This window comes from Micromonospora sp. NPDC050187 (genome assembly GCF_044459745.1).
Lineage (GTDB): Bacteria > Actinomycetota > Actinomycetes > Mycobacteriales > Micromonosporaceae > Micromonospora.
The window spans coordinates 416,645-458,695 of the sequence record NZ_JBITJH010000002.1 but is presented as its reverse complement, the minus strand read 5'-3'; the positions used below and the strand labels follow the sequence as shown (position 1 = coordinate 458,695).

At 72.8% G+C, this 42,051-nt stretch carries 26 protein-coding genes (1 of these 26 running past the window's edge); 8 read left to right on the top strand and 18 right to left on the bottom strand.

Features of this window, described 5'->3' with window-relative positions; genetic code table 11:
- Nucleotides 1-250: 250 nt before the first annotated feature.
- Nucleotides 251-2,260 carry a putative bifunctional diguanylate cyclase/phosphodiesterase gene (locus tag ACIBJE_RS05210; protein WP_396743095.1) on the top strand — a complete coding sequence of 670 codons (2,010 nt, stop codon included), beginning with the start codon at nt 251-253 and terminating at the stop codon, nt 2,258-2,260.
- A gap of 26 nt (nt 2,261-2,286) precedes the next feature.
- Nucleotides 2,287-2,985 carry a VOC family protein gene (locus ACIBJE_RS05205; protein ID WP_396743092.1) on the top strand — a complete coding sequence of 233 codons (699 nt, stop codon included), beginning with the start codon at nt 2,287-2,289 and terminating at the stop codon, nt 2,983-2,985.
- A 191-nt stretch (nt 2,986-3,176) separates the two neighbouring features.
- On the opposite strand, the gene ACIBJE_RS05200 is transcribed toward ACIBJE_RS05205, so the two are convergent.
- From ACIBJE_RS05200 to ACIBJE_RS05170, 7 genes are all read right to left on the bottom strand, one after another.
- Complete coding sequence (locus tag ACIBJE_RS05200) at nt 3,177-3,635, bottom strand: hypothetical protein (protein WP_396743090.1); 459 nt, start codon at nt 3,633-3,635, stop codon at nt 3,177-3,179.
- A complete protein-coding gene (locus ACIBJE_RS05195; RefSeq protein WP_396743087.1) occupies nt 3,632-3,919 on the bottom strand; it encodes a hypothetical protein in 288 nt (95 codons plus the stop codon). Before ACIBJE_RS05195 ends, ACIBJE_RS05200 begins: the two co-directional genes overlap by 4 nt.
- 28 nt (nt 3,920-3,947) lie before the next feature.
- Nucleotides 3,948-5,480: a hypothetical protein gene (locus tag ACIBJE_RS05190; RefSeq protein WP_396743085.1), complete on the bottom strand. Its 1,533-nt coding sequence runs from the start codon at nt 5,478-5,480 to the stop codon at nt 3,948-3,950.
- Entirely contained in the window at nt 5,473-5,922 is a 450-nt protein-coding gene (locus ACIBJE_RS05185; RefSeq protein ID WP_396743082.1) for a hypothetical protein, read from the bottom strand. The genes ACIBJE_RS05190 and ACIBJE_RS05185 overlap by 8 nt, the downstream gene beginning before the upstream one ends.
- A 741-nt stretch (nt 5,923-6,663) precedes the next feature.
- Nucleotides 6,664-7,749, bottom strand: a complete 1,086-nt coding sequence (locus tag ACIBJE_RS05180; protein ID WP_396743080.1) for a helix-turn-helix domain-containing protein — start codon at nt 7,747-7,749, stop codon at nt 6,664-6,666.
- 371 nt (nt 7,750-8,120) lie between these two features.
- Entirely contained in the window at nt 8,121-8,312 is a 192-nt protein-coding gene (locus ACIBJE_RS05175) for a hypothetical protein (protein ID WP_396743077.1), read from the bottom strand.
- A gap of 142 nt (nt 8,313-8,454) precedes the next feature.
- Nucleotides 8,455-9,333 (bottom strand): NAD(P)-dependent oxidoreductase, encoded by an 879-nt coding sequence (locus tag ACIBJE_RS05170; RefSeq protein ID WP_396743074.1) that lies wholly within the window; start codon nt 9,331-9,333, stop codon nt 8,455-8,457.
- A 245-nt stretch (nt 9,334-9,578) separates the two neighbouring features.
- Between ACIBJE_RS05170 and ACIBJE_RS05165 the strand changes: the two genes are divergently transcribed.
- Both ACIBJE_RS05165 and ACIBJE_RS05160 read left to right on the top strand, forming a co-directional pair.
- Nucleotides 9,579-9,905, top strand: a complete 327-nt coding sequence (locus ACIBJE_RS05165) for a cupin domain-containing protein (protein ID WP_396743071.1) — start codon at nt 9,579-9,581, stop codon at nt 9,903-9,905.
- Nucleotides 9,902-10,807, top strand: coding sequence for an AraC family transcriptional regulator (locus ACIBJE_RS05160; protein ID WP_396743068.1), 906 nt, complete (start codon nt 9,902-9,904; stop codon nt 10,805-10,807). The genes ACIBJE_RS05165 and ACIBJE_RS05160 overlap by 4 nt, the downstream gene beginning before the upstream one ends.
- Nucleotides 10,808-10,840: 33 nt before the next feature.
- Here ACIBJE_RS05160 and ACIBJE_RS05155 read toward each other — a convergent pair whose 3' ends face one another.
- Nucleotides 10,841-11,626 (bottom strand): alpha/beta fold hydrolase, encoded by a 786-nt coding sequence (locus tag ACIBJE_RS05155; RefSeq protein WP_396743065.1) that lies wholly within the window; start codon nt 11,624-11,626, stop codon nt 10,841-10,843.
- A gap of 164 nt (nt 11,627-11,790) precedes the next feature.
- Between ACIBJE_RS05155 and ACIBJE_RS05150 the strand changes: the two genes are divergently transcribed.
- Together ACIBJE_RS05150 and ACIBJE_RS05145 are read left to right on the top strand one after the other, a co-directional pair.
- Entirely contained in the window at nt 11,791-14,253 is a 2,463-nt protein-coding gene (locus ACIBJE_RS05150) for a glycogen debranching N-terminal domain-containing protein (protein WP_396743062.1), read from the top strand.
- Between the two features lie 175 nt (nt 14,254-14,428).
- Nucleotides 14,429-16,516 carry a cellulase family glycosylhydrolase gene (locus tag ACIBJE_RS05145; RefSeq protein WP_396743059.1) on the top strand — a complete coding sequence of 696 codons (2,088 nt, stop codon included), beginning with the start codon at nt 14,429-14,431 and terminating at the stop codon, nt 16,514-16,516.
- Between the two features lie 80 nt (nt 16,517-16,596).
- Here the strand turns inward: ACIBJE_RS05145 and ACIBJE_RS05140 are convergent, their stop codons facing one another.
- The 10 genes from ACIBJE_RS05140 to ACIBJE_RS05095 form a co-directional block, all read right to left on the bottom strand.
- Nucleotides 16,597-18,207 (bottom strand): RICIN domain-containing protein, encoded by a 1,611-nt coding sequence (locus ACIBJE_RS05140; protein WP_396743056.1) that lies wholly within the window; start codon nt 18,205-18,207, stop codon nt 16,597-16,599.
- 193 nt (nt 18,208-18,400) lie between these two features.
- On the bottom strand, nt 18,401-19,867 hold the full coding sequence (locus ACIBJE_RS05135) for a family 43 glycosylhydrolase (RefSeq protein ID WP_396743053.1): 1,467 nt from the start codon (nt 19,865-19,867) through the stop codon (nt 18,401-18,403).
- Nucleotides 19,868-19,876: 9 nt separating this feature from the next.
- Nucleotides 19,877-22,387 (bottom strand): alpha-L-arabinofuranosidase C-terminal domain-containing protein, encoded by a 2,511-nt coding sequence (locus ACIBJE_RS05130; protein WP_396743050.1) that lies wholly within the window; start codon nt 22,385-22,387, stop codon nt 19,877-19,879.
- 410 nt (nt 22,388-22,797) lie between these two features.
- Entirely contained in the window at nt 22,798-22,941 is a 144-nt protein-coding gene (locus tag ACIBJE_RS05125; protein ID WP_396743047.1) for a hypothetical protein, read from the bottom strand.
- Between the two features lie 234 nt (nt 22,942-23,175).
- Nucleotides 23,176-23,880, bottom strand: a complete 705-nt coding sequence (locus ACIBJE_RS05120; RefSeq protein ID WP_396743044.1) for a carbonic anhydrase — start codon at nt 23,878-23,880, stop codon at nt 23,176-23,178.
- A gap of 214 nt (nt 23,881-24,094) precedes the next feature.
- Complete coding sequence (locus tag ACIBJE_RS05115) at nt 24,095-25,198, bottom strand: hypothetical protein (RefSeq protein WP_396743041.1); 1,104 nt, start codon at nt 25,196-25,198, stop codon at nt 24,095-24,097.
- On the bottom strand, nt 25,195-26,559 hold the full coding sequence (locus ACIBJE_RS05110; protein WP_396743038.1) for a hypothetical protein: 1,365 nt from the start codon (nt 26,557-26,559) through the stop codon (nt 25,195-25,197). Before ACIBJE_RS05110 ends, ACIBJE_RS05115 begins: the two co-directional genes overlap by 4 nt.
- Nucleotides 26,552-26,854 carry a DUF6403 family protein gene (locus ACIBJE_RS05105; protein WP_396743035.1) on the bottom strand — a complete coding sequence of 101 codons (303 nt, stop codon included), beginning with the start codon at nt 26,852-26,854 and terminating at the stop codon, nt 26,552-26,554. Before ACIBJE_RS05105 ends, ACIBJE_RS05110 begins: the two co-directional genes overlap by 8 nt.
- A gap of 486 nt (nt 26,855-27,340) precedes the next feature.
- Complete coding sequence (locus ACIBJE_RS05100; RefSeq protein WP_396743032.1) at nt 27,341-28,129, bottom strand: helix-turn-helix domain-containing protein; 789 nt, start codon at nt 28,127-28,129, stop codon at nt 27,341-27,343.
- Nucleotides 28,130-28,302: 173 nt separating this feature from the next.
- Complete coding sequence (locus tag ACIBJE_RS05095) at nt 28,303-28,647, bottom strand: hypothetical protein (protein ID WP_396743029.1); 345 nt, start codon at nt 28,645-28,647, stop codon at nt 28,303-28,305.
- Between the two features lie 406 nt (nt 28,648-29,053).
- Here ACIBJE_RS05095 and ACIBJE_RS05090 point away from each other — a divergent pair, with 406 nt between their 5' ends.
- Both ACIBJE_RS05090 and ACIBJE_RS05085 read left to right on the top strand, forming a co-directional pair.
- Nucleotides 29,054-30,394: an MFS transporter gene (locus tag ACIBJE_RS05090; protein ID WP_396743026.1), complete on the top strand. Its 1,341-nt coding sequence runs from the start codon at nt 29,054-29,056 to the stop codon at nt 30,392-30,394.
- Nucleotides 30,391-42,051: the 5' portion of a MupA/Atu3671 family FMN-dependent luciferase-like monooxygenase gene (locus tag ACIBJE_RS05085; protein ID WP_396743023.1), read on the top strand. Its footprint extends 1,794 nt past the window's final position; only the first 11,661 of its 13,455 coding nucleotides appear in the window; its start codon is at nt 30,391-30,393; the stop codon falls past the right edge of the window. The genes ACIBJE_RS05090 and ACIBJE_RS05085 overlap by 4 nt, the downstream gene beginning before the upstream one ends.

The following is a 42,051-nucleotide window of genomic DNA, read 5'->3' as shown; positions in this document are numbered from 1 at the left end:
TTGTTTGTTTTTTTTTTTTTGCCCCGCCGCCGCCGGGGGGGGGGGCCCCCCCCCCCGGGGGCCCCCCCCCCGCTGTCTGCCGTCCGGACGACGACTCCACCCGATCCGGCACGGGGTCGCCACCCGGTCCGGTGACGGCCCGACACACGTCCGCCACGCCCGTGGGTAGACTCCGCGTCGCGGTGGGACGACGGTGCGTCGGTGCCACGGGACGGTGCCGTGGTCGGCGAGGAAATGGGGTGGCCACCAGGTGAGCAGCCTGCCGGCGGTCGCGGCCGAGGTCGCCTCCACCGCCATGACCATGCTCACCGCCGACGGCCGATGCCTCTGGTCCAATCCGGCCGCCCGCCGCCTGGGGGCACCGGTCCACGACCTGCCGCTGGCCGAGGTCGCCCCGGACGGCTCCCCGGTCGAGCTGCCCTGGCCGCAGCCGGACGGCCCCACCCGTTGGCTGGAGGTGCGCTGCCACCGCGTGGACCACGACGGGCAGCTCCTGCGCCTGTACGAGCTGCGCGACGTCAGCGTCGAACGCCGGGAGCGCGAGGCGGGCCGCAACTACCGGTGGCGCCTGGCCCACATCGAGCAACTCGCCAAGGTGGGCACCTGGGAGTGGGACATCGCCACCGACTCGGTCATCTGGTCCGACGTGCTGTTGCAGATGTTCGGCTATCCGCCCGGCACCGAACTGGACTACCCGTCGTACCGCGAACTGCTCCACCCCGACGACGTCGGCCTGATCGAACGGACCCTGGAGCGGGCGCTCGGCGCCGGCGGTCCGTTCGCCTACACCCACCGGATGTACCTCGCGGACCGCAGCACCCTGCGGGTCTTCGAGTGCTACGGCGAGGTCTTCACCGACGCCGCCGGCGCCCCGGTCCGGGTGCTCGGCACCGCGCACGACATCACCGAGATGCGGCGGGTCCAGGACGAGCTGACCCGCCTGGCCGAACGGGACCCGCTGACCGACCTGCCCAACCGGCGGGCCCTGCTCGCCCGCCTGGACGACCTGCTCGCCCAGGGCGGCGGCCCGTCCGGCGCCCTGCTGCTGATCGACATCGACAACTTCAAGGACATCAACGACGTCCACGGGCACGCCGTCGGCGACGACGTGCTGCGGGTGCTCGCCCGGCTGCTCGTGCGTCACCTGCCCGCCGGCACGGTGCTGGGCCGCCTCGGCGGCGACGAGTTCGCCGTCGTCCTGCCGGACACCGCGGCCGGCGACGCCCTCACCGTCGCCGAGACGCTCTGCGACGTCGCCGCCCGGACGCCCGTACCGCTGGCCGGCGCGGGACTGCGGGTCACCCTCAGCATCGGGGCCGCCCCGCTGGAGCCCGGCGACACCCGGGACGCGGTGCTCGCCCACGCCGACCTCGCGCTGTACGAGGCGAAGAACGCCGGACGCAACCGGGCCCGGCTCTACCTGCCCGAGCACTACCGGCACGCGGTGCAACGGGTCAACGTGGTGACCCGGGTCCGCAGCGCGCTCCACGAGCACCGGATGCAGCTCGACGCCCAGCCGATCGTCGACCTGCTCACCGGGGAGGTGGTCAGCCACGAACTGCTCATCCGGCTGCGCGACGGCCGGCAGCCGTCACTGGCCCCCGACGACTTCCTGCCGACCGTGGAGCGGGACGACCTCATCGGCGAACTCGACCGGTGGGTGGTGACCACCGCCACCTCGGCGCTGGCCGACCCGGCCGCCTCGGCGGCCGGCCTGCGCTTCGACGTGAACATCTCCGCCCGGTCGATGGAGTCGCCCGGGTTCGGCGACTGGGTGGTGGCCCGGCTGCGCGCCGTCGGCGTCGACGCCGACCGGTTGGGCCTGGAGGTGACCGAGACGGCGGCAATCACCAACGTCGCCGCGGTCCGCAACCTCGCCGGCACCCTGCGCGACGCCGGCTGCCGGCTCAGCCTGGACGACTTCGGGGCCGGGTTCGGTTCCTTCGCCTACCTCAAGCACCTGCCGTTCAGCACCGTCAAGATCGCCGGTGACTTCGTCCGGCACGCCGACCGGGGCGGAGCCGACCCGGTGCTCATCGACGCCGTGGTGCGGGCCGCGCACGGCCTGGGCATGCGCACCGTCGCCGAGTCGGTGGAGCACGCCGGGCTGGTGCCCGCGCTGCGCCAACTCGGGGTCGACTCCGGGCAGGGCTTCCACCTCGGCCGTCCGGTTCCGCTGGATCTCCTGCTCCAGCGGGTCCGTGACGAAGGGCATGCCTCCACCACCGTCGACGCCGTGGTACGACATCCCGACCACTGACCACGCCCTCTGATCGGGAGACCCAGGTGAGCGCACCCACCACCCCGGCGGTACCGGACCGCGTCGAACTCGTCACCACCGACGTCGACGCCGTCCGTCCCTTCTACACCGACCTGTTCGGTTGGACGTACGCCGACACCGCCGGGGGAGCCACCGCGCTCGCCGACGGCGTACCCGTCGCCGAGTTGCGCGACGGCGCGACAGCCCGCTGGTGGCCCGTCTTCGTCGCCGACGACACCGCGGCGGTCCGGGCCACGGCGGCCGGCGCCGGAGCCCGAGTGGACGGCGACGACGTGCACGACCCCCTCGGCGGCTGCTTCCGGGTCCGCGCCGGGGCGACGGCCGTGGCCCCCGGACCGGGCCGACCCTGCTGGTACGAGTACATGACCGTCGCCCCCGGCGACGCCGACCGGTTCCACGCCGAGACCCTCAGGCTGCGCGCGACCCCGCCACCCGGCGCGCCCGACGACACCTACGTGCTGCTCACCGCCGACGACCGTCCGGTCGCCGGCCGCCTGGCGCTGCCCGCGCCACTGGCCGCCGTGCTGCCCACCGGCTGGATGGTCTACTTCGCGGTGTCCGACCCGGACGACGCCGCCGCCCGGGCGCCCCGGCTGGGTGGACGACTCCTGGTGCCACCCCGCGACGTGCCGACCGGGCGGGTCGCCGCGCTCGCCGACCCGAACGGCGCGGTGTTCACCGTCGTCCGCCCGACGCGCCGCTAGAGCCTCTGACCGGATCGACGTCCTGTCGGATGGACCGCACCCAGGTCGAACACGGGAGTCTGCGCATTCCTGCCGGATGAGGCACAGGGCCGTTGTGCGCGCGTTCCCTGCTGCGCTGGAGTCGTGTCCCGGATCGTCGCAGCGGCCAGGTACGAGTTGCGCAGCCCGACCCGGAAGACGGTGACGGACCATCAATGTCGAGTGCGATGCCGGTGGAGGTCTTCAGCGGTGTCGAGGATGTGGTCGATGTCGGCGGCGATACTGGTGTCGGTGTTGTTCAGGTATCGCACGATGGCCGCGCCTGCGGCCGAGACAGCTGTAGGGGGTGCAGGGAACGTTCGGAAGAGTGGCGGCAGTCCGTAGATGTGGCGAACGAGTTCCTCGATGACGAACTCGTTGACTGGTCGCCGCTCGCTGCGGTGCGCGGCGGCGACCTCGTCGCTGAACGCGGCGAGGTCTTCGATCTCGCTCCGGTCGCCGATCCGTGGTGTGAGGAGTACCGCGATCACCGAGACGAGGAAATCGTTGAAGGTGACTCTGTCGTCGGGCAGAAGGGCCTCGTCGAGATCCTTCGCCCTGCGGTCCCTGAGGACGAGGCATCTGACCTGGTCGCAGAACCGTGGTTCGACATGCAATCCGGCGCTCCTCACTCGACGTAGGTGAAACTCATGAGGACGGCGAGCACGGCGTCCTCGAACGTCTCGTGCCGGCCGACCTCGTCGGAACGGAAGAGACCGTGGGCACGCACGACGGCGAACGCACACCACAGCCCCAGGTAGTGAGTCACATGGCCGGCGTGGAGCGGATCGTCGCCCCCGTCGAGGACGACGTGGACGGTTTCCTCGCCAGGGCGCACTCCGGGTTGGAGCCGGAGCGCGAAGCGGTGGCGTTCGAGGGATCGCCGGAGTGCCGTGCTGACTTCCGGGATCGCCATGTCGCACCTCCCTTGTCTCGTGGTTGGCCTAGCGACGGAGTCCGGCAGCGTGGTTCCGGAGGTTCCCCGGGCCGACGTCCTCGCGGTACCGGCGCGCCGCGCCTGCGAGGTCTGCCCTGCGTGGCAGCCGTGCGACGAAGTCGGTGATGACGCGTCCCTGTTCCGCATCGGTGAGGGCTGCCCATTCACCGTAGGGTCCGCCGTACGCGTCGACGAGGACGTCGAGGCACTGGGCAAGCGCCAGCGGCTCCGAACCGTTCCAGTCGGCCAGCCATCGTTGGCGCAGTTCGTCGGCGGCGAGGCGAGCTACGGTGACGTCGGTCGCGGACGCTTGTCGCTCTGGCTCCTCGGCGCCCCCGCCGTCGGGTTGCCGGGAGGTGTCGATTCCGAGGCGGACGCGCTGCTCCAGTGCGGTCAGCCGTTCCCGCGCCGCGTCGTTGCCTCGGCGCGCGGCGAGGCTGTACCAGTACAACGCCTGGCCTTGGTCCTGGTATTGCTCTTCGTAGAGTTGTCCGAGGTGCAGTGGGCCGACGGGGTCCCCGGCTTCGGAGGCTCGCGTGTACCACTGAGTCGCCTCCAGGAGCGCCGCAGCGTTGACGGGGCCCGGCTCGATACCCTGCATCCTCGCTTGGACTCGGCCTTCGGCTATCTGCCCGAGCCGGTTCATCGATGGCGTGTGTCCGGCTGCTGCCGCAGCGCGATACGCCGCAGTGATGGCAGGCAGTCGCTCGACGCCTTCCCTGGTCTCACGGCGGTACGCCTCGCGGAAGACGACGTCCGGGTCCACGCCGGGTGCAGGTGGGGCGTCAGGGGCGTTGTTGTAGGCGAACACCCAGCTGGCGGCGTGATCCTCGACGCGTCGGCGCGGCTCGGGTCTGCCGTTCTCGACGAGCTGATCGGCGACCACGCCGAAGATGTGATCGAACGTGAGGCCAGCCGGACCGCCGGGGACACCCTCCCGTACGGTATCCACGATGGCCTTCGTGAAGTACGTCTGCGCATCGGCGACGGACTCACGCTCGTACCAGGATGTCTCGAACGCGCTGCTACTCATCAGCAGGTACGCGCCGGCAACCGGGGGTAGGCGACTGGCGGAGAGGAGACCGTACTCTTCCGTGGCGAGCCCCGCGTAGCAGCAGTCGAGTACCGCGATCTTGATCCTGGCCCGGCTGGCGTGGAACGCGTCCCGTACCGCCTCGAACGGCAGCCCGGTGGCGGCTGTGTAGTTCGAATCGATTCTTGTGTCGCTTACGGTGAGGCACAACCGCTCGCGGTGATCGTAGATCCCGTGTCCGACAAAGTAGAAGAACGCGACATCCGTTGCCTGGACGAACGCATCGATGAGCTGGACACGGGTCGTGCCGAGCGTGCGGAGGTCGCGGTTCTTCAACAGCGTGACGGACTCTTCAGGCCATGGTCCGCACACCGGATCCGAGAGCAGGTTCCGCATCCTGGAGAAGCTGCGTTCGACCGCGGGCACGTTGTCGAAGTCCGTGTAATCCCAGGTGCCCATGAGGACCGCGCGCGACCGGGAGTGGTCCCGGCTCGCCGGGTCAGTCATCACCGAGTAGGTAATCGGCGCTTTCGATGATCTTTTCCAGGTCAGGTACGTTACTGCCGGTGATGGTCACGGTTCGGTCTTTCCGGTTCACCGTCACGGTTACGGACGACCGCCGGGACCTGATGAATGCCGGCAGCGTCCGGATCACGACAGCGAGCACAGCCGAAGAGGGCACGAGCAGCTGCAACACCTCGGAGACGCCAAGCTCGCCCGTACCCGGACCGGAACGCTTTCTGACGACGGTCGTATCCGGGACGGCACTGAGGCGGCGGAACAATGGACCGACGTCGGCCGGCTCGGAGACCATCAAGACGAGCTCGTACCCTGCTTCGGCACCGTGCGTGGCGGCTTCAGGCACCTGCGGGGAGATCTGCTCAGGCACCGGACCTCCAAGTCCATCGATCGCTTGAATCAATGTCGACGTTTTTGCCCTGGTGTTCATCCCATCAGCGTCCTCGACCGATCGTCGACGCACAGCGTCCGTCGCCGCCCCGCGTTACGCGACTATGGTGATCAGGCCGGCGGTCAAGCCGACGGAGGCGGTCAAGAAGCCGAACGCGGCCACCACACAGCCGGTAGCGCCACGATCCTGACGCTTCCACTCTTCGTGGATCACCACACCGCGACGGACCTGCTCCGCTGTCACGTCCTCGATCCACTTCTCGCACACGTCGCAGAGCTGTCCGACCCGCGAAACCGGTCGTTCGCAGCGGGGACACCGCTGGGACGCATTCGAGGGCACCCGGACCCCCCTTCTGCAGGTTTCGTCGTCCGTCGGCAAGCCGGGTTCGGGCGAACTCAGCCGATGAGGTGGAACGCCATGGCGGCAATGCCCGGCGGGATCGCCAAGAGACTGGCGGCGACGACCACGCATCCGCCGCTACTCGGTCGGGACCGCGGAGGCGCGAACGGGTTGGCAGGGTCATCGGGGTCAAGAGGGTCGACGCCCTGCCGCTCCAACTCCTGCATGGCCGACCCGATCATCCGCAAACAGTGATCGCACAGCGTCCTACCGGCGTCGAGCCCGGTCGCCCCACACCGTTCACACTTGCCCATCGACTGCCCCCTACCGGGCAATTCGGACCCTCAATGGGTTGCCCGATGGCTGCCCGCACCACCGGCCCTGCACGACGACGACCACAGCATGCGTCGTGCACTGTCACGGGTCGTTGGAGATGCGTGCCTATCTCTTGATGACGCGTGCCGTCGCTTCGGTCACCGACCCGTCGTGGGTGGTCGGCGTGGGCAGGGCCGCCGCCGCAACTGTCCCGTCGGTTTGTCTGGATTCGTGGTGGTGTCGGTAGGCTCGCGGGCTCATGCCATGGACTGCGCTGAAGGCTCGACTGAAGTGTGCGTTGTCCAGGAGTCCCCAGCGTCTGGCGATGGTTTGGATGGACTGGCCGTGGAGGGCCGGATCGACGAGGTCGCGTCGGCAGCGGTCGAGCCGGCGCTGACGGATCGATGTGGCGACGGTGGTGCCGGATGACTGGAACAGCCGGTGCAGGGTGCGCAGCGAGATGTGGTGGGCGGCAGCGATCGCCTGTGGTGTCAGCTCCGGGTCGGCGAGATGGCGGTCGATGAACGCCTGGACGTGGGTGTGGGTGACCTGCTGTCGGGTCTCGGGTGGGAGGACGCTCGCCTCGAAGCCGAGGTGGTGGACGAGCATGGCCGCGGCGAGGTCAAGGGTGACCGTGCCGACGCGGGCGACATCGACTGGTTGAAGCTCGTCGATGTGCCGGGGTAGCTGGCGCAGATGGTGTGCCAACAGTGCGCCGACACCGGTCCGGCCTGACATCATCCCTACCGCGTCGAGCTGCCTGGCCTTGTTCGCGGGTATCGGTAGCAGGGTATGCGGGATCTGGATGCTGATGGCCGTGCTGCTGTCCGCCCCGCCGACGCGGTCCTCGACGTACCGGGCGTGATGTGGTCTTGAAAGGTCAAGGATGTTGAACTCGTCGCGGTGTGCGACGCATCCGTTCCGGCCCTGGTGGATGGAGCCGTGACCGCGCAGGGTCAGGTTGAGGCTGTAGATCTTCGGATCGCACTGTCTCAACATTTTCGCTGTGCGTCGGGTTTCCATCGACGGGTTCCGGAAGATCGACAAACCGACCGCGCCCAAGTCGATCATTTGGATGGTGGCGTCGAAGTCCGACCGGTGTTCGGTGCGGATGTCCCGTTCTCCTAGTGAGGAGAGAGCCTCACACCAGAACTCGAGCCGTTCGCCAGGCGGGCAGTCCCGAGTGTTCACCACCGTCTGCGTCACCTGCACTGCCCTCTCCATAAGCCGATCATCTGGCCTGTTCAGATAGGACCAGTATGGGGATTGCGCTGATCGATGCCCATCTCATTCTGCGGAAGTACTCCATGGCTGGCCACCACGGACCGATGATCAGCTCACCGCGCTCCGTCGCAGGGTGCTCGATGAGCTGGGACGATGGAGTGGGGGAACAGGCGGCGGAGGGGGCGACGACCGCCGCCACCTTCATGGCGGCACACCGACACTAACCGCTGCGGCGGGCCCAGCTCCACCTCCAGGTCAGGGCCCCGGGGCAAGATCCTTCAGGTCTTGAGGATGGCGACGGGGCATTCGCCGACGGCCCGGAGACGGGTGTGGTGGCGGTCAACCGACGATGCTCTTGATCATGAGAAGCTCGCGGCGCACGCCGTCGGGCATGAGGTCACCGAGTTCACCGGTGTCACGGAAGCCGTGCGGTCGCCCTGCCAGTCCGCCAGCTGGGCGCCGAAGGCGTACCCGGCCTCCGCCAGCGCGGCGAGCCGCAACTCCCGCCACAACTTCCAATCGCCCACGCCGAGCACCCGTACATCGACCATGCGGAGAGGGTTCCGCAGGCATGGCCTGCCGGCAACCCCCGTATCGGGTCACCCGATGTGCCGACCAGGTCCGGTCGGACTGACCGTCACCTGTCATCAGCAGCGCGGTGACAGACCAGGGCCCGAGAGCCGCCGCGGGCCGTCACGCGGACCGGGTACGGGCCCGCAGGGCGTGGATCACGGCGGCCATGTCCGCGCCCGCGTGGCCCAACCCGAGCGTCTCGCCGTACAGGGCGTGGCAGACGTCCAGCAGGGGCGACGCCGTGCCCCGGGCGCGGGCCGCGTCGGCGATGAGCCGGTTGTTCTTCAGCACGTCCGCGATCGACGCCTGCACCCCGAAGTCGCCGTGGACGAGCTTGTCCGCCTTGGCCCGGGAGACCGTGGAGGCCATCGGGCCCGCGCCGAGGATCCGGGCCAGCAGCGCCGGGTCCGCGTCGTGTTCCTCCGCGAAGTGGACGGCCTCGGCCAGCCCGGTGACCATGGTGATCAGGAACAGGTTGACCGCGAACTTCATCACCAGGGCCGAGGGCACCGCGCCGCAGGTGAACACCGCGCCGCAGAGCGGTGCCAGGAGCGGTCGGCAGCGCGCCACCGCCGCCTCGTCGCCGGCCACCATCGCGACCAGCTCGCCGGCCTCGGCGGGGCCCCGCGAGCCGGACACCGGCGCTTCGACGTAGCTGCCACCGGCGGCGGTCACGTCGTCGGCCAGGTCCCGCGAGTAGCCGGCGGCGAACGTGCCCATCTGCACCACCGTGCGCTCCCGCACCCGGGCGGCGAACTGCGGGGTTCCGCGCGCCAGGACGGCGTCGACCGCCGGCTCGTCGGCGAGCATCAGCACCACCACACCGGCGCGGTCGAACACCTCGCCCGGCCCGCCGGCCCGTTCCGCGCCGGCGGCCACCACCGGGTCGCACCGGGACGCCGTACGGTTCCAGACGACCAGCGGCACCCCGGCCCGGGCCAGGTTCACCGCCATCGGCTGACCCATCACCCCGAGCCCGACGAAGCCCACCCTGTCCATCGTCGCGGTCACCTCCACGCCTGCGCACGGGCGGTCCCCGGTGCCGCCGCAACGGTTGTAGCCGGGCCGGCGGCACCACGTCTTGAACGATCGTGCGCAGTCCAGGACCGGCGGATTGGACCGTGAACCGGGCCGCCGGCTGCGATGGGATGGCATCGGCGGGAACGGCGCCGACGGGACGCGGGGCTCGGACGGCGACCGGCCCGCCGCACGTCGCGGGGGAGCGCCCCGGGGAGGGGGACGGGATGAGGGTGATCGCGGAGGCCGGCCGGCACCACGTCGAGACCGGCGCCACGTACGTGGAACACCTGCGGGTGCCCCACCTCAGCCTCGGTACGTACGTGATCCCCGTCGGGGCGCCGGACCCCCAGCGACCGCACACCGAGGACGAGATCTACGTCGTGCTGCGGGGACGCGGCCGGCTCCGCACCCCGGACGAGGCGGTCGACGTCGGGCCCGGCAGCGTGGTGTTCGTCCCGGCCGGAGAGGAGCACCGGTTCGTGGACGTCACCGAGGAGCTCACCGTCCTCGTGGTCTTCGGCCCCGCCGAGGGGACGGCGGCGGCCGGGTGAACCCGGGTGACTCCCGGTCGTCCGGGAGCGTGGGCGGCGACCTGCTGCGCCGTCATCTCACGCCGGGCCGGGAGCGGCAGCGCCGTGTGCCGGGTGTCCGGATCCGCCCCGGGGCCGGCGGCGCGGGCATCGAGCGTCTGGCGGCCGAACTGCGCGGCGAGGCGTTCTCCCCGCACCGCCACGACCGGTACGCCGTCGGCGTCACGCTGGCCGGTGTGCAGACCTTCCGCTACCGCGCCGAACAGCACCACTGCCTGCCCGGCGAGTGGCACGTCCTGCATCCCGACGAACCGCACGACGGCGCGGGCGGCACCGACGAGGGCTTCGGCTACCGGATCGTCTACCTGGATCCGGCCGTCGTCCGGGCGGCCCTCGACGGGGATCCGCTGCCCTTCGTCGCCGATCCGGTGATCCGGCCGGTCGGGGTGCCCCGCGTCCTCGCCGACGCCCTGGCCCACCTCGACGAGCCGCTCGACGAGGTCGGGGCGGTGGAGGTCGGCACCGCGATCGCGGACCTGTTGCGGGCGCACGCGGCTCCCGCCTGGGGCCGCCGCCGGTCGCTCGACCTCGCCGCGGTGGCGCGGGTGCGGGCGCTGCTGACCGAGGAGCCGACGGTGCGGCACCGGGCCGGGGACCTCGAACTGGTGGCCGGGCTGGACCGCTGGTCGGTCGCCCGCCAGTTCCGCGTCGCCTACGGCACCAGCCCCACCCGCTACCGGACGTCGCGCCAGCTCGACCTGGCCCGGGGCCTGATCCGGGCCGGTGTCCCGTTGCCGGACGTCGCCGTCCGGGCCGGCTTCGCCGACCAGGCGCACCTGACCCGCATGTTCCGGCGGGCCTACGGGCTGACCCCGGCCGTCTGGTCCGCCGCCGTGGGAGCGCGACGGCCGGGCCGCCGGTGAACGGCGTCGACCGGTGGACCGCCGGGACAGGGGTCAGCGGGTGAGTTGGAGGTGCCGGCTGATCATGGCGTTGGTCTGCGTCGGCACCTCGAGTTGCACGAAGTGCCCGGAGCCGGCGGCCTGTCCGATGTCGGCCCGGGGCGCCAGCTCGGCCAGGCGGGCGTAGTCGGCGAACGGGGCGTTGCTGCCGACGAAGAGCAGCGGCCGGTCCCAGCGGGTCAGCGCCGCGACGTCCTCCTCGGCGCGCAGGTACGCGGCCAGTCCGGCGATGGGTTCGTAGGCGACCTCGGTGGACGGCGCGGCCATCTGCGCGACCACCCACGCGACCAGCCGGGGATCCGAGCCGGGCAGGAAGTAGGACCGGACGATCGACTCCCGGACCGCCCCGGAGGTGTCGTCGCGTAGCGACCGGGCGACCTGCTCGACCCCGTCGGCGGCGCCGGGCGCGCCGGCCACGGCCGAGTCGAGCAGGGTCAGGCCGGTGAAGCGGTCCCGGTCCCCGGCGACGGCGGCGAGGGACCAGACCCCGCCCAGGCTGTGGCCGACCACCACGACGTCGCGCAGGTCGAGTGCGACGGCGAAGGCGCGGAGCCGTCCGGCCAGGTGTTCCACGCCGTACCCGTCGGGGGACGGTGGGCTCTCGCCGTGTCCCGGCATGTCGACGGCGATCACCCGCGCGTGGCGGTCGGCGAGGTGCCGGGCGACCGGTTCCATGAACTCGTGGTTGCCGCACCAGCCGTGGACGAGCAGGAAGGTGTCGCGGCGGCCGTGCCCGTACGTCCAATAGCGCATTCCCGCGGCGATGTGCCGATCCGACATGGGTCCTCCCGGAGGTCGTCGCCAGCGTCCGATCGCGCTCACCCGGTCGGGCGTGGCCGCTCGTTCCAACTGAAGCGCGCTCGCTCCGGTGCCCTGGAGCGTACGCTCGCCTTTGTGTCGATACTCCCGTTTTGCGATGTGTAGCGGAAGGGGGGTCGTGACGCATGGCGACAGGCTCACCGGCGGTCGACCGGATCACCCGGTTCTTCGCCGAGCTGGCGGAGTCCGCCCCCGGCCGACTGCCGCCCCCGTCGTGCGGGACCATCCGGTTCGACGTCGTCGGCGCCGACGCGCGGACCGCGATCTGGTTCGCGCACGTGCGGGCCGGGCGGGTCCGGGTGGACCGCACCGGCGACCGGGCCGACTGCGTGGTGGCGATCCCGCCCGAGATGTTCGTCCGGCTGCTCGACGGTACGGACCATGTGGTGGCCATGCTGTTGCGGGGTGTCCTGTCGGTCGAGGGTGACCTGTCGCTGTTCCTGACCTTCCGTCGGCTGCTGCCGCCCACGGCCGACAGCGCCAGTCCCGAACCGGTGCGTGGGTCACCCGACTGCACCGGCCGGGGCGGCGTGGGGCTGCCGGGATCCACCAACGTCTTCTCCGGCGACCTGTTCATGATCAGTGACCACCACGGTGACGTCGACCCGAACCCCAACAGCCCGCTCGGCCTCTTCTTCTTCGACACGCGGTTCCTGTCGACCTGGCGGGTCACGGTGGACGGGGAACGCCTGTCGGCGCTCTCGGTCGACGACATCAGCTCCGCCGAGGCGAAGTTCGCGCTGGTGCCCGGCCAGCCGACGCACTACGTCAACGCGACCACGTCGGTCCTGCGGCACCGTCGGGTCGGTCAGGTCTTCGAGGAGGAGATCACGCTCATCAACTTCGCGCCGGAACCGCTGCGGTACGTGGTCCGGCTCGACGTCGGCGCGGACTTCGCCGAGGTGCAGGAGATCCGGGAGAGCCTCTGCCGGGACCGTCCGGTGTCCGCCACCGTCGACGAGCGCACGCTGCGGCTGCACTACCGGCGGCAGACGCTGCACCGGGAGACGCTTATCTCCACCAGCGAGCCGGCCGACCTGGACGAGCACGGCCTGACCTACACCGTCACCGTCGCGCCCCACGGCACGTGGTCGACCAGCCTGCGGGTGCTCACCCTCGTCCGGGACCTTCGCCACCGGGACCTGCGTGAGCGACTGGAGGGCGCGACCAGCCGCTCACGCGCCGAGGCGGCCGGTCAGATCGACGCCGCCGTCGCCGACGTGCCCCGGCTGCGGGCCGACCACCAGCCCCTCGCCGACGCCTACGCGTGCAGCGTCCGCGACCTCGCCGCGCTCCACTACCAGGGGCTCAACTACCGGATGCGGCTGCCGGCGACCGGTCTGCCCTGGTCGATGGCCCTGCTCGGCCGGGAGAACCTGATCAGCGGTTTCCAGGCGCTGCCCTTCATGCCGGACCGGGCGGTCGCCACCCTGCGGATCCTGGCGTTGAGCCAGGGGGCGCGGCACGATCCGTTCCGGGGCGAGCAGCCCGGCAAGATTCTCCAGGAGAGCCGGTACGGGGAGTCCGCCGCCTTCAACGACGCCCCCGAAGCCGCGGCCTTCACCGCCGCCGACACCACCCCGCTCTTCGTCGTCCTGCTCGACGAGTACGAACGCTGGACCGGTGACGCGGACGTGGTCCGCGCGTACGAGTTCCAGGTCCGCGCGGCCATCTCCTGGCTGGACCGGTACGCCGACCCGGTCGGCCGGGGCTACGTCTGGTCCGTCCGTCGACGCACCCGGACCGGGCACGCCAACGAGAGTTGGCGCGCCTCGGTGCGGGGCATCTGCTTCCGCGACGGCCGGCCCGCCACGTTCCCACAGGCGATCTGCGAGTTGCAGGGGTACGCCTACGACGCCAAACGGCGGGCCGCCCGGATGGCCCGGCGGTTCTGGGGCGACCCGGAATGGGCCGACCGCCTCGACCGGGAGGCCGCCGACCTGCGGCAACGGTTCGACCGGGACTTCTGGATGCCCGAGCGCGGACACTACGCGCTCGCCCTGCAGGCCGACGGGACGCAGGTCGACGCGTTGGCGTCGAACCTCGGGCACCTGCTGTTCAGCGGCATCGTCCCGCCGGAGCGCGCCGGGCACCTGGCGCGGCACCTGCTCGGCCCCGCCCTCTACTCCGGCTGGGGGGTGCGCACCCTGGCCGCCACCGAGATGGAGTTCAACCCGTTGGGCCACCACACCGGCGCGGTGTGGCCGGCGGACAACTCGTTGATCGCCTGGGGGCTGCGCCGCTACGGTTTCAAGCAGGAGGCCGGCCGCATCGCCTGCGACCTGCTCGAGGCGGCACGGTACTTCGACGGTCGGCTGCCCGCCCTCTTCGCCGGGTACGACCGGGACCGGACCCGGGTCCCGGTGCCGCACCGGTTCGCCGACAGTCCGTACGCCCCCTCGGCCGGGGCGACGTTGCTGCTGCTGCGGGTGCTGCTCGGCCTCGAACCGTACGAGGACCACCTGGCGATCGACGCCGCCGTGCCGGAGGGGATCGGTCAGATCGAACTGCTGGACATCCGGGGCCGGTGGGGTTACGCCGACGCGCTCGGCCGGGGCCGTCCCTTCGCCGACCACCGGACGTCCTGACGGGGTCGGCACCGGCCCGTACCCGGCGACGAACGGGTGCCTGACATCGGCGTTGAGCGATTGACAAAGTTTGGATTCCAAACTTAACCTGCGCGGGACACGGACGTGGCCGGCGTGGGCGGCGAGCGTCCCGGTCGTACCCCCCACCGAAGCACCCGTCCCGGCAAGGAGCGACATGACCGGTATTCGCGGCACCCTACGACGAACACGATGGCGGATCGGCGCGGCGGCCGGTGTGGTCACCGCCCTGGCCACCGGCTTCGCCCTGGCGGCGACCGGCACCGCGCAGGCCGCCGCCGGCTGCCAGGTGACCTATGCCGTCGGCGGCCAGTGGCAGGGCGGCTTCAGCGCCAACGTCACCGTCAAGAACCTCGGCGACGCGATCAACGGCTGGCGACTGACCTGGGCCTTCCCCTCCGGCCAGCAGGTCACCCAGGCGTGGAACGCCACCGTCACCACCTCGGGCGCGAACGTCACCGCCACCGACGTCGGCTACAACGCCGCCCTCCCCACCAACGGCACCGCCTCCTTCGGCTTCAACGGCTCCTGGTCCGGCACCAACACCGCGCCGACGGCGTTCGCGCTCAACGGAGTGGCCTGCACCGGGGCCACCACCCCGCCGACCACCCCGCCCCCGACCACGCCACCGCCCACCACCCCGCCGCCGGCCACCGACGCGATGACCGCCGTCGCGGCGATGCAGCCCGGCTGGAACCTGGGCAACTCCCTCGACGCGGTCGGCCCGGACGAGACCGCCTGGGGCAACCCCAGGATCACCCCGGAGCTGCTGGACAACGTCCGCGCCCAGGGCTTCAGGAGCATCCGCATCCCGGTCACCTGGAGCGCGCACACCGGCGGCGCGCCGAACCACACCATCGCCGCCGCGTACCTGAACCGGGTGAAGGAGGTGGTGGACTGGGCGCTCGCCGACGGCTTCTACGTGATGGTCAACATCCATCACGACTCCTGGCAGTGGATCAACACCATGCCCACCGACCGGGCCAACGTGCTGAACAGGTACAACGCGCTCTGGACGCAGCTCGCGACCACGTTCCGCGGCTCCTCGCCGAAGCTGGTCTTCGAGAGCGTCAACGAGCCGCAGTTCACCGGCAGCTCCGGTGACGCCCAGAACGCCACCCTGCTGAACGAGCTGAACACCTCGTTCCACCGCATCGTCCGGGCCTCCGGCGGCAACAACGCCAACCGGCTGCTGGTGCTGCCCACCCTGCACACCTCGTCCGAGCAGGCCCGCCTCGACGAGCTGCGCAGCACGTTCACCGCGCTGAACGACCCGTACCTGATCGCCACCGTGCACTTCTACGGGTACTGGCCGTTCAGCGTGAACGTCGCGGGTGGCACCCGGTTCGACGCCACCGTGCAGAAGGACCTGACCGACTCCTTCGACCGGGTGCACGACACCTTCGTCGCCCGGGGCATCCCGGTGATCATCGGCGAGTACGGCCTGCTCGGCTTCGACCGGCACACCGGCACCATCCAGCAGGGCGAGAAGCTCAAGTTCTTCGAGTTCCTCGGCCACTACGCCCGGAGCAAGCGGCTGACCACCATGCTCTGGGACAACGGTCAGCACTTCCACCGGACCGGCTTCACCTGGCAGGACCCGGAGCTGTTCGGGCAGATCAAGTCGAGTTGGACCACCCGCTCCGGCACCGCGTCGGCCGACCAGGTGTTCAGCGCCCGGTCGAGCGCGATCACCGCCAAGAGCCTGACCCTGAACCTGAACGGCACCTCGTTCGTCGGGCTCCGGCAGGGCTCCACCGACCTGTTGCGGGGCACCGACTACACGGTCAGCGGCGACCAGCTCACCCTCACCGCCGCCGCGCTCACCCGATTGCACGGCAGCCGGGCGTACGGAGTGAACGCGACCCTGCACGCCCGCTTCTCGGCCGGGGTCCCGTGGCGGATCGACGTGGTCACCTACGACCGGCCGGTGCTCGCCAGCGCCACCGGTACGACGGGCGCGTTCGCCCTGCCCACCCAGTTCCGGGGCGACCAGCTCGCCACGATGGAGGCGAAGTACGCCGACGGCAGCAACGCCGGTCCGCACAACTGGACGTCGTACAAGGAGTTCGACGTCACCTTCGCCCCCGACTACGCCGGGAACCGGATCGTCCTGAAGCCGGAGTTCTTCGCCGAGGTGAACGACGGCGCCCCGGTGACGCTCACCTTCCACTTCTGGAGCGGGGAGCGGGTCACCTACCGGGTCACGAAGTCCGGTGGCACCGTCACCGGCACCGCCGGCTGACCCGGAACACGGAACGCGGGGCGACGGTGGTCCGGTCGGGTAATCCATCCGGCCGGACCACCGTCGCGTTGCTCAACCGGTCAGCACCGGTTGATCGTGGAGTTGGACAGGGTCACGTTGCTGATGGTCAGGTTGTCGGCGCAGGGGTTCTCGGTGATCCGGCTGTTGACCAGGGTGAAGTTCCGCAGGGTGATGTCCCGGTTGCCGGGGAACTCGGTGCGCTCGGCGAGCCGGATCTCGCCGCCGCCGCTGATCGTGCCGCCGTTCGCCGCGATGTTCACGCCGTAGCAGTTCTCGATCAGGATCGCGTTGTTGCCGGTGTTGGCGATGTCCACCCGGTCGATGGTCGCGCCGCCGGACTCGGAGACGCAGAAGACGCCCCGGCCGCCGCCCCGCGCCCGGACCGTGCCGACCCGGATGTTGGTGGGGTAGCTGCTGCCGACCCGGCCGTTGCGGTTGGCCATCCGGAACGCGGCGTACCCGGTGCCGGCGCCGGCGTTCTCCGCGTCCACGGTGGTGATCGTGGCGTTGATGGTCTGGTTGAGCAGCAGGCCGGACTCGCCGACGTTGCGGGCGGTGACGGTGCCGACGGTCAGGCCGTCCACGCCGTACGTCTCCACCGCGTGCGATCCGGCACCGGAGACGAAGACGTTGTCGATGCGGATGTTCCGGCTCCACTGGCTGGTGTCGCCCCGGTTGTCGATGCGGACGCCCAGCCCACCGGAGAGCCGCATGTCGATCTGGCCGAGGACCACGTCGGTGACGTTGCGCATGAAGATCCCGTACAACGGGGCACCGGTGACGGTGAGGTGCTGCACCTCGACCTGGGTGGTGCCACGGGAGTAGATCGGCGCCTGGTCGCCGGAGCCCGAGCCGGTGACGTTGATGGTGCCGCAGACGTCGATCGCGGTGTAACTGGGCAGCGAGATCCGCGACCCGGCGCTGATCGACCCGGAGCCCCGCACGACCACCCGCTGCTTGCTGGTGCGGCCGGCGCTGAGGCTGTTGACCGCGGCCTGGACGGCGGCGCGCATGTCGCTGCCGGTGTAGACGGTGCTGCTGCCGTTGCGGGCGGTCCAGGTGCTGCCGCTGAGCACCGCCTCGGCCTGGAACGAGCCACTGCCACAGCCGGTGCCGGATCCCAGCGTGACCAGTTGCCACTGCTGGTTCCACCCGCCCAGGTCGTCGAACTGGGAGATCATCCCACCGTCGGCGGTGGACCATTCCCAGACGTCCAGGGCCTTGCCCGAGTGCCGGTTGACGAACCGCACGTACCCGCTGTCGGAGTCGGCCAGCCGGAAGTGCTGCCGGTTGTTGCCGCTGGCCGCCGGGTTCTGCACCAACTGGACGCCGTTCTCGGCATTGGGCACCTCGAGCACCTTGCCGCTGTGCACCGACCGGATCTGGTAGTAGCCGCTGCCGACGTCGACGAAGCGCCACTGCTGGACGGCGAGGTCGTTGCGGGCGTACTGGTTGACCGGCGCGCCGTCGGCGGTGGACCAGTCGTAGAGGTCCATGGCCTTGCCGCTGTGCCGGTTGACGAAGACGTACGTGGCTCCGGTGTCGACGGTCGCCGCCGAGGCGGCGGGTGCGATGACCATCGCCTCGACACCGATGAGGGCGAGGGCGGCCGTGGCCGCCAGGGTGAGCCGCCAGCGCCGTGGACGCCGGGGTGTGGTGGTTGGTGCCATGAAGGCTCCTCGGTGGGGGTGGTGGCGGGTGGGCTCCCCGGACGCGCCAGCGGGTCCGGCAAGCGCTTTCCCATTGCCACAAATTTATCTTTTCCGATTAATAGGGTCAAGAAGCCGAATCCGCCCGCCGGTCCGCCACCCCGCGAAGCGGTGGCCCGGTCGGTCCGCGTCGACCGGGCCACCGCGTGGCAGGTCAGCTCAGCAGGAACGTGGTGCGGTCACCGGCCGCCGGTCCGACCGTCAACGTCCCCTGCTCGTGTCGCAGGTGGGCACCGCTGTCCCCGGCCAGTTGCAGCGCGACGCCGCCGTCAGCGCGCGGCACCCGCCGGAAGCTCGCCCGGCCGGCGGGGTCGCTGCCGCCCGGCACCGGCTCGATCCGTACCGCACCGTCGGTGACGCGAACGTAGTGGTCCGGGAAGTTCACCGACCGGAGGGACTCGGTGCCGCTCCCGGCGAGACCGGGGACGAACCGGAACTGCGAGTCGGCCAGCTCCCGGACGTCGGCGTCGACCCGGACCACGAACCCGTGGTGGCGGACGAACGACCGGCGGGCGTCGGCGGGGGAGAGCCGGAGGATCGGCCCGCCCGTGCCGACCGGCACCCCGAACAGCGGGGTGCCGTCCGGGTGCCAGTACAACCGCTGGACCCGGGTGTGCCGGTTGGGGTCGTAGAGCGGGTCGCCGGTGATGTCGCGGTAGTCCCGGGCGTGGTAGACGAGCACGTCGGTCACGCCGTCCTCGGCGACGGTGAAGGAGTTGTGCCCCGGACCGTACCGGTGGGTCCGCTCGTTGGTGACGAAGACCGGGTCCGGGGTCTTCACCCACGACCGGTGGTCGAGCAGGTTCGCGTTGGCGTCGGCGGTCAGCAGGCCCATGCAGTACCGGGCGTCCGTCGCGCTCGCCGAGAAGGTCAGGAACACCCGACCGTTGCGGACGAGCACCGCCGCGCCCTCGTTGACCGCGAAGCCCTGGCGCTCCCAGCTCCGGGTGGGGGTGGCGATCCGCACCGGTCGGGTCCGGATCGACCAGGGGGTGTCCATCTCCGCGATGTACAGGCTGGAGTTCACCGCGATCTCCGGCTCGCTCTGCGCCCACACCAGGTAACGGCGGCCCTGGTGCGCGAAGGTCGTGGCGTCCAGCGAGAAGCTGTCCCACTCGGTGGTGAGCTGGCCGCGCAGTCGCCAGCCGGCCGGGTCCCTCGGGTCGGCCAGGCCGGACTCCAGCACGTACATCCGGATCCGGAAGACGTCGTCGGAGTCACCGGCGGCGAAGTAGACGTACCACCTCCCGTCGATCCGGTGCAGCTCCGGGGCCCAGATGTGTCCGCCCATCCGTCCGCTGGCCGGTCGCCGCCAGATCACCGTCTCGGCGGCGGTGGCGAGGCCGGCGAGGGTGGTCGCGCCGCGCACCACGATCCGGTCGTACTCCGGGACCGACCCGGTGAAGTAGTACGTCCCGTTCACCGGCCGGGTGACGAAGGGGTCGGCCCGCCGCTCGATCAGTGGATCGACGGTGGTGACGCCGTAGATCTCCTCGTCCGACCGGAGGACACCCGGCCCCGGCCGGCCGTACGCGGCGGAGCCGAGCCCGCCGGCCAGGCCGGTGGCGGCCACACCGAGTCCACCGCGCAGCAGGGTCCGTCGACTCAGGTCATACCTCATCGTGTCTCCTCAACGGGTCGGGATGCGTAGGAACGTCACGGAGTTCGGCGCGAACGTGCGGGTGAAGGCGGAGGCCACCGCGACGGTCGAGGTGACCGGCTGGATCGGCTCGGCGGATCGGGTGTTCTGCTCGCCGGGGTCGCCGCTGATCACGGTCATCCGGGCCTTCCGCCCGACCCGCAGGCCGCCCAGGTCGATCCGGGTCACCGCGGCCCGGTCCTGGGCGTTGACCACCTTGACGATCAGTTCGCCGGTGGCGTCGTCGCGGGTGACGACCTGGGCGAACGGGCGGGTCACCCGGTCGTCGGTGAAGCTGCCCCACTCCCGGCCGTCCAGGAAGAGCGTCACCCGGGTGCCGCGCACCTGGACCCGGACGTCGTACGTGGTGCCGGTGGCGACCGTGTTCGGCTTGGCGAGCAGGGTCTCCTTGGCACCGTTGGTGGCCTTCTCCACCGCGCCCTGGGTGTTGTTCCACCCGCCGAGGTTCCACCAGTAGAACGTGCCGGAGTCCTTGACGCCGAAGGCGATCAGGAAACCCTCCGCGCCGGCGTTCTTGGTCGCCTTCAGGGTCAGGTCGTAGTCGCTCGCGGTGATGGTCGCCGCGCCGACGAGGGTGTCCTGGGCGGCGACGTCGGACTGCACGTACGCGCCGTCGACCACCTGCCAGCGACCCCGTTGGGCCAGCGGGGTCCACCGGTCCGCCCCGGCCGAGAAGTCGTCGTGGAACAGCACGGTGCCGTCGGGCGTGGTCACCGTGACGTCGTCGTACGTCGCGGACGTGGCCCAGGTCGACAGGCCGATCGATCCGGTGATCGGCTTCGGCGTGTCCTCCGGCCCGGTCGCCCGGCTCGGCACCGTCCGGTCGCCGACGTTGGTCATGAACAGCTTCTGGACCTGGTAGCTGGTCGAGCCCCACGACTCGTCGTTGTCGAACCAGATCAGGTCCGGCTTCCACTGGACGTTGTCGACGTTGGCCAGCAGCGGCGCGTACGACGCCATCCGGACCACGTCGGCGTTGCGCTCCAGGCCGGTCAGGTACGCCGCCTCGGCGAGGGAGTTGAACAGCTTGTTGTCCAGGGACGCGTACTCGCCCAGGAAGACCTTCGGGCCGTTGCGGTCGTAGCCGTCGTACCGGTCGTTGTGCTGGAGGAACCACGTCGGGCTGTTGTAGTAGTGCTCGTCGACCATCGCCACTCCGGCTGCCCGGTTGAGCTGCCAGAGCCGGTCGAAGGTGGCGCCCTGGTCGTCCGGCCCGGAGTTGCTGACCACCGTGATCTCCGGGTGTTCGGCCTCGATCGCGGCCCGGAACCTCGCAAAGTTGGCGAAGAACTCCTCCGGCAGGTTCTCCTCGTTGCCGACGCCGATGTGGGTGAGGCCGAACGGTGCCGGGTGACCCATCCGGGCCCGTAGCCCGCCCCAGGTCGAGGTGGTCGGACCGTTAGCGAACTCGATCAGGTCCAGGGTGTCCTGGATGTGTCGTTGCCGCAGCGCCTCGTCGTCCGTGGCGCGGTTCTGCCCGCAACCGGTCACCATGGCCGGCACCACCGGCAGCGGCATGGCGCCGATGTCCTCGGCGAACTGGAAGTACTCGTAGTAGCCCAGCCCGTAGGACTGGTGGTAGCCCCAGAAGTTGGCGTTGGCGGCCCGGGTCTCCACCGGGCCCACGGTGTCCTTCCACTGGTACGACCGGGCCCGCTGCCAGTCGGAGGCGGCGTCGTAGCCCTGCATGCTGCCGGTGTTCACCAGGCAGCCGCCGGGGAAGCGGACGAAGCCGGGCTCCAGGGCGGCGATCTTCTCGGCCAGGTCGCGCCGCAGGCCGTTGGGGCGGCCCCGGAAGGTGTCCCGGGGAAAGAGCGAGACCATGTCCAGCCGCAGCGTGCCGGTGCCGCTGGCGCGGACCGAGAGACGACCGGCGTCACTGGTGCCGGTGGCGGTCAGTGTGCCGGTGTACTTCCGCCAGGTGTCACCCCGGACGGTGAGGGTGATCGGCCGGGCGAGCGGGCGTCCGGCCGCGTCGTGCGCGGTGACGTGCAGCGGGGTGCCGGCGGCCGAGGTGGTCCGGGCCCAGACCGAGAAGTCGTACCGTTCGCCGGCGGCCAGGGGCACGCCGGTGGTGTGTCCGGCGTTGGTGACGCCGTACCGCCCGGCGCCGGAGTTGGTGAGGTCGAGGCGGAGGTGGGTGCGGTTGCGCTCGTGCAGCCGGGCGTCGTCGTCGACGGTGGACGCGGTGCCGGTTCCGCCGTTCTCCGCTCCGGGTGTCCAGCCGGTCAGGCCGGTGTAGGAGCGGTTGTCCACCGGCAGGAACTCGAAGGAGCGGTTCCGGACCAGTTCGGCGTAGAGACCACCGTCGGCGGCGAGGTTGATGTCCTCGAAGAACACCCCGTACATGGTGTCGCTGATCGGGGTGCCGGGGGCGGCCGGATCGACCGTGACGGTGTACTCCGGTTCGGGTGCCGGATCCCTGGCCAGCCCGGGGGCGGCCGAGGTGACGAGGGCGGCCACCAGCACGGCGGTCGCCATGCCGAGGACGGGACGTGGTCGGACCATGGAGGATGCCTCTCGGGGTGGCCGTGGACGCGCCGGATCGCCGGGCGCGGCCCGAGCCCGGGACGGGATGGACGACCAAATATGTTAGCGCTAACATCTGCGAGTATTGCCCGGCGTGCGAGGCCTGGTCAATAGACGAGCGATGATATTTGTTCGCGACGGGGTTCTGTTCGCCTGGTCCGCCCCGCCGGTTCGCGCCACCGCCCTGGCTTCTCGTTCGGTGGAGGGCGGCGCCGTCGGATGCGAACATGTGAGCGCGCCCAAGGGGGAGACCCGGCGGCTGGCTCCGGACCGGTGCGGTGGGTCCGGCGGCGGCGGAAAACCCGTTGCTCCGTGCTTCGCCGGTGACGACGGTGGGGGTACGTCACCGCATCTGTTGGCCGTCACCGCCGCGACCGGTGCCGTTCGTCGACGCCGCCGTCGGCGCGGAGGAACTGGTGCACGTCACCGGCGGGCGGGGCCTGAACACGGCCACCCGCGCCGACCTGGCCGAGGCGGCCGCCGTCGCGCTGGTCGACCCCGGCCACCGGGGACGCACCTACGAGCTGACCGGGCCGCTGTGGACGTATCCGCAGCTGGCCCGGTCGCTCGGCGTGCCGGCACGGGCCGGTGAGGTCGCGGGGCCGATGGGGTGGCTCCACGGACTGGCCCGTGCCGGCATGCGGGAGACCCGGACCGGGGACCTGCGCGCGCTGCTGGGACGCGAACCGGCCGGTGTCGAGACCGCCGCAGGCCGCCCGGTCGGGGGGACCGACCGGGGGTCAGTCCACCAGCGTGACCTGACCGTTGTCCAGGTCGTACCGGGCGCCGACCACCTTCAGCGCGCCCGCGTGTACCCGCTCGGCGATGATCGGACTGCGTGCGGTCAGCGCCTGGACCTGGGCGCGGACGTTGGCGCGGACGCCGTTGTCGACCTCGTCCCCGGGCTGCCCGAGCACCGGCTCCACCACCGGCCGCAGGCTCTCGACGATGGTGCCGATGTGGCCGGGGGCGGACCCGCCGGTGCGGATGGCGTCGATGGTGGCGGTGATCGCCCCGCACCGCTCGTGGCCGAGCACGACGATCAGCGGGCTGTGGAACTCCTCCACGGCGAACTCGATGCTGCCCAGCAGCAGGTCGTCGACGATGTTCCCGGCCACCCGGTTGTCGAACAGGTCGCCCAGACCCTGGTCGAACAGCACCTCGGGGGCGACCCGGGAGTCGGCGCAGCCGAGGGTGATCGCGAACGGGTGCTGACCGGCGGCCAGTCGACGCAGGTCGGCCAGGCTCTGGTGCGGGTGCCGGCTGTGCCCGGTGGTGAACCGGTGGTTGCCGTGGCGCAGCCGGCGCCACGCCTCGGCCGGGGTGACGACGGGCGGCTGGCTCGGGGCGGCCGTCGCCGGCCGGGAGGCGGCGAGGCCGAGCGCGACGGCGGTGGCCCCGCCGGTGGCGAGCAGCGACCGACGGGACACGAAGTTACGTTTCACGATGATCTCCTGAGGTAAGGCACTCGCCTGCTTTCTACCACCGGCTGGAGATCCACTGTGTCCTTTTTCCGACCGGACCCGTTGCGTCACAACGGCGCGTCGGGACCCCGGACGGCGGCGCGCCCGATACGAACGGACGTCCGGTTCACCCGCGTGTGCCACGTCGGCTCCCACGGTGTCCGGAGCCGGGCCGGGCCGCCGACCGGTTTCCGACCTACCCCGGCTTGTCGGTGGCGGCAGCCGCACCGGAACGGGGCCGGGCCAGCTCGGCCGTTCGGGACAGCTGGACGGCCCGCCGGCTCAGCGACTCCACCCGGCTAACCAGCTCGTCCAGGTGGGCGTCGTCCCCGTTCCGCGCCGACGTCACCGTGTCGAGCAGGTCGGCGTAGTCGGTGACCAGTGTCGGGTAGTCGCGGACGAAGGACTTGTGGTCGGCGTTGCCGGCGATGGCGGTCGGTTTCATCCGGGCGTACCGCTGGTCGAGGTCGATGATCTGCTGGGCCAGGACGGCGGTGTCCGCGCTCAACGCGCTGCGGCGGTCGGCATGCGCGTCCCGCAGGTGCCGGCGGTCGGCGGTGAGCCGGCCGGCCCGCAGACCCGTCGCGTAGACCAGCGCCGAGCCGGCGAGCACGGCCAGCACGGCCGCCGCCGCGACCAGGTAGCGGGGCAGGGACGGGCTGATCGTCCGGGTGCCGTCGGGCACGGTGCCCGCCTTCACCAGCCGGTCGTAGTTGACCGTGACCACCTTGAACGCCTCCAACGGGCGGTCGACGAAGCCGTCGATGCCGTTGCTGATGGTCATCTCCGCCACGAAGGCCCGGCCGAAGTTCTCGTCGTCCCGGTCGGGCAGCAGCGCGCACCCGTAGGTGTCGTACTCGTCGTCGTCGCGGCTGAGCACCAGCACCACCGTGCCGTCGGCGGCCCGCTTGACGTCCTGGCAGCCTTCCCGCAGGTCCGCTCCGGGCTCCAGCAGCAGCACGACCAGCCGGCGGTTGCCGATGACCCGTTCCGCCGCCGCCTCGTCCAGGTCGACGCCGGGGGCCACGTAGACCGAGGAGTTGCGCACCTCACGGGCGATCGGACCGTCGACGATCCCGCCGGTCCACAGCGCCCAGCCGGCCAGCACCAGGCACGCCAGCACGCCCAGCCCGAACGGACTGCCGAGGAACCGCGCCGCGCGGGCGGGAAGCGGCTCCCGTGTCCCCTCCGGGATCTTCCGCGCCGGGTTCGTCGGCTCCGGAGCCTGCTGACCCGGGTCCGTCCGCTCGGTGCCGCGTCGCTTCCGCTTCCGCGTCCGGGTCTGCTTCGGGTCGGTCACGACAGCCTCCCGCGCAGGTAGAACGTCGGCCGGTAACCGGCGATGCCCATGGTGCGGGCGGTGTCGTCCAGTTCGGCCTCGGCGTCGCTGAGCAGTTCCCGGACGTGTTTGTCGGGCAGTCCCTCGTCCAGCGCGGCCCGGGCCGCCTGGAGCTTCGTCACGCCCCGGGTCAGCCCGGGGTCGCTGCGCCGGTCGGTCAGCAGGGACACCTCCATGGCCAGCGCGGTCAGCCCGGCCAGTCGCGCCGTCGTACCCGGTCCGCGTACCGCGCCGGTCCGGCCGACACCGCGCCACAGCGAGCGCGCCGACAGGGCGAGGAACCCCACGACGCAGCCGGCGAAGATCCAGGGCAGCACCGGCAGGGCCACCCGCAGCGGGTCCACCGGCTGGTACGGCAACGGCCGGTCGAACAACCCCGCGTACCGCACGTCGGTCACCCGGGCCAGGTAGGCGTTGAGCACGTTGTCCTGCGGGTACTCGTAGCGGCTGAGCCGGTCGCCGAACTGGCCGTAGAAGCTCGCTGCGGTCACCTCGGCGAACTCCTCGCCGTGGGGACCGTGGTATTCGACCCAGGCGCCGTAGAGCACCACGATCGGCCGGTCCGGGAAGACCCGGGCCAGCGCGGGACCGTACCGGGGGACGGGTTCGCCCTGCGGTTGCCGGGGCAGCGCCACGTACACCGCGTCGCCGTCCGGGAACGCGCTGGCCGCCGTCTTGGCCGGCACGGCGGTCAGCGTCGCGCCGTCCGCCACGTGCCGCCCGGTGGCGCGCAGGTCGGCGGTGACCGTGGCGAGTTCGGTCGCGCTCGGGTCACGCCACCGCAGCCCGTCGCGGTCCGGCGGGCTCGGTTCCTTCCCGAGTGCGGCGATCAGCGTCACCAGCAGGTCGGTCACGTCCCCGGTGGCGAACTGGGTCCGCCAGCCGGGCAGCGTGTCGGCGTCGGCCTGGTAGATGCCCCCGCTGACCTGGAGGCCCAGCACCCGGACGGTGGCGTCCTCCACATCCCGGACCCGCTCCCGTTCGGCCTCGTCGAGGCCGGGCGGGGCGACGAGGATGCGGACGTCCCGCCCGCCGATCGCCTCGCGGACCCGTTGCTCGTCCCAGGACGCCACGGACCCGGGCAGGCGCACCACCGGCGCGGCGGCGACCATGGCGTCCATCTCGGCCACCGACGGCACGGTCGTGTCGGTCAACTCCCCGGCCGACCCCTCCGGCACGGCGGCCGAGGCGGGGGAGCGGCCGTAGCTGACGTCGATGCTCTGCCGCTGGGCGAGCAGGAAAACCAGCAGCACCAGCACGGCCAGCCCGAGGGCCACCCAGCGCGCCGCGTCGAGGCGGCGGCGCAGCGTCCGGTCAGCCATCGTGACCCGCCCGCCACAACCGGTCGGCCTGCGCCGCGTACCGGGTCGCCAGCCGGGCCGCGTCCGCCCCGCCGTGCCCGCCGGCGATGAGCTCGGCCCGGCTCATCAGCTGCTCGGCCTCGGCGACCCGGCGCGGCGCCGCGTCCCGGCTGACCGTCGCGCTGTCGATCGCCGCCCGGGCCGCCGACCAGGCGACCCGCCGGTCCCGCTCCCGTGTGCGCCAGCGGGGCACCAGCGTGGCCGCGGCACCCGCCGCGACCAGCAGCACGCCACCGGTCAGCCAGATCAGCCACATGACCAGTCGACTCCCGGATCAGCTCGCAGGGGAAGGGGGACCCCCGACGAGTGTGGCTGATCGAGGCAAACAGATCCGCGCTGGACGTACCGTCCCGGTCCGGCCACGGTGCGGGACGGGTGGCGTCGTCCCTGACCAGGTTGAACACCTCCTCGTGGGCGTCCGGGCTCCGCTCGACCCGAACAGCTTCCGCGCCTCGCGCGCCTTGCTCTCCCGCCAGTCCGCTGTGCAGACCGTCGCCGACGCGGTAGCGCGGCTGGCCGCCCCGGCGGTCCAGGCAGGGGGACGCTGAACGGTTTCGGCCGGGAACTACTGGCTATCCGGTAAGCCTCGATCAGGTCGGCGTTGCCCCGTTGGGGTCGGGCGCGTGCCCGGACGGGCGCTCTGGTCCGTGTTCTCCTGCATTTCTGATTCCAGATCGGGGCGCTTTCCTTCACGATCTTCGGTGGTGCCTTTGGGGCTCTACCGGACACGCCCGGAATTCGATCAACGGGACACGATGGCGCCGCAGTCGGCGCAGCGTTCCCGATCGGACCAGTCGTTCCGGTCGAGGAGCGCCGGGGTCACCGGCTCCTGGCCGAATCCCTGCCGCAGGGCCATCCGGAACGCCCACAGCGATTCGGCGAAGGGGTGGTACGCGGCGTGGTACTCCGGGCCGGCGAGAGCGGCACCCGCCCGGATCGCGTCCCGGACCGCGATGAGTCGCAGGAACGCGGCCTCACCGGCCGCCACCACCGGCACGGTCGCCGAGACGAGCAACTGCTCGCGGGCGACGTACAGCGCGGCGTCGTGGACCGCCCGGTTGGCTGCGTCGTACCGGCGCTCGGGGGAGAGGTCCGCGCAGGCGACCCGGCGGAGAGCGCCGTGCGTGGCGTCCAGGGCGAGCATGAAGGCGACCCCGCTGGCCAGACCGGGCGGCAGCGGAACCGACGTCGGCAGCACGGACTCGACGCCGGGATGGTCGTCGGCCGAGCCGTCGTGCGTCGCCACGCCCGCCGGTCGACCTGGTGGCGTCGGCTCGGGCGGTGCCATCGGGGACGCGTGTCGCACGAGGGCGGCCAGCGCGCCGCCGGTCGCCAGGGCCTGGTCGCACCGCCGGGCCAACGCGAGGTTCCCCGGTGCCCGGCCGGTCTCCACCTTGCTGAGGTACCCCCGGCTGTAGTTGACCCGCCTCGCCAGGTCGGCCAGGGAGAGATTCGCGGCCTGCCGGTGGCGTCGCAGGCATTCGCCGAGGCTCTCGGGGTGCTCCGCCCCGTCGCGGGGTGGGTCGTTCACCGCCACGGCTGCCGGCCCACGGTCGAGGACGGGCGGACGACGGCCGCCCACCGGGCGGCTGCGGGGCGTCGCATGGCACGACCGTACCAACGACGCCGGTGCACGGCATCGGGCGCACGACACGACCGGGTGCCCGAACGTCCACAGCGGACGCCGGGCACCGGGGTTCGTCACTAGCAGCCGGGCGTGGAGACCTGGTTCGAGACCAGCGAGGAGTGGATGTAACCGGTCGTCGGGCTGTTCACCTTGAACCAGCGGTTGGAGGCGTAGTTGGAGTTGGGCGGGTACACCCACTGGGCGTCGGTGAAGCAGACCATGGTGACCCCGGTGCCGTTGCCGTAGTAGCCGTTCGAGGCGCAGCCGGTGTTCGCACAGGTACGGATGTTCGCGCCGCCGGAGTTGGAGCTGATGTACGGGCCGGCGGCGGACGCGGGCGTCCCCGTCAGCAGGAGGGCTCCGGCGGCGCCGGTCGCCAGGGCGATCCGGGTGAGACGACGGGCGGTGCGGTTCTCGGACACGGGCTTCTCCTTGCCGTCGTGGGGGTTCCGACGCGGGCGTCCACCCGCGTCGCCGGCGCCCGGGGAGCGGGCGTCCGATCTGGTGCTTCCCAGCATTGGCCAGCGCGGATGCCTCAGGAAGGTGTTTCCTGTTGCGTGCCCGGACAGGAGACAGCGCCCGTCATCCGTGCCCGACGCGTGAGCCGGTGCGGGCCCCGGCGAAGAGTCCACCCGCGACGGCGGCCACGCAAAGTTATCCACCGGCTTCCGCTAGCCACGCCTGGTCCTTTTCGGCAGACTGTTGCGGATCCGCATGATCGACGGCCGTCAGTGGCCGTCATCGACGTCGAGACGGGGTGGAACACGTGGAATCTCTCCGCCGCACCGCAGCCGCCGGCCGGCCGGCCTCCGCCGGACGGTACGCCTGATGCCGGAGACCCGCGTTCCCCGACAACTGGTGCTGTTCCGGCTGCTCGTCGTCGGCACCTCGGTCTCGGCGTTCGGCAGCTACCTGAACATGGTGGCGCTCAACCTCTTCGTCTACCAGGCGACCGGCAGCGCCCTGCAGACCGGCGCCTTCATGGCCCTGCGGCTGGCCGCCGGGTTCCTCGCCGGCCTGGCCGGGGGCACCGTCGCGGCCCGGCTGCCGCGCCGTCCGGTGATGGTGGCCTGCGACCTGACCCAGGCCGCCACGCTCGTCGCGCTGGCGGTCGCCCCCACCTCGGTGCGCCTCGGCCTGCTCCCGGTCGTCGCCGTGGCCGGCGGGCTGCTCGGCACCACCTCGTCGGTGCTGCTGCGCAGCAGCGTTCCCGACCTGGTGTCCGGCCCGGAGCGGGTGACCGCCAACGGGTTGCTCGTCACCGGTCGGGCCGTGGCGATGACCCTCGGCTTCGCCGCCGGTGGCCTGCTGGTCGGCTGGCTGGGCTACCGGGCGGCGTTCCTGGTCGACGCGGGGACGTTCCTCTTCTCCGGCCTCCTGCTCGCCGCACTGCCGTTGCGGTTCCCGAACCACCGGGGTCGGCCGGCCGAGCCGGCCACCGCCGCCGACCGCCCGGACGCCCGGCGGCAACGCCGGCTGGCGCTCGCCGCGCTGGTGGCCGCGCCGACCGTCCTGGTCATCGTGGTGATCCGCGCCGCCGACGCGCTCGGGTCCGCCTCCCACAACGTCGGCCTGCCGATCTACGCGACCCAGGTGCGCCCCGAGGACCCGGCCGCCTTCGTGGGTAACTTCTTTGCCGTCTGGGCCGTGGGCCTGCTCACCGCCCACCAGCTGGTCAAGCGGCTGAACCGGCGGGGGGCGGGGCTGGACGACCCGCGCCGCAGCGAAACGGCCTTCATCGTCGGCACCTGCGTGATGTCGGCGGCCTTCGTCGTGGCCTTCATGGACCTGCCCGGCTACTGGGTCTTCGCGGTGGCGCTGGTCGCCGGGGCCGCCGACGGCTTCACCGAGATCAGCTACACCACCCGGCTCCAGGCCGAACCCGACCCGCAGCGGGGCCACTTCTTCGGGGCGACCGCGATGGCCGAGAACGGGGGACTGGGCGTCGGCATGCTGCTCGCCGCCGGGCTGCTCGAACTGTGGCGACCGCTGCCGGTGGCGGCGGTCATGCACGGCACGGTGGTCGCCCTGGCCGTCGCCGTCGCCGTGGCCGGCGTACTGCGCCGCCGCTCCCGTTCCGCCGCCACGAACGGCGGCATCATGCCCCCGGCCTCCGGCCCGGCGGGTGCGGTCGCCGCGAAGACCCCGGTCGAGGAGAGTGGACGATGACCGTGGACGAGCTGGTCCGGGCCCTCACCGGTCGCGCCGAGATCGTCGACGCCGCCGTGCTCGACCGGACCACCCACGACGGGCGGGTCCGGCGGATCGCCTACGTGGTGCCGGCCGCCACGGTGCCGCCGATCCGGGCGCGCCGGGCCGCCGAGGTGGTCACGCTGGCCCGGCGTGAGACGTCCGGGCCGCCGGTGACCGTGGCCGTGGTCTCCGGCGTCCCCCGGGCCGCCGACGGCACCCCGGACGGGGCCGCGCTGGCGGCGCTGCCGGTCGCCGGCACCGTCGGGGCCCCGATCCGGCCGGCACCCGCATCGCCGGCGCAGCGACGGCACCTGGCCGACCTGATCGACCTCCCGGACCGCTGGGCGGAGGCTCCCGCCGCCGCGTCCCCCACCGCCGCGTTGTACACCCCGCCGCCGGACGGGCCGGTGGCCGTCGCGGCGGGTCCCGCGACGGTCGTCCACCCGGACGACCCGGAGACGCTGCCGGAGGCTCTGGTGCGCGTCGCCGAACAGTGGCCCACCCGGGGCCTGCGGGTCGTAGAGGAGGACGGCACCCGGCTGCTGCCGTACCCGGACCTGCTCGCCGCTGCCCGGCGGACGCTGACCGGCCTGCGCGCCGCCGGCCTGACCGCCGGTGATCCGGTGATCCTGCACATGCCGTCCCTGCTCGACCACTGCGTCGCGCTCTGGGCCTGCCTGATCGGCGGACTGCACGCCGTGGCGGTCGCCCAGGCGCCCGGTTACACCGATCCCAATGCCACCCTGGACAAGCTGGAGCACGCCTGGCGCGGCCTGGACCGGCCGCCGGTGCTCTCCGGCGACGGCACCGTGACCGCGCTCACGCGGTACGCCGACCGCCACGGCCTCGACGGGATGCGGGTGCTCGACGTCGCCGACTGCCGCGACCACCCACCCGCCGCCGACCTGCACCGGCCGGATCCGCAGGACGTGGCGATGCTCCAGCTCTCCTCCGGCAGCACCAGCCGGTCGAAGGTGATCCCGATGACCCACCGGGGCATCGTCGACTACGCCCGGGGCGCCCGGCAGGTCGGCCGGATGCGGGCCGGGGACGAGGTGCTCAACTGGCTGCCGCTGGACCACGTGGCCGGGATCGTCATGATGCACATCGGCCCGGTCGTGCTCGGCTGCGGCACCACCCACGTCGCCACCGCCCTGGTGCTCGCCGACCCGCTGCTCTGGCTCGACCTGTTGGAACGCCACCGGATCCAGCACAGCTGGTCGCCGAACTTCGGCTACAAGCTCGTGTCCGAGGCGTTGCGGAGGCGGCCGGACCGCAGCTGGGACCTGCGACACGTCCGGAGCCTGATCAACGCCGGTGAGCAGTGCACCGTGCCGGTGGTCCGGCAGTTCCTGGCGGACGTACGCGGCTTCGGCATCGAGCCCGCCACCCTGCTGCTGGCCTGGGGGATGGCCGAGACCTGCACGGCGATCAGCTACCAACCGGCCGACGCCTCGGCGGTGCAGCACCTGGAACTCGCCGCCGACGGCACCCGGGTGACCCTGCGCGACGCCCCGGGCCCCGGTGCCACCAGCTTCCTCAGCATGGGGGCCGCGGCCCCCGGCGCCCGGTTCCGGATCACCGCCCCGGACGGCACCACCGCCCTGCCGGACCGGCACATCGGCCGACTCCAGGTGCGGTCGGTGCGGGTCACGCCGGGTTACCTCGGCAACGACGAGGCCAACCGGGCCGCCTTCCCCGACGGCGACTGGTTCGACACCGGCGACCTCGCCCTCCTCACCGACGGCCGGCTCACCATCACCGGGCGCGGCAAAGAGGTCATCATCGTCAACGGGGTCCACTACTTCTGCCACGACATCGAGGACGTGGTGGGCGACGTCGACGGCGTCGCGGCGAGCTTCGTCGCCGCGGTCGGCACGCCGGACGCCGACGGCACCGAGCAGATCGTGGTGCTCTTCGTCGCCGAACACGAACCGGACGCCGCCCTGTTCACCCGGATCCGCCGCCGGCTGGCTGACCGGCTCCAGGTCGCCACGGTCCGCCTGGTCGCGGTCGACCGCGACCGGTTCGAGAAGACCACCAGCGGCAAGATCCAACGCAGCGCCATGCGGGCCCGTCTGCTCGACGGCGGGTACGCCGCCGCCGAACGCCGCGCCGACCTGCTGGAGGCCGGCCCGGACACCATCACCGACTGCCTCTACCGCCCGGCCTGGGAACCCCGGACGATGAGCGGCGACCCGCCGCCCGGACCGGTGCTCGTGGTCACCGACCGGCTCGGCCTCGCCACCGCGCTGCGCGACGTGCTGCCCGACGTCGTGCTCGTCGACGGCCTGACCGCCGCCGGGGACGGCGCGCCGACGGGCACCCCGGAGACGGCCGGCGGCCCCACCCTGCGCGACGCGCTCGCCGCACCGGGCCGGACGCCCGCGCTGGTCGTCTTCGCCCCCAGCTACCTGCCGACCCCCGACCCGGACGACGCGGCGGCCGTCGACGCGGCCGTCGAGACGTGCGGCACCCACCTTCTGCACCTGCTCCGGACGCTGGCCGAGACCGACTGGACCGGCACCGTGCTGACCGTCAGCCGGGGTCTGTACCGGATCCGGGGCGACGAACCCGGCTGCTACCCGGCCGCGCTCACCGCCAGCCTCGGCGAGACCTTCGGCGTCGAGCACCCCGACGTGCGCACCTGGCACCTCGACCTGCCCGGCCCGGACGTGGCCACCGACGCCGCCGTCCTCGCGGCAGCGACCGCCTGGCGGCACCGGGAGAACGTCCTGGCCTGGCGGGACGGGCCGCTCGCGCGCACCCTGCACCGGGTCGTAGCCACCGACGCCGCCACCGGCGACGGGCCGGTGGTCCCCCCGGGCACCCGCTGGCTCGTCACCGGTGGCCTGGGCGGCGTGTCCCGGGCCGTGCTGGGCCGGCTCGCCGCCGACCTCGACCTGCGCCTGCTCGTGGTCGGCCGGACACCGGCCGCGCAGGTCTCCGCCGCCGTGGCGGACCTCGACGGCGGCACCGGACGGGTGCGGTACGCCGCCGCCGACGTCACCGACGGCGCTGCCCTGCGGGCCGCGCTCGACGCGGCCGAGCGGGAGTGGCAGGCGCCGCTGGACGGGGTGCTGCACCTCGCCGGCGACTATCGGCAGGCCACCCTGGCCGAAGTCGATCCCCGGCGGTGGCGGGCCGCCACGGCGGCCAAGGTGGACGGTTCGGTGCAGGTGGCCCGTCTGCTGCGGCACCGGCCGGGCACCCGCCTGGTGGCGTTCTCGTCCCTGCTGGCGCTGGTGCCGGTGGTCGGCACCGGTGGCTACGCGGCCGGCAACGCCTTCCTGGAGGCGCTCTGCGCGCACCTGGGCACGGAGCGGCCCGTGCAGTGCGTGAGCTGGGGGATGTGGCGCGGCATCGGGATGAGCGCCACCCGGGGCGGCGTCGAGCAGGCCACCCGCCGCCACCTGCGAACCCTCTCCGGCACCGAGGGGCTCGCGCTGACCCGGGTGGCGCTGCGCCTGCCCCCGGGGCACCTCCTCGCCGGCGTCGACCCGGACGCGGCGCGTGTCCGGCACCTGGTACGGCCCGTCCGACCGCTGGAGGCGGTCACCGCGTCCGGGCCGGATCCGGTGGACGCCTTCGGCATCCCCGCGCTGGTGGCACCGGACGGGACCGCCGAGGAACCGCCGGACGGCACGTCGGCGTCCCCGCCGACGCCGCCGGTACCGGACGATCGGCCGCCGGCACCGGCCACGCACGCCGCGCCGTCGGCTCCGTCGACCACCCGCGCCGCGCCGTCGGCTCCGCCGGTGGCCCCGACGCCGCCGTCCGGGCCCGTGCCCCGTCCACCCACGGCGTCCGGCACGCCGGCCGGGGACCCGCTGACCGTGGCGCGCACCGTCCGGGAGGTGCTGCGCGGGGCCCTGCCCGCCGGGATCGAGGACCGCACCGCGTTCCACGACGCCGGCCTCGGCTCGGTACACCTGTTGCGCCTGCACACCCTGCTGCAACAGGCCCTGGACACGAAGTTCCCGCAGACCGCCCTGTTCACCCACGGCACGCCGGCCGCGCTGGTGGCGTACCTGGTGGAGCTGCTGGCCGGACCGGCGGACCGGACCGGCGACAGCACCGGCACCCGGACGGCGAGCGACGGACGGATCGCGATCGTCGGCATGGCGTTGCGGCTGCCCGGTGCCGACACCGCCGCGCGGTACTGGCGCAACCTGCTCGCCGGGCAGGTCGACGTGCGCCGCTTCGACCGGGCCGACCTGCTCGCCGCCGGCTGGCCGGCCGCCCTCGTCGACGACGAGACGTTCGTCCCGGTCAGCGGCGCGCTCGAGGACATCGAGAGCTTCGACGCCGAGGCGTTCGGCATCGCCCCACGCGAGGCGACGCTGACCGACCCCCAGCAGCGGCTCTTCCTCGAGGTCTGTCAGGAGGCACTGGAGGACGCCGGGTACGCCGGCACCCGGCGACGGGTCGGGGTCTTCGCCGGTTCCGGCATGCACCTCTACTCGCTCCGCTCCTACCTGCTGGAACAGCTGGCCGGCACCGATCCGGTCGACCACCTCACCGCGTTGCAGGTGACCATCGGCAACCAGCCCGACTTCCTGGCCACCCGGGTGGCGTACCGGCTGGGGCTGACCGGGCCGGCGCTGAGCGTGCAGACCGCCTGCTCCACCTCACTGGTCGCGGTGCACCTGGCCGTCCGGTCGCTGCTGGCCGGGGAATCCGACCTGGCGCTGGCCGGCGCCGCCGCGCTGCACGTGCCCCGGGTGGCCGGCTACCGGCACGCGGAGGGTTCGATCCTCTCCCGCACCGGCGTCTGCCGGGCCTTCGACGCCGACGCCGACGGTACGGTCGGGGGGAACGGGGTCGCGGCCGTCCTGCTGAAGCGCCTCGACGACGCGATCGCCGACGGCGACACCGTGCACGCGGTGATCCTCGGCTCGGCGGTCAACAACGACGGTGCCGCCAAGAGCGGCTACACCGCGCCCACGGCCGACGGCCACGCCGGGGTGATCCGGGACGCCCTGGCCGTGGCGGGTGTGCCCGCCGCGTCGATCGGCTACCTGGAGACCCACGGCACCGGCACCCGGGTCGGCGACCCGATCGAGCTGGCGGCCCTACGGACGGTCTTCGCCGACCGTCCCGCCCCGCTGCCGCTGGGCGCGGTGAAGGCCAACATCGGCCACCTGGACACCGCCGCCGGGATGGCCGGGCTGATCAAGGCCGTGCTGGCGGTCCGGCACGGCCGGATCCCACCGGTGGCCAACCTGCGCCGACCCAACCCGGAACTGCGCCTGGCCGACGGGCCGTTCGACCTGCCCACGTCCGTTCAGCCGTGGCCGGTGCCCGGCCCCCGCCGGGCCGGGGTCTCGTCGCTGGGCGTCGGCGGCACCAACGCCCACGTGGTGGTGGAGGAACCCCCGTCCGCCCCCGCGCCACCGGCCGCCCCGGACACGCCCACCGTCGTGCCGCTGACCGCCCAGACGCCCGCCGCCCTGGCCGCGCTGGCCGAGCGGATGGCCGACCGGCTCGCCACCGACCCGCCGCGCCCCGAGGACGTGCTGGTCACCCTCGGTACGGGCCGGCAGCGGCGACGCCACCGGCTGGTGGCCTGGGCCGCCGGGCCCACCGAGGCGGCGGCGGTGCTCCGGGGCCGACCGGACGAGGCGGGTGACCCGGCCGGCTCGGTCACCGGCGCGGTCGCCGACACCGGGCCCGGCCCGGTCGTGCTCGCCTGCACCGGACAGGGGGTCGACCTGCGCGCGGCGGCGGTGGGCCTGCTGGCGTACGAGCCGGCCCGTGAGGTGCTGGAGACCCTCGCCGCCCGGTACCGGCAGGACTGGGGCATCGACCTGCTGGCGGCGCTGCGTGGCGCGGCACACGAGTGGAACACCGCCACCGTGCAGCCGGCCCTGTTCGCCCTCCAGGTCGCGCAGGCCCGACTGCTGGAGTCGGTCGGCGTCCGCCCCGACGTCGTCATCGGGCAGAGCGCGGGGGAGTACGCCGCGCTCTGCCTGGCCGGCGCGCTCTCCGTCGAGGACGGGCTGCACCTGGCCGCCGTGCGCGGTGAGCTGATGCAGCGCGGCACGCCCCCGGGGGCGGCGCTCGCCGTCCTGGCCGACGAGGCCGAACTGGAGCCGTTGCTGCGCCGGGCACCCGAGGTCGAACTGACCGTGTCGAACGGGCCGCGCCGGCACGTGGTGGCCGGGCCGCCGTCGGCGGTGCGCCATTTCGGGCGGCAGCTCGACGCCGTCGGCGTCCGGCACCGGCCGTTGCCGATCGACCGGGCGTTCCACTCCGCGCTGCTGGAGCCGGTCCTCGACGACCTCACCGCCCACGCCGCCACGCTCGACTGGCGACCGCTGCGGATCCCGCTGGTCACCGGGCTCGGCGGTGCGCGCCTGGCCCCCGGCACGCTGCCGGACGCCACGCACGTCCGTCGCCAGACGCGGGACCGGTCGGACTTCGGCGCGGGCGTCGCCGGGCTGGTCGCCGACGGCTGCACCACGTTCGTGGAGCTGGGCCCGGAGGCGCTGCTCACCATGCTCGGCCGGCAGTGGCCGCAGACCCGGTGGATTCCCGTCCAGCGGGGACGCGGCGACCGGGCCGCCGAGGTGCTCACCGCCCTGGGCGAGGTGTTCTGCCGGGGCGTCGAGGTCGACTGGGCGGCGCTGGCACCGACCGGCCGCCGCGTGCCCCTGCCCACGTATCCGTTCCAACGGACCCGGCACTGGGCCGCCGTGCCCCGTCCGGTGCCGTCCGCCCCGTCCGACCCCCCGGTCGCAGGAGGTCCCGTCATGTCCCCGGCCGCCACTCCGGCCCCCGCCGCCAGCTCGCTCGTCCTGCGCCGGGTGCGGGAGCTGACCGCCCACCAGCTCGGCACCGACGTCGACCGGGTGCCGGAGGAGACGCCCTTCTTCGACCTCGGCGCCGACTCGCTGTTGATGATCAACCTGTTGCGGGAACTGGAGACGACCTTCGGTATCCGGGTCCCGATGCGGGAACTGTTCGAGGAACTCGACAGCCCGAGCCGGCTGACGGCGGCGATCGTCGAGCGGGCCGCACCGGAGCGGCTCGCCGCGCTGGGCGCGCCGACCACGGTCGATGCCCCGTCCGGCACGGTGGACGTGCCGCCGGTCGCCCCGGCGTCCGGTGGTGTCGCCCCGGCGGCGACCGCGCCGTCCGGGTACGCCGTCGCCCCCGACCGCCCCGACACGCCGTCCGTCACCGGCGTCCCCGCCGTGCCCGGCGCGGTCCCGTCCGCGCCGGTGGTGGCGGCGGTGCCCACCCCGGTGCCGCCGATGTCCGGCGCGCTGCCGGCCGCTGTCCCGACGCCGGCGGTGGCCGTCCCGCCGGCCGGTTCGGTCCCGCCGGCCGGTGACCCCGTCGCCGGTGAGCTGCTCCGGGGGCAACTCGCGCTGATGGGACAGTTCACCGAATTGATGGCCCGCCAGCTCTCCGCACTGGCCGCCGTCTCCCCACCCGCCGCCGCCGTTCCGCCCGCCACAACGCTGCCCGCCCCGACCGCCACGCCGCCGCCCGCCACCGCCACGGCGACGTCCGCCACCGCCACGGCGACGTCCGCCACGGCGACGTCCGTCCCGGCGACGTCCGCGCCGGCCGGGTCCGCCGGTGTCGGGTCGGCGGCCGGCGGCACCGACGCACCGGCGACGTCGGCGCGGACCGACCCGGCGACCATCCCGGCCCAGGTCGGCCCGCGACCCACCCGGGTCGGCGCCGGATTGGGCGGTGGCCGCCTCGACCCACGGCAGCAGGAGCACTTCGCCGACCTGGTCCGCCGCTACACCGCGCGGACCGCGACCTCCAAGGCGCTCGCCCAGCGGCACCGGCGGCGGCTGGCCGACAGCCGGGCCGTGGTCGGCTTCCGTCGCGCCACCAAGGAACTGCTCTACCCGCTGGCCGCCCGGCGGGCCCGGGGCGCCCATCTGGAGGACGTCGACGGCAACACCTACGTCGACATCACCATGGGCTTCGGGGCCCTGCTCTTCGGCCACGAGCCGGACTTCCTCACCCGGGCGCTCGCCGAACACCTCGACGGCGGGCTGCGGCTCGGTCCCCGGGGCGCGGAGACCGGTGAGGCGGCCGAACTGCTCTGCGACCTGACCGGGATGGACCGGGCCGCCTTCGCCACCACCGGCACCGAGGCCAACTCGGCCGCCTTCCGGCTGGCCCGCGCGTACACCGGGCGGCCACTGATCGTCATGTTCACCGGGTCGTACCACGGCCACATCGACCCGGTGCTGGGCCGTGGGGTGCGCGACGGCGACACCTGGCGCACCGTGCCGGTCTCCGCCGGCATACCGGACTCGGCGATGTCCGACGTCATGGTCCTGCCGTACGACGACCCGCAGAGCCTGGCGGCGATCGAGCGGTCGGCCGACCGGATCGCCGCCGTGGTGGTCGAACCGGTGCAGAGCCGGTACCCGGACCGCCAGCCGGCGGAGTTCCTCCACGCGTTGCGGGCCGCCTGCGACCGGTACGGCATGGTCCTGCTCTTCGACGAGATGCTCACCGGCTTCCGCCCGCACCCACAGGGGGCGCAGGGCGTCTTCGACGTCCGCGCCGACCTCGCCACGTACGGCAAAGTGATCGGCGGCGGCTATCCGGTCGGCGCGGTGGCCGGTCGCGCCGACATCATGGACTGGGTCGACGGCGGCTTCTGGAGCTACGGCGACGACAGCTACCCGCCGCAGGACACCACCTTCTTCGGCGGCACGTACATCCAGCACCCGCTCTCCATGGTGGCGGCCCGGGCGGTGCTCACCGAGCTGCGCGACCGGGGACCGGCGCTCCAGGACGGGCTGAACCGGCGCACCGAGCGGCTCGCCACGGCGGTGAACGCGTTCTGCGCCGAGGAGGAGTTCCCGCTGCGGGTGCACCGCTTCGGTTCGCTGTTCCGCTTCGCCTCCGAGGTCAACCTGGACCTGCTCTTCCACCACCTGGTACTGGCCGGCGTGCACGTCTGGGAGTGGCGCAACTTCTTCCTCTCCGACGCGCACACCGACGCCGACGTCGACCGGATCGCCGACGCCGTCCGGGACGGCCTGCTCGCCCTGCGGGCCGGCGGATTCCTGCCCGGCCCGGCACCCGCCCCCGGTACCCCGTCCGCCTCCCGGCCGACCGCCAACGGGCGAGGGCCCGTCGCGGTGCCGTCCCAGGTGGTCGCGCCGTCCCAGGTGGTCGCGCCGCCTCCGGTCGGTCAGCGGACGGCGGCACGGGCCGACGTCAGCCTCTACTTCTTCGGCGACTACCCACAGGAGAGCGTCCAGGACCGCTACGACGCGGTGCTCGACGCGGCGGCCTTCGCCGACACCCACGGCCTGTACGCGGTGTGGCTGCCCGAACGGCACTTCGACTCGTTCGGCGGCATCTTCCCCAACCCGTCGGTGCTGGCCGCCGCCGTCGCCGCGCGCACCAGCCGGGTCCGCATCCACGCCGGCTGCGCCGTACTGCCGCTGCACGACCCGATCCGGGTCGCCGAGGAGTGGTCGGTGGTGGACAACCTCTCCCGGGGCCGGGTGGGCATCGGCTGCGCCAGCGGCTGGCACGCCCGTGACTTCGTCCTCGCTCCGCAGACGTACGGCCGGCACCGGGAGGCGATGTACGAGTCCCTCGACCAGATCCGGCGGCTCTGGCGGGGGGAGGCGGTCACCCGTACCGCCGGCAACGGCGAACCCGTCGAGGTGCGGCTCTTCCCGCCACCCGTCCAGTCGATGCCGCCCCTGTTCACCGCCGTCGTGGGCAATCCGGACAGCTACCGCCGGGCGGCGGCGGCCGGACTCGGTGTGATCACCAACCTGATGTCCCAGGACGTCACGCAACTGGCCGGCAACATCGCCCTGTACCGGCAGACCCGGGCCGAGCACGGCCTGGACCCGGACGGCGGGCGGATCGTCCTGCTGCTGCACACCTACCTCGGTGCGGACGGCGACCGGGCGCGCGAGGAGGCGTTCGGCCCGTTCTGCGACTACCTCCGGTCGTCGCTGGCCCTCTTCGGCCAGGTGACCAACAGTCTCGGTGTCACCATCGACCTGGACTCGACCACCCCGGAGGACGTCGACTACCTCCTCCGCCGGGCCTACGACCGGTACACCGCCGACCGGGCACTGATCGGCAGCCCGGAGGAGGCCCGGCCCCTGGTGGAACGCCTCACCGCGCTGGGCGTGGACGAGATCGGCTGCTTCGTCGACTTCGGTCTCTCCCCGAGCCGGATGCTGGCCGGCCTGCCCGGCATCGACCGGCTGCACACGCTCCTCGCCGGTCCGGCGGAACCGGCCCCGGCGTCCGCTGCGACCGACGGGCCGACGGCCCCCGGCGGGGCGGCAGCGGAACACGGGGCCGGGATCCCGGCGGAGGACGCCAGCCCGCTGACCGAGGCGCAACGCGAGATCTGGTTCGCCGAGCGGGTCCTGCCCGGTCGTCCCACCTACACCGAGTCCCAGGTGGTCCGCCTGGACGGGCCGCTCGACGTGGCCGCCCTGCGCGACGCGCTGACGCTCGTCGTGCGACGGCACCCGGCGCTGCGGTCCACCGTCCGGGAGGTCGACGGCACGCCGTGGCAGGTGGCGCAACCACCCACCACGGTCGAGCTGCCGGTGCACGACGAGGCCGGCCGGGACGTCGCCACCCTCGCCGAGCAGATCGCCGAGGAGGAGACCCGACACCGGTTCGACCTGGACTCCGGTCCGCTGTTCGCGCCCCGGCTGGTCCGGGTGCACGAGCGGCTGCACCTGCTCGTGCTCCGCATGCACCACCTGGTCATCGACACCCTCTCGGCCCAGGTCCTCGCCCGGGAGGTGGCCGCCGGCTACCGGGCGGCGCTGGCCGGCCGGCCAGCCGAGCTGCCGGCGCCGCCGCCCTGGCCGATCCCGGCCGAGGAGCCGGCGGCGGAGGTGGTCGACGCGCAGTTGGCGTACTGGCGGGACCGGCTCGGGTCGCGGCCGGGGCTCGGGCTGCCGACCGACCGGCCCCGTCCGGCGGTCCCCAGCGGAACCGGCGCGGTCGCCGGGGTCGAGCTCGACGCGGACCTCACCCGGGCGATACGGGACGCCGGACGCCGGCACCGCGCCACCCCGTTCATGGTGCTGCTGGCCGGGTTCGCGGCGGTCCTCGCGGACGACGGCCGCCAGCCGGACGTGCTGCTCGGCACCCCGGTCGCGCACCGTCCCGCCGCCGCGCAGGAGGCCGTCGGGCTGTACGTCACCACGCTGCCGCTGCGGCTGTCGGTGGCTGCCGACGCGAGTTTCGCCGACGTCGTCCGGGCGGCCCGCACCGCGCTGCTCGACGCGCACGACCACCGCGACGTGCCGGTGGGCCGCGTCGCGCGGGCCCTGGGCATCGAACCCGAGGCCGGCCGACACCCGCTGTTCGACGTCGTCATCGAGTACGACAACCAGCCGGCGTTCGCGTTCGACCTGCCCGACGTCCGGGCCACCCTGCTCGACACGGCCGTCCGCCGGGCGCCGTTCGACCTCACCCTCTTCGTCACCGACCTCGGGGACACGCTGCGCTGCCAGCTCAACTACGCCACCGACCTGTTCGACCCCGGCACCGTGCGGCGCGTCCTCGACCGGCTGGTGGCGGTGCTGCGGGCCGGCACGCAGCACCCGGACGAACCGGTCGCCCCGCCCGAGGCCACCCCGGCGGGGGAGGAC

Bases quoted from the DNA above. Each gene is read 5' to 3' on its own strand.
- ACIBJE_RS05195 (WP_396743087.1), bottom strand. From the start codon at position 3,919: ATGGCGATCCCGGAAGTCAGCACGGCACTCCGGCGATCCCTCGAACGC.
- ACIBJE_RS05190 (WP_396743085.1), bottom strand. From the start codon at position 5,480: ATGACTGACCCGGCGAGCCGGGACCACTCCCGGTCGCGCGCGGTCCTC.
- ACIBJE_RS05185 (WP_396743082.1), bottom strand. From the start codon at position 5,922: ATGAACACCAGGGCAAAAACGTCGACATTGATTCAAGCGATCGATGGA.
- ACIBJE_RS05175 (WP_396743077.1), bottom strand. From the start codon at position 8,312: ATGGTCGATGTACGGGTGCTCGGCGTGGGCGATTGGAAGTTGTGGCGG.
- ACIBJE_RS05170 (WP_396743074.1), bottom strand. From the start codon at position 9,333: ATGGACAGGGTGGGCTTCGTCGGGCTCGGGGTGATGGGTCAGCCGATG.
- ACIBJE_RS05165 (WP_396743071.1), top strand. From the start codon at position 9,579: ATGAGGGTGATCGCGGAGGCCGGCCGGCACCACGTCGAGACCGGCGCC.
- ACIBJE_RS05155 (WP_396743065.1), bottom strand. From the start codon at position 11,626: ATGTCGGATCGGCACATCGCCGCGGGAATGCGCTATTGGACGTACGGG.
- ACIBJE_RS05150 (WP_396743062.1), top strand. From the start codon at position 11,791: ATGGCGACAGGCTCACCGGCGGTCGACCGGATCACCCGGTTCTTCGCC.
- ACIBJE_RS05145 (WP_396743059.1), top strand. From the start codon at position 14,429: ATGACCGGTATTCGCGGCACCCTACGACGAACACGATGGCGGATCGGC.
- ACIBJE_RS05140 (WP_396743056.1), bottom strand. From the start codon at position 18,207: ATGGCACCAACCACCACACCCCGGCGTCCACGGCGCTGGCGGCTCACC.
- ACIBJE_RS05135 (WP_396743053.1), bottom strand. From the start codon at position 19,867: ATGAGGTATGACCTGAGTCGACGGACCCTGCTGCGCGGTGGACTCGGT.
- ACIBJE_RS05130 (WP_396743050.1), bottom strand. From the start codon at position 22,387: ATGGCGACCGCCGTGCTGGTGGCCGCCCTCGTCACCTCGGCCGCCCCC.
- ACIBJE_RS05110 (WP_396743038.1), bottom strand. From the start codon at position 26,559: ATGGCTGACCGGACGCTGCGCCGCCGCCTCGACGCGGCGCGCTGGGTG.
- ACIBJE_RS05105 (WP_396743035.1), bottom strand. From the start codon at position 26,854: ATGTGGCTGATCTGGCTGACCGGTGGCGTGCTGCTGGTCGCGGCGGGT.
- ACIBJE_RS05090 (WP_396743026.1), top strand. From the start codon at position 29,054: ATGCCGGAGACCCGCGTTCCCCGACAACTGGTGCTGTTCCGGCTGCTC.